Here is a 57,671-nt window from a genome sequence, read left to right as displayed (position 1 = left end):
CGCTGCTCGCGAACTGCACCGGCTCCCGGCAGTGACGGCGCCAGTACGCGTCGGTCGGCGCCTCGTCCATCACGGCGCCCGTGAGATTCGAATAGAACGGGATCGCCGGGCGCGCGACGCGCACGGCTTTCGCGACGGCCTGGAAGCTGTCCAGCATCGGCTCGACCAGCGGCGAGTGGAATGCGTGCGACGTATTGAGCAGCACGGACCGGATGTCCTGCGCGGCGAACGCGTCGACCAGCATCGCGATGCGCTCGCGCCTGCCGGAGATCACGATGCTCGCCGGACCGTTGACGGCCGCCACCGCGACGTCGTGCGGACAGGCTTCGATCGCGCGCTCGACCGTCGCGAGGTCGGTGAAAATGGCCGCCATCTCGCCGTCGCGGGGCAACGCCTGCATCAGCCGGCCGCGTTCGGCGATCAGCCGCAGGCCGTCTTCCGGCGAGAAGACGCCGGCCGCGCAAGCCGCCGCGTACTCGCCGACGCTGTGGCCCATCACGGCGTCGGGCACCACGCCGAACGACGCCAGCAACGTGGTGAGCGCGAACTGCAGCGAGAACAGGGCCGGCTGGCTGTAGCCGGTCTGGTGGATCTCTTCGCCCTGGGCCGACAGCACCTCGAGCAACGGTTTGTCGAGCAGCGGATCGGCCACCGCGCGGCAGCGGTCGATGGCGTCGCGGAACACCGGATACGCGTCGTACAGACGGCGGCCCATGCCGGCGTATTGCGAGCCCTGGCCGGTGAACAGGAATGCCATCTTCACGCGGGGGGCGGGCTGCGCCGCGCCGGCGGGTTCCTTCGCCTGGAACGCGCGCAGCTTGTCGATGGCGTCCTCGAGCGACGTCACCGGCAGCGCCAGCCGATGCGCGAAATGCGAGCGGCCGGTCGCCGCCGAAAACGCCACGGCCGCGATATCGAGACCGGGTTCGGCTTCGAACCGCCGCTGATAGCGCCCGGCAAGCGCTCGCAATGCCGCCGGCGTCTTGGCCGACAGCACCAGCGGATGCACCTTGTGTTTCGACGGCGTCGCCGGCCGCGCCGGCGCGGGCGCTTCTTCCAGCACCAGGTGGGCATTGGTGCCGCTCGCGCCGAACGCGCTGACGCCGGCTCGCCGCGGCCGCTCGCCGCGCGGCCACGCGCTCGCCTCGGCGCAGATCTCGATCGGCAGCGCGTCCCACTGCACCAGCGGGCTCGGGTGGCGGAAATGCAGGTGGGCGGGAAGGCGGTCGTGGTTCAGCGACAGCACGACCTTGATGACCCCCGCGATGCCGGCAGCGGATTCCGTGTGGCCGATGTTGGTTTTCACCGAGCCGACGCGCAGCCGCCGGCCCCCGTCGCGGCCTTCGCCGAACACCGTCGCCAGCGCCTGCACCTCGACGGGATCGCCCAGCGGGGTGCCGGTGCCGTGCGCTTCCACGTAATCGATGGATGCGGCGGGAAGCCCGCCCAGCGCCTGGCGGATGACGGCTTCCTGCGCGCGTCCGTTCGGCGCGGTAAAACCGCTCGACGCGCCGTCGTGGTTGACGGCCGAGCCACGCAGCACGGCCAGCACGCGATCGCCCGCGGCGAGCGCATCGGACAGGCGCTTGAGCACCAGCGCGCCGCAGCCTTCGCTGCGCACGAAGCCGTCCGCCGCCGCGTCGAAGGTCTTGCAGCGGCCGTCCGGCGCCAGCGCCCGCGTGCGCGAGACGGCGATGGAGTTGTCCGGCGACAGGATCAGATTGACGCCGCCCGCAATCGCGAGATCGCACTCGCCGCTGCGGAGATTCTGGCTGGCGGTATGGATCGCGGTGAGCGACGACGAGCAGGCGGTGTCGATCGCCATGCTCGGCCCCTGCACGCCCAGCCCATAGGAGATGCGGCCGGCCGCCGTGTTGAGCGGATTGCCGGTGAAGAAATAGCCGTCGATGCCGCTGCCGCCGCCGTTGCGAAGCTGCAGGTTCGCGTAATCGTTGGTGGTGATGCCGACGAAGACGCCGGTCCGGCTGCCCTTGAGACTGTCGACGGGAATGCCGGCATGCTCCAGCGCTTCGTGACTGACTTCGAGCAACAGGCGCTGCTGCGGGTCCATCGCGGCCGCTTCGCGCGGCGTGATACGGAAGAAGGCCGGATCGAACTGATCGACGTCGTCGAGAAAGCCGCCGAAGCGGCAAACCATCCGCCCCGGCGCTTCCGGATCGGGATCGTAGTACGCGTCGACATCCCAGCGCTCGCGCGGCACTTCGGAGATCGCATCCACCCCGTCGTTCAGCAACTGCCAATAGGCGTCGAGATCGTGCGCGGCGCCCGGAAACCGGCAGCTCATGCCGACGATCGCGATCGGTTCCGGCGTGCCGGCCTCGCGCGCCTCGATGGCCGGCGCGACCGCCCGCGGCTGTGCCGGCACGGCCTGCGTCGGCGCCGCGTGCGCGTCAGGCGCGGTGCCGGACGACTGCTCCGCCAGGAAATCCGCGAGGGCGTTTACCGTCGGATGATCGAACAACAGCGCGACCGACAACGGGATGCCCAGCGCTTTTTCGAGGTGCGTGCGCACGTCCAGCGCCATCAGCGAATCCATGCCCATCTCGAAGAAGCCGAGGTCGCGATCCAGCGTCCCCGCTGCGTAGCCGAGCACCTGGGCAACCGCGCGATCGATGCTGTCCGCCAGCAGGCGCTTTCGCTCGCGCGGCGATGCGTCGCTCAACGCCGGCATCGCCGGCGCGCGTGGCGGGCTTCCGCCCACTCGCACGCGATCGAGGAACGGCTTGGGTCCGCGTGCCTCGTAGGAGCCCTGGAACAGCGCCAGGTCGATATCGACGACCGCCACCTGGGGCACGGCGGGGAGGTGATCCAGCACGTCGAGCGCGCGATCCGCCGCCAGCGAGCGGATGCCGACACGCCGCAGCAGTGCTTCCGCGTCGGGGAACGTCATGCCGCCTTGCGCCCAGGGCCCCCAGTTCACGCTCAGGGCCGGCAGGCCCCGGCTGCGGCGATGATGCGCGAGCGCGTCGAGGAATCGATTCGCGGCACTGTAGTGCGCCTGCTCGCGCGAACCCCACGCGGACGCGATCGACGAAAACAGGATGAAGAAATCGAGCGGGAAGTGCTCGCTTTGCTGATGGAGCAGCCACGCGCCGGCGACCTTGGGTTGCAGGACCGCGTCGAGCTCCTCGCGCCCGACCTGCATGATCGGCTTGTAGCCGACGATGCCGGCCGCATGCACGATGCCCCGCAGCGGCACGCCGTCGCGCCGGAGCGCAGCAAAAAAATCGGTGACCGCCACCGGGTCGGCGATATCGACGCGCTCGCAGCGCAGCGACACGTTCCGCTCACGCAGCTCGGCGATCGCCCGCTGGCTCTCGTCGCTCGCGGCCCCTTGCCGGCCGACCAGGATCAGCGTGCCCGCACCGCGCGCCGCCAGCCACCGGGCGGTGTGCAGCCCGAGCGCGCCGAACCCGCCGGTGATCAGGTAGGCCGCGTCCGGGTCGACCCGCAGCGCGGCCGTTTCGGCTTGCGCGAGCGGGCTCAGGCGCGCGACATGGCGCGCGCCGTGCCGCAGCGCCACCTGTTCTTCGCGGCTCTCGCCGAGCATCTCCTGAAGCAGCGCCTGCGTCTCGTCCTCCGGCGCGGCCGGATCGAGATCGATCGCGGTTTCGAACCATTCCGGATGCTCGATCATCGCCCCGCGTGCCAGGCCCGACAGCGCAGCCTGTGCGAACCCCGATACGAGCGGCGCTTCGCCGGCTTCTACCGCGTCGCGCGTGACGACCCGGATCCTGGGCCGGGTCGAAGGCGTCCACTCGCGCTCGCTGCCGACCAGCGCGTGCACGAGATGCAGCAGGGCAGTGGACATGCGCGTCTCGCCGACGACTTCGTCCAGCGCCCATAGAAAGACGATGCGCTGGCCGGGGGCGGCAGTCTCGTTCAGCAAGCGGACGAAATCGTCCGGCCGCTCGGGCGCGATCTGCCGGCCCGCTTCCGCGCCGACGCCAAAATCAAGGCCGGGGCGCACCAGCGAGCAGGATGCGCCGCGCTCGCGCAGCAGCGCCGCGAGCCGTTCGCCGACACCGCTCTCGTCCGCGAAGATCAGCCACGGCGACGCGTCGGCGGCGAACCGGGCCGCCGGCAACGCGGCTTGCGGCTCCCACACCACGTGATAGAGCGGGGGGGCGGTCGGGGCGGCGGTTTCGGCGGGGGCGAACGCAGTCCTGAGCAGGTCCGGAAAGGCGTTCAGCACGTCCTCCGAGTACTTGCCGGACGACTTGAGGTGCCGCAACGCTGCGTCGATGCTGCCGGCATCCATGCCGACGATCGGCGACGGGATCTTCTCCAGGCTGAAGCGCTGCCGCTCGAACGGGTAGTTCGGCAGGGTCGTGGCGGGCTGGGCGGGCGCCGGGAACAGCGCGCTCCAGTCGAACTGCCAGCCCTGCACGTACAGCACCGCGAGTGCGCGCTCCAGTGCATCGCCGGCGCATGGCGGCGGCAGCCAGCCGTCGGCGAGCCCCTCCGGCGTGTGCGGCGCGTCGGCTTGCTCCGACGCCCCGGCAAGCTGCAGCCAGTACTGCGGATGCGTCACCTCGTCGGTCACTTCGGCACCGAGACAGCCGGAGATCAGGCGGACCGACGGCCGTGCGAGCGGCGTGTCCTGAAGCGCGGCGCGCAACGCTTCGGCATCCGACCGGGCGGCCACGAGGCGCAGCGCGTCGGCAACGCTCACGACGCCCGCCACGCAGGCCGCGACATATTCGCCGACGCCGTGGCCCGACACGACGGACGGGTGGATGCCCCAGCCCTTCCACAGTTCCGCCCACGCGAACTGGATCGCGAAGTGGCCCGCGTCGGTATCGAGGGCTTCCAGCGGCACCGAGCAGCGCGCGAACGCGTCGCGGAACAGCGGTTCCGACGCGTGAAGCTCGCGCGCGACGCCGGTGTCCGGCGCGCCGAACCTGAAGCCCATGCGCAACGCCTTGCCCGTGCGCGCCGCTGCCGCCGACGCTTCCTTCACGCCCGACACATAGGCCGCGCGAAACGGATAGTGACTCCGTCCGGTGGCCGCGGCGCGGCAGATGGCGGCCAGCTCCCGCGGCGTCGCGCCGTCAATTGCGCGCTCGTAGCGTTGCGCGAGCGCCGCCAGCGCCGCTTCGGATTTGGCCGACAGCAGCAGCAGCCCGCGCTGCGCGGCATGCGCCGGCGCGACGGGCGGTTCCTCGACGATCGCGTGGGCATTGGTGCCGCTGAATCCGAACGCGCTCACCCCGGCGATTCGCCTGCGTTCCCCGCGCCGCCACGCGACCGGATCGGCCGCGACGCGGATCGGGATGTCCTGCCACGGCGTATGTGGATTGGGCTGCGTGAAATGCAGGTGCGCCGGAATCCGGTCATGCTCGAACGACAGCAGGACCTTGATCAGGCCGGCGATGCCGGAGGCCGATTCCAGATGCCCGATATTGGTCTTGACCGAACCGATCACGAGCGGCTCGGTCGCTGCGCGCCCGGGGCCGTAGACGCCGGCCAGCGCTTCGACCTCGATCGGGTCGCCGAGCGACGTCCCGGTACCGTGGGCCTCGACGTAGGAGACGTCGCCGGGCGCGAGGCCGGCCTGGTTCAGTGCGCGGCGGATCACCCGTTCCTGCGAATCGCGGCTCGGAACGGTCAGCCCGCCGCCCGCACCGCCCTGGTCGACCGCCGTGCCGCGCACGATGCCGAGCACCCGGTCGCCGTCGGCGAGCGCGTCGGCGAGACGCTTGAGCACCACCATGCCGCACCCTTCGCCGCGCACATAGCCGTCCGCCGCCGCGTCGAAGGTCTTGCAGCGTCCGTCCGGCGACAGCATCCGCGCTTGCGAGAAACTGACCATCACCTCGGGCGACAGCATCAGGTTGACGCCGCCCGCGAGCGCCATGTTGCTCTCGCGCGAGCGCAGGCTTTCGCAGGCCAGGTGCAGGCAGACCAGCGACGACGAGCAGGCGGTATCGATCGCCATGCTCGGGCCGGTGAGGCCCAGCACGAACGACAGCCGGCCCGCGGCCATGTTCAGCGCGCTGCCCGTGCCGGCGTAGCTGCTCGACGGCATCGACGCATTGGACACCTGGATCGCATGATCGAAGCAGGTAATGCCGACGTACACGCCGGTGGCGGACTGCCGGAAGCGCTCGGGCGCGAGATGGGCGTTCTCGAGCGCCTCCCAGGCCACTTCGAGCAGGAGCCGTTGCTGCGGATCGAGGTAGGTCGCTTCGCGCGGCGCGATCCCGAAGAACGCCGCGTCGAATTGATCCACACGTTCGAGAAAGGCGCCGTGGCGGGTTGCCATCTTGCCGGGCGTGGCCGGATCGGGGTCGTAATAGCGATCGATGTCCCAGCGTTCGCCCGGCACTTCGGTGACGGCATCGCGCGCGTCATCGAGCAATTGCCAGAACGCGTCCGGCGTATCGCTGCGGCCGGGGAAGCGGCAAGCCATGCCGATGACCGCGATCGGCTCGTTGCGGTCCGAACGCAGCGCCGCGATTTCCGCGCGCCGCAGGCGCAGTTCGTCGAGCGCGGCTTTCAGTGCATGCGTGGCCTTGGCGTTCATTGGGCGCCGATCTCCTGGGCAATCAGTTCGGAAAGGTCGTCTTCGTCAAGGTCTTCGGATGCTTCGTCGACGACAGGAGCAGGAAGCGAAGGCGACAGTTCGTTGAGCACGTATTGGGCGAGCGTTTGCAGGTTCGGATAGGAAAAGAACAGCGTCGCGCGAAACGGCCTGCCGAACACCTTGGTGAGGCGGTCGGTCAGTTCGAGCGCGATCAGCGAATCCAGGCCGAGATCGAGCAGCGATTGCTCGGGCGCAATGGCGTCGGCGCTGGAGAGCCGCAGCGTCTCGGCCAGCATCTTCGCGAGCGTGTCGGTGATGAGCTCGATCCGCTCGCGCGGCGCGCACGCATGCAGCTGGCGCAGCAATGCCGTCTCCTGCTGTGCAGGCTGCGCAGCCGGTTGCGCGAGTTCGGAAAACAGCGCCGACCCGGCGGCCGGCGCATCGACCCGGAACAGGGTCGGCCAGTCGATGCGCGCCACCCCGGACTGGGCGACGCCCGACGCCATCAGCCGTTCCAGCGTCGCGATGGCCAGTTCGGGCGGCAGCGTGCCGACGCCGAGCGCAGCCAGTTGCTCGTGCGCGCGCCGTCCGTAGTCGGTGGCGGCATGGCCGATGTCCGCCCACGGCCCCCAATTGACGCTGAGCCCCGGTTTCCCCTGCGCGCGCCGATGCTGCGCGAGGGCGTCGAGGAAGCTGTTCGCCGCCGCGTAGTTGCCCTGGCCCGGCATGGTGATCAGCGCGGCCATCGACGAGAACAGGACGAAATGGTCGAGCGGCAGATCGGCCGTCAGTTCGTGCAGATACCAGGCGCCATCGGCCTTGCCGCTTCCGGCGCGATGGAAGAAATCGTCGTCCTGGCGCGTCAGCAGCGCATCGTCGAGTGCGCCCGCGAGGTGAAAGACCCCCTTGAGCGGCGGCATCGAATCCGCGATTTCACCGAGCGCTTGCGCGACGTCCTCGCGACGCGACAGGTCGGCGCGAACGAACCGCGCGTCGAGCGTCCGCAGGATTTTCTCGGCTGCCGGGGAGGGCGCGCCGCGCCCGAGCAGTACGACTTTGCCGGCGCCGTTGGCGGCGAGCCAGGACGCGAGCCGCAGGCCGAGCCCGCCGAGCCCGCCGGTCACCAGATAGGTCGCGTCATGGTGGAACCTGATCGGACGGTGGCTGACGAATTCGCGATCGTCGCGGGCGATACGCGCGACGTAGCGCTGTCCGCGGCGAAACGCGATCATGTCTTCACGGCCGCCAGCCTGTACCGCTTGCACGATGTGCGCCGCCGACGGCTGCGCGGGGTCGAGGTCGACCAGCCCGCCCCACATCGCCGCATGCTCGACGGCGATCGCGCGGCCCAATCCCCACAGGGGCGCCTGCGCGACGGCGGTCGATTCGCCGTCCAGCACATTCATCGCACCCGACGTCACCAGCCACAGACGCGTCTGCCGGGCTGCCGGTGCGCGAGACGCCAGCGTCCTGACCAGTTGCAGCACGCTCGCGCTGGCACGTCGTCGCGCCGCGATGTCGGCGGGCGCGAGATCGAGACTCCACAGGTGAACGATGCCCTTCAGCGGCCGGTCGAGCGCGGACGGTTCCGGCGTCGCGTCGGCGAAGCGCAGCGTGCACGTATCGCCGGCGCTTTCCAGCAGGCCGGACAGTTGCGCGCCGACGCCGCCACGGTCCGCGAGAATCAGCCACTCGCCGTGCGCCGAACCGCCGGTTGCCGCGTCGACGCTCGACGGTCTCCACACGCGCCGATAAAGCAGCGCGGACAAGTCGTGCCGCTCGACGGTTCGCCCGGCGCGCACATGCTGCAACCGCAGCGCATCGATCTCGATCAGCAGTCGCCCGGCGAGGTCATGGACGCGGATATCGCCCTCCAGCGCGCCGTGCCCGCTCGGCTTGCGCAGCGTGGCGTGACTCCACGCATCTGCCGACGACGGCGGCTGATGAACGCGTACCGCGCCGATCGAACTGGGCAGGTACAGGTCGCCCGCCTCCAGCGCGTCCGGATCGATCGCGGCGGCGAGCACGCGGCTGCACGCGTCGAGAAAAGCGGGGTGCACCTGGTATTGCGACGATGCCAGCGCGTCCGCCGGCAGGCTGATTTTCCCCAGCGCCTCGCCGGCCGTGCGCCAGATCTGCTGGATGGCGTTGAACACGCCGTCGATCTGCACGCCGTGCTGCCGGATTTCGCCATTGAAGTCGGCGCCCGAAGTCGTTTCGGTGCAGCGGGCCTGCACCGCGGCGGCATCGAATCTCGTCGGCGCGGCGGCTCGCCTGGGGGCGCACATCTCCCGGAGCCGACGCAACTGCGGAAGATTGCCGAGGATCAGCTCGACCGGCGGACCGAAATCGAGCAGGCAGGCCACTTCATCCACGCCGATCGACTCGAGATCCCGCACGAGTTCGACGCAGGTTTCCGGCGTGCCGATGAGGCCGCGCGATTGCGCGAAGCGTTCATAGAGAAACTCGACGAACTCGTCCAGTTCGCGCGCGCCCATCGCGCGCACGTCCACCGACTGGCCGCGGCTCTGCGCCAGCCCGTTCAACAGCCCGATATTGCTGCGGATGTAGTTGCAGAACGGCGCACGCGCCTGCTCGCGCACCCGCACCGCATCGTCGCCGACGAACGTGTGCAGCATCACGGACACGGTGCCGGCCGCCGCATCGAAGCCATGCTTTGCGCGCGCGTCGCGGTAGAGGGCGATCTTGTGCGCGAGCTGGTCCCGATCCTGGTCGAGCACGTGGGTCAGCAGGTTGGCGCCGGCTTCACCGGCGCGCACGAAGGTCTGCGGATTGCTCGCGGCAGTCACCCAGACCGGCAGTTCCGGCTGCACCGGCGTCGGATAGATGCGCAACTGCACCGGCTTGCCGACACCATTGCGCGCATCCAGCGTACCGCCGCGCCACAGATGCTGGACGGCGCGCATCGTGGTCAGCATGTCGTCCTGCCGGCTCGCATATTTGTCCGGCGCGAACACGAAGTCGTCCGGATTCCATCCGGACGCGAACGACACGCCCACGCGGCCGTTCGACAGGTTGTCCACCATCGACCATTCTTCCGCGATCCGGATCGGGTTGTGCAGCGCTGCGACCACGCTGCCCGCGACCAGCTTCACGCGTTGGGTGGCAGCGGCAAGCGCGGCGTGCAGGACAGCGGGATTCGGGTACAGCGAACCGAATTCGGTGAAATGGCGCTCCGGCACCCAGACGCTGGAAAACCCGTTCGCATCGGCGAAACGCGCGCTTTCCATCACGAGCTGGTACTTGTTGCCGGACAGCGCCTCTTCACTGCTGGCGAAGAACATCAGGCCGAATTTCATGCGTGGCTCCGATCCGATTCGTGAATTTCGGCACTCGCGCACATCTGCCATGTCGCGGCGGCGCTGGTGTCGTCGATCCGGTGATAGACGGCAAACGAAAACGGTCCCCAGGACTGGCGGCTCAGCACGGTCTGCACGGTGCGCGATTCATGCGGATGCAGCGGCAACGGCGCATGCAGTGCGAGGTCCTTCAACGTGGTATGGCCGGCGGCGCCGATTTCCGACGTTGCCGCCAGCGCCATTTCCACGTAGGCGGAATAGGGCAGCACGGGCGATCCCTTGACGCGATGACCGCTGAGAAAGGTGGCTGCCGGAGCGTCAAGACGCGACTGCCAGATCCACGTGGCCGGCGAATGCGCGTGCGGCTCCATGAGGCGCCCGAGCAACGGATGCCGAGGCGCGCGTGGACTGATCCAGAAGCCGCGACGCTCGAACGGGTAGGTCGGCAGGGCGAGCCGGCGGCGCGGTGCGTCCTGCTCCACGGCATCCCAGTTGATGGACGCGCCGCGTACGTAGAGCTCGGCGAGCGTGTGCAGGATCGTGTCCCACGCGGCCGTGTGCGCGCCGATTTCGATCACGATGCCGGGGTTTCCCGCCGCACCGCCGTCCGGCGCCTGCGGCACGCCCGCCAGCGAGGCTGCGGCGCGATGCCCGTCGCCCGTGCTGCTGACGGCGCCCGGCGTAATGCCGAAGGACATCCACAGTTGCGCCAGCGCGCACTGGAATGCCGTGAACCCGGCTTCGGCGCAGGCCTCGGATTGCCGCTGCAGCAGCGCGCCGAAGGCGGGGCTGGCCGAACGCAATTGCCGAACCGCGTCGGCGCTGCCGCCGTCGTCGGCGCAAAAGTGGAAGGTCACCGCAGGCGGTGTTTCGGCGGGCTCGCCGGCCGAAACGGCGTCCAGTTGCGAACGCAACGTATCGAGACTCGATGCGACGATCGCCGCTCGCCGCGTGAAGTGAGTGCGCCCGGTATTTGCCGTGAACGCGACATCCCGCACACGGACCTCGGGATGGGCGTCGAGATACGCCGCATAGGACGCCGCCAGCGCTTGCAACGCTTCGGGCGTGCGCGCGGAGAGCGTCACGACGCGCGCCGCGGGCGCCGCCGAGTCGGCTTCGATCTCCGCGGGCCGTGGGGCTTCCGACAGGATCATGTGCGCATTGGTGCCGCCGAAGCCGAATGAACTCACGCCGGCCATGCGCGGCCCGTGTTCCCGATGCCACGGCGTGACCTGCTGCGGAATACGGAAGGGCGTGCCGTCGAGCGCGATTTGAGGATTGATCGACCGGAAATGGAGGTTCGGCGGAATGGCACGATGGTGTAGCGCAAGGGCGGTCTTGATCAGGCTGGCGATGCCTGCCGCCGACTCCAGATGGCCGATGTTGGTCTTGACCGAACCGATCCAGCAGTGATCGTCCGGCCGACGAGATTCGCCCAGGACCGCCGTCAGCGAGTTCAACTCGATCGGGTCTCCGAGCGGCGTTCCCGTACCGTGCGCTTCGACGAAGCCGATGTCCTGCGCGCGTACGCCGGCATCGTGCAGCGCACTGCGAATCACGGCCTGCTGGGCCGGGCCATTGGGCGCGGTCAGGCCATTGCTGCGCCCGTCCTGATTCACCGCCGAGCCGCGGATCACGGCGAACACGGTGTCGCCGTTCTCGCGCGCATCGTCGAGACGCTTGAGCAGCACCATGCCCACGCCTTCGCCGCGCACGTAACCGTTGGCTGCCGCATCGAACGCCTTGCATCGGCCGTCCGGCGAAAGCATGCCCGATTGCGTGAAGGAGGCGCTCAATTGCGGCGCCAGAATCAGGTTGACGCCGCCGGCAAGCGCCGCATCGGACTCGCCGCGCTGCAGCGCGCGGCACGCCTGATGAACCGCGACGAGCGACGACGAACACGCGGTATCGACCGCCCAGCTCGGGCCGCGCAAATCGAGCGTGTAGGAAATGCGGTTGGCGGCGACGCTGAGCGCATTGCCGGTCGCGACATAAGGGCCGACATCCGCGACTTCTTCCTGCGCCAGACGGATGTAGTCCGAATTGCTGATGCCCACGATGACCGCGGTGCGTCCGCCGACGAGACTCCGGGGCGCGATCCCCGCATGCTCGAGCGTCTCCCACGCAACCTCGAGAAGCAGACGCTGTTGCGGATCCATCGATTCGGCTTCGCGAGCGCTGATGCCGAAGAACGCCGCATCGAACAGGTCGACCTGCTCCAGCAGCCCGGTGGGCGGAAGGTCGCCGGCGCGCTGCTGCGACGCGCCGACCGCGTCGCGGCCCTGCAGCAGCAGCTGCCAGAATGCGTCGGGGTGACTGGCGCCGGGGAAACGGCATCCCATGCCGACGATGGCGATATCCGCGCGTGCTCCGGCTGAACCGGGCGCCTGGCCCGGCATGGCATTCCCGGTGCCGCTCAAATGGCGCGCCAGCAGGGCAATACTCGGAAAATCGTAGACGACGGTAGGGGAAACCGGCCGCCCGAGCCAGTCCTGCAACTCGCCCGAGAGCATGATGGCGTCCTTCGAATCGAGCCCATAGATGCTGAACGGCGCGTCGGGGTCGATATTGCCGGAATCGATTCCCGACAGACGCGAGACACGCTCGACGCACCATTGCACCAGCGCTTGCGTGTCGCGTGCCGCTGCCGCGGAGGGCGCGACCTCCGCGGAAAACGAACGCCGCCACTCGCCCGCAATCGCGAGCCCCTGTCCGTCGAGGAATGCCTGTCTGATTCGGCTCCGCTGGATTTTTCCGCTGGACGTGCGCAGGATCGTGGCGGGCTTCAACAGGATCGCCGCATACAGATCGACGTCATGCTCTTCGGCGAGCTTGCGCCGGATCTCCGCGGCGACGGTTTCGGCGTTCAGCGTGTTGAGCGCTTCCCGGCGCACTTCGCATGCGATGACGACCCGCTCCACGTCATCGACGTTGATCGAGAAAGCCGCCGACGCGTTGGGCGCCAGCGCGGGGTGGCTTCCTTCGGCGGATTGCTCGAGATCCTGCGGGTAGTGATTGCGGCCGGCGACGATGATGAGGTCTTTCAAACGGCCGGTGACGAACAGGTTATCGCCATCGACGAAGCCGAGATCGCCGGTGCGCAGGTAACGCGCGTCATCGCCATCCAGCTTCGCGCGAAAGGTGTGCTCCGTTTCGTCGACGCGGTTCCAGTAGCCGACGCCGACGCTCGGGCCCGTCAACCAGATTTCGCCGATCCGGTCGGGCGGGCAGCGCTCACCGGTATCCGGATTCACGATCTGCAGGCGGTGCTCCGCCCAGGTCCGACCGCATGAGACCAGCGCGTGGCGCTTGCCGCGCTCGCTTCTCGTCGCCACGCCTTGTGCGAGGCCGTCGGCGTCGTAGTCGGCCACGAGCGGCAGCGAGCGTGCCGGCTGACCGGAGATGAACAAGGTCGCCTCGGCCATGCCGTAGACCGGGCGCATGGTTTGCGCGTGGAAGCCGCACGCGGCGAATGCGCGTGAAAAACGTGCCACCGACTCCGCGCGCACCGGTTCCGCGCCGTTGAATGCAACCCGCCAGCTGCTCAGATCCAGCTGCGCGCGGGCTTCATCGGATATCTTGCGCGCGCACAGGTCATACGCGAAATCCGGCGCGGCGCAATGCGTGCCGCGATACTTCGTGATTGCCTGCAGCCAGCGGAGGGGTTTCTGCACGAACGCCGCGGGCGCCATCAGCACCGACAGCACCCCGAGATAGATCGGCAGCAGCACCTTCCCGAAGAAACCCATGTCGTGAAACACCGGGAGCCAGCTGACGAACACCGCCGACGCATCGGCATCGCTCGCCTCGGCGATGACCGCCATATTGCTCAGGATGTTCGCGTGGCTGATCATCACGCCTTTTGGCGTACCGGTGGAGCCTGACGTGTATTGCAGCAGCGCCAGCGTCTGCGGCGTGATGTCCGGTGCGCGCCATTGCTCGGCCGGTGCGTCGAAGCCCTGGTCCGTCGCCAGGATCTTCAGTTCCAGCGTGTCGGAATAGCCGTCCGCGTGATGCACGATGCCGTCGAGCGTGGCTGCGTCGGTCAGCGCGACGACCGGCCCGGCGTCGGCGACGATGGCCTTGAGACGATCCGCCGGACGATGCCTGCGCGGAGGATAGGCAGGCACGCCGATCAGGCCGGCGTACAGGCATCCCACCCATGCGCAGATGAATTCCAGTCCGGGCGGATAGACCAGAAGGACGCGATCGCCCGGTTGCGCCATGCTTTGCAGCCTGGCGGCGATGCCGCGAGCCCGCTTGTCCAGGTCGCCGAACGTGAGTCGAGTCAGTTCCGATTCGCCGTTCTCGAGAAAAATGAATGCCGTCTTCTCCGGTTCGACCTTGCCGCGAAATATCAATATTTCTGTAACAGTCCTGAATTTTGTATCGGGAAGCATACTCAACCTTCGTTGTCTGCCAAACGTTGAATTCCTCAGGACCAGTTGCGGCGATCCCGCCAAGCTTGCTTGCTGAATTGGATGGTATTGAAATTAGAGCATCGCTCTAATCCGCCGTCTGCCCCGTAATCCATGGACATGGCGTTTCGCGCACTTGATCAATCCGGATTTTTATTGATTCGTACGCTCGCGCCGGCTAACGGTCGGCCATTTCTTCGCTGTCGGGGGAGTACGGGTCCAGCAGCGACACGACGACCTTGCGCTCGCCCTCGAACGGGTTGCGGCCATGCGCGAAGCGCATGTTGTCGACCAGCAGGACGTCGCCTCGTTGCCATGGAAACGTGATGGCGCATTCGCGGAATGCGTTGCGGATCTGCTCGATGTCGGCGAGATCGAATGGACTCCCGTCGCCATAGAAAGCGTTGCGCGGAATTCGGTCATTGCCGAACAGGCTGACGATCGAACTGGCGAGCGATGCTTCCAGGTTCGAGATATGGAACAGATGTGCCTGATTGAAGAACACCCTGTCGCGGGTTACCGGATGGTAAGCCACACCCTGGTTGATCTGTGCGGTGCGTAACGTGTCGTCGTCGAGCCATTCGAGCTCGATGCCGTTGTCTGCGCAGAAGGCCGCAACCTGGCCGCGGTCGGAGGTCTGAAAGACGGTTTCCCACGGAATGTCGACGTGCCGCCGGTAGTGCCTGACATAGCGGACCTGTTTCGCCTCGAAGTTCTGCAGGATGCGCGGTCCGATCCTGCGGCTCACCTCGCGCATGTCGGCAATCGGCGTTTCGCCGCCGGTCGTGGCCGGAGTGAGGCAACAGAATGCCACGCTCAGCGGCCAGCTTCGTTGATACGCGTTTTCGCAATGAAGTGCGATCGTCTCGCTCGGCGGATACTCGGTTGCGGTGAATATGCCGTTGCCGATCGAGGTGCGCGGAGTGGAACGATAGACGTAGTCGGACTTATGGGTCGAAATCGCGTTGGCAAACGCTTCGAAGTCGCCCACGGACGAAACGTCGAAGCCGCGAAACAGCAGCGCGCCATGTTCGAGAAGCCGGGATTCCAGCTCCGCTCGGTTGTCGTTCACCGCCAGCACGATATCGCGCCCATTCGACGCAGGCTCCAGCAGCCACGGAGAGCTCCCGTCGGCAAGCAGCTTGCGTTCCGTCATGCCCAGCATGGTCGATAGTCCCTTTTCTGAACGTGGATCACGGTGAAACCCGCACCGGTCGGTCTGCGTGGTCGCGCCGCGGTGTGGTCATGCACGGCACGCCGTTTCCACGGCATGCTCGAAGCGATTGAGAATCTCGTGGATATCCGCTTCCGAAACGATCAGCGGCGGCAGGAACCGGAGTACCGCGCCGTTGCGGCCGCCGGTTTCGATGACGAGTCCATTTCGCAGGCAGTTCTGCTTGATGGCTTTTGCCAGTTCTGCATGGGTCGGGCCGGTTTGGCCATGTGGGCCGGGCATGACGACTTCAACGCCGATCATCAGGCCGCGGCCGCGTATCTGGCCCAGGCAGGGGAAGCGTTCGGCAACCCCCTCGAGGCCGGCAACCAGCAGTTTTCCGACTCTGTCCGCGTGCGCCGGCAGACCGTCTCGTTCGACGATGCGCATGGTCGACAAGCCGGCCACCATCGCAATCTGGTTGCCTCGAAAGGTGCCGGCGTGCGCGCCGGGCGGCCAGGTGTCGAGGCGCTTGTCATAGACCACCACCGATAATGGATAGCCGCCGCCGAATGCCTTCGACAACACCAGTACGTCCGGCTGGATGCCGGAATGTTCGATCGCGAACAGCGCGCCGGTTCGACCGAGTCCGGTCTGCACTTCATCGACGATCAACGGGATTTCATGCCGCAGCGTCAGGTTGCGCAATTCGATCAACCAGGCGTCGGAAGCGGGGATGCAACCCCCTTCGCCTTGCACGACTTCGACGATGATTGCCGCCGGTTTCGTTATCCCGCTCTCGGGATCGGACAGGACGGTCCGAATATAGTTGATGCTGAGTTGATCGGTCGCCGAGCCATCGGTGCCGAACGGGCAGCGAAAAGCATAGGGATAAGGCAGGAAATGAACGTCGCGTCCATTGCCGCCGGCCGATTTAGGCTTGAGATTTCCCGACACGGCGAGTGCACCGGCCGTCATGCCGTGGTAGGCGCCGTGGAACGCCATGATCGTCGAGCGGCCCGTATGGTGCTTGGTCAGCTTGATAGCCGCTTCGACGCCATCCGCGCCGCTGGGACTGCAAAACTGGATCTTGCCGGATTCGGCGATCTTCTCGGGCAACAGCGAGAAAAGCTGCTCGACGAACGCGTGCTTTTCCGGCGTCGCCAGGTCGAGTGCCTGCTGCATTTGATCGGACGACAGAAACCGCATGACGGCTTCATTGACTTCCGGGTGATTATGTCCGAGCGCGAGCGTACCTGCATTTGACAGACAGTCGATGTATTCCTGCCCCTCGGAGTCGCGTACGCGTATGCCTTTGGCATGGGTAAACAGCCGTGGGAAAGATGTCGCGTAGGTTCGCGCCTTCGATTCGACATGCTTCAGATACTCGAGTTTTTCCATGCGCGGAGATCCGGCTTGCGAGGCGGATTGATGGACACTGGCATCGCTGCATCCTGGCCAATGGCGTAACGGTACGGCCTGATTGGACCATGTAGTCCATATCGCGTCTGTCACGTAAAAATGGGACACCGGCGATGCAACGTCACGACGTCATGCCATCGCATCCCGATCATCGAAGCGTGGTTTCCGGATGCGGCGTCAAGCCGGCATGGTCGCGCGAAAATAGTCGATGGTCCGCCGGAGCCCCGCTTCGAGCCCGACCGTCGGCTCCCAGTCGAGGTGGGTGCGTGCGAGGCCGATATCGGGGCAACGTTGTGTCGGATCATCCTTCGGCAGCGGACGGAATACGAGCCGCGACGTCGAGCCCGTCAGGCGCAAAATGATCTGCGCAAGTTCGCTGACCGCGATCTCGTGCGGATTGCCGAGATTGATCGGGCCGGTGAGGTCCGCGGGCGTGGCCATCATCCGGATCAAACCGTCGACCATATCGTCGACATAGCAGAACGCCCGGGTCTGGCTGCCGTCGCCATACAGCGTGATGTCGTCGCCGCGCAGCGCCTGCACGATGAAGTTGGAAACCACGCGGCCGTCATTGGGATGCATGCGCGGCCCGTACGTGTTGAAGATGCGTACCACCTTGATTCGCACGTTTTGCTGGCGGTGATAGTCGAAGAACAGGGTCTCCGCGCAACGTTTTCCTTCGTCGTAGCAGGCGCGCGGCCCGAGCGGGTTGACGTTGCCCCGGTAACTCTCCGGTTGCGGATGCACATCGGGGTCGCCGTACACTTCGCTTGTCGAGGTTTGCAGAACGCGTGCGTGCGTGCGCTTGGCGAGCCCCAGCATGTTGATCGCGCCCATCACACTGGTCTTGGTGGTCTGCACGGGATCGAATTGATAGTGGATCGGCGAAGCCGGGCAGGCGAGGTTGTAGATCTCGTCCACCTCGACGTACAACGGAAAGGTCACGTCGTGGCGCAGTGCCTCGAAGCTCGGGTTGCCGAGCAGCGCAGCCACGTTCTGCTTCGTGCCGGTGAAATAGTTGTCGACGCACAATACGTCGTGACCGAGTTCGACCAGACGTTCGCAAAGATGCGAACCGAGGAAACCCGCGCCGCCTGTTACGAGGATTCGCTTTCGATTACGTTGCACAATTGCACTCCAGGTATCGCGCGCAAGGAAGCGACGCGCGGCCTCCACGCATGCTCGACCGGCCCGCGGCTCCGGCATGGAAGCCGAGAGGACGCGCGAGCCTCTTCATTCGACGGTCACGGCACCGCCGGCACGCCGATCGCGAGGATCGGCCCGTCATGCCTGCAGTGCGCTCGACGCAACGTGTTCCGCGCGCCGCAGGCGCGCCGCGATGATGCCGGCCATCGCCCGCATTTCGCTTCTCATAAAGAAATGATCGCCTTCGATGACGTGAAAATCGAACTGCCCGGTCGTCTCGGCGCCCCAGCCTGCAACGGAATCAACGGGGACCTGTTCATCCGCGCGGCCCGCGAATGCGGTGATGTCCACCGCCAGCCTGCGCCCGGGCACGGGCCGGTAGTTTTCGATCATCGTGAAATCCGCCCGCAGCGCCGGCATCAGCAGCGCCATCAGTTCGCTGTTGTCCAGCACCGGCTTCGGTGTGCCGCCCATCTCGTGCAGTGCATCGAGGAAAGCGCGGTCGTCCAGCGCCTGCATGCGTCGAACAGGTCGTTCCTTGCCCGGTGCGGCGCGCCCGCTCACGAACAGATGCCGGAGGTTCGGTTGCGCCTGGGCCGGAAGCCGCAGCGCCAGTTCGACGGCAATAGCCGCGCCCATGCTGTGTCCGAGCAGTGCGAAGGGACGATCGAAGCAGTTGTCCAGGTCGCGCAGCAACGCGTCGATCAGCGTCGACATGTCTCGTACGGCAGGCTCGGACAGGCGGCTGCCTCGGCCTGCAAGTTCATGACGGCGCACTTCGATGCCGGGCAACAAGGCGTGCAGACCACGATAAACGGCGGCCGAGCCGCCCGCGTAGGGGAAACAGATCAGACGCATGCGAGCGGGTACTCGAGCGGCTCACTTGCTACTGGCGCGCATGAGATCGCGCTGCGGAAATTCACGTGTTCGGCGTTTTTCACCATTAAAGTTCCGGTCATGGTTGCCATGGCGATGCATCGGCAATCTTCACTTGGAGAGAAACGGGCGCGACAGCCAAGCGCGCCGCGGTTCACACGCCGATAGCCGGTTCGTCATCGCTGTACCAAGGCAGTGCGTGAAGCGCACCGGAAGTCATGGAAGCATCGATTTGCTCATGAACATTCAAGGTGCGTGCCGCCCGGATTCGGAATACGCCCGATCCGGTTTGGCATGAGTTAAACATGAGGCCGCGTGGATGTATGTCGTAGGAAAAGGGGACGCGCATGGTCGAAAATGTCGAGCCCACCCGCTGATGTCATACCCAAATTCGGATGTGCATCTGCCGGCCATTTAAAAATGTCCAGGTTTAAGGCTGGTTTTGTTGCGCTTTTTCCTCTCCGCGGCTCGCCACGGCATCAGACGCTGCTCGATCACGGCTTCCACGACCTTCAGACGATCCAGCCCCCGCATGCTCATGGTGATCAGTCCAGGATGGCCCACGATGTGGTCCGGCAGTCCAAACCGCCGCCAGCATGTCAGCAGTCAAAAACACGACATTAGGATATGGCTGCTACAACCAAAAAAATCGATCATCAGCATTATGTAAAATCATTCAGGTTACCGAATTATCGTTGAGGCATTCATCGCGGAACCGTCCGTTGAAGCTCTCGGTGTAGGCATTCTCCACCGGCTTGCCCAGCCGAATGCAAAAGCGCCATTCCCCCAAACCCCTTGAAACCAGGCGATTTTCGCTTGATCGCCGTTAGCACGATTACTGAGCACCGCGAGCGCTTATTATGAACGCCAACAGCTGCCCGAATGCAGAACGACCAACAACTAATACGACGGTTCGCCCCGACGCGTGGCGATCGTCATCGACACCAAGGAAGCAAGATGCCGACATTGCAAGTGATGTTGAAGATGGCACTTTACGTTTCGCTGGTCCTGGCCACGCCAGGGCCGACAAATACCCTGCTGCTGTCCTCAGGGATCAAGGTCGGCTTCCGGCAATCGTCGCCTCTCCTGGTTGCAGAGGCATTGGGCTATGGCTTCGCGATATCACTGTGGGGTTTCTTCCTGGCGACATTCGCGGCCACACGGCCGTGGCTTTACGATGTGCTGAAGCTGGGGAGCTCGGCCTATATTTGCTATCTCGCCCTGCAGCTATGGAAAAGCCCACGCTTTGAAGACATCCAGTCGGGTGCCATCGGCTTTGGCGACATGTTCGTCGCGACGACCATGAACCCGAAGGCGTTATTGTTCGCCACTGCGATCTTTCCCCCGCAGGCTTTCGTATCGGTTCCGTTCTATCTCTGCTCGATCGCGGTCTTCACGGCGCTCGCCGTAACGATCGGTTCGATGTGGCTTACCATCGGCGGCGTCTTGACGGCGCGCCGGTCTCTGGCCACACATACCGGAACGCTGCTTCGCGGTGCGTCGGTAGTGCTGTTGATGTTCGCGGGCACGCTGGCGTTTTCCGTACTCAACCGCTAGATCTTGTCAGCGGCAAAGTTCATAACACCCTATAAACGCGGGGAGCAGGTCAAGACCACCGAAATGCGCAAAGGTTGACATCTTTGTTTCAGAAATGGCGACGACCCTATTTCTTTTATGTGAATTCAGTCGTTCATTTCAAATTTTTATACAATAAATTCTTCAGCGCGCACGATCAAAATTAAAAACAGGATTTCATTTTTAAAAAGTAAATAATTTGCCGGAAAATATTCCGTCGATATTTTCCGGATTGAGTATTTCTCTGGATCAATTGAGATTGATATGAAATTTTGCGAGCTGTGCCATCGTGAACACTGCTATGGTGTGTCGCAGAGGTTACGTACATGGTATGGCAAGCCTCGGGAAGCTGACATTGTCCGAGCATCTCGATGCGCTAAAGGCAATTGCCGCATCGGCAAGTCAATCTGTTGATTCGGCATCCCTTGCGCGGTGTGCCGCCGATGCGATGGGTGCCTCGCATTGTTCGATTGTGCTTCCATTTGAATCGAGAAGAGAACAGCCTCGGATCAAACTCTGGGGATGCAAGGATGTCCGGATATTGCGTGGAGGGACATCTTCCATTTTGCCGAACTTCGCTGCAATTCACCATGCCTTCCCGCTGTCATTTGTCGTGATGAGCCAGACACGTTATGACGCGTTACCGGACGAGTTGCGAGTTCAGCTCGACAAGGCGGCACTATCCATTCAGGCTTCAAATCCTATGAGAAGCGTGTCATGAGCAACCCGATCAAGAATATCGTCATCGTGGGCGGCGGCACCGCGGGCTGGATGGCCGCCTCGTACCTCGTCCGTGCGCTCCAGCAGCACACGAACATTACGCTTATCGAGTCTGCGGCGATCCCCCGGATCGGCGTGGGCGAGGCGACCATCCCGAGTTTGCAGAAGGTGTTCTTCGACTTCCTCGGGATACCGGAGCGGGAGTGGATGCCCCAGGTGAACGGTGCGTTCAAGGCCGCCATCAAGTTCGTGAACTGGAGGAAGTCGCCCGAGCGCTCGCGCGACGATCACTTCTACCATTTGTTCGGCAACGTGCCGAACTGCGACGGCGTGCCGCTTACCCACTACTGGCTGCGCAAGCGCGAACAGGGCTTCCAGCAGCCGATGGAGTACGCGTGCTACCCGCAGCCCGGGGCGCTCGACGGCAAGCTCGCACCGTGCCTGTCCGACGGCACCCGCCAGATGTCCCACGCGTGGCACTTCGACGCCCACCTGGTGGCCGACTTCCTGAAGCGCTGGGCCGTCGAACGCGGGGTGAAACGGGTGGTCGACGAGGTCGTGGAGGTTCGCCTGAACGACCGCGGCTACATCTCCAGCCTGTCCACCAAGGAGGGGCGCACGCTGGAGGCGGACCTGTTCATCGACTGCTCCGGCATGCGGGGGCTCCTGATCAACCAGGCCCTGAAGGAGCCCTTCATCGACATGTCCGACTACCTGCTGTGCGACAGCGCGGTCGCCAGCGCCGTACCCAACGCCGACGCGCGCGTGGGGGTCGAGCCGTACACCTCCGCGATCGCCATGAATTCGGGGTGGACCTGGAAGATTCCGATGCTGGGCCGGTTCGGCAGCGGCTACGTCTTCTCGAGCAAGTTCACGTCGCGCGACCAGGCCACCGCCGACTTCCTCAACCTCTGGGGCCTCTCGGACAAGCAGCCGCTCAACCAGATCAAGTTCCGGGTCGGGCGCAACGGGCGGGCGTGGGTCAACAACTGCGTCGCTATCGGGCTGTCGTCGTGCTTTTTGGAGCCCCTGGAATCGACGGGAATCTACTTCATCTACGCGGCGCTTTACCAGCTCGTGAAGCACTTCCCCGACACCTCGTTCGACCCGCGGTTGGCGGACGCATTCAACGCCGAGATCGTCCACATGTTCGACGACTGCCGGGATTTCGTCCAGGCGCACTATTTCACCACGTCGCGCGACGACACGCCGTTCTGGCTCGCGAACCGGCACGACCTGCGGCTCTCGGACGCCATCAAGGAAAAGGTTCAGCGCTACAAGGCGGGGCTGCCGCTGACCACCACGTCGTTCGACGATTCCACGTACTACGAAACGTTTGACTACGAATTCAGGAACTTCTGGTTGAACGGAAACTACTACTGCATCTTTGCCGGCTTGGGCATGTTGCCCGACCGGTCGCTGCCGCTCTTGCGGCACCGACCGGAGTCGATCGACAAGGCCGAGGCGATGTTCGCCCGCATCCGGCGCGAGGCCGAGCGTCTGCGGACCAGCCTGCCGACGAACTACGACTACCTGCGGTCGCTGCGTGACGGCGACGCGGGGCTGTCTCGCAGCCAGCCCGGATCGACGCTCGCGGCGCCGGAAATCCTGTAGTGGAGCGCACCCTGGACCGGGTATGCGCATTCGAGGCCACGCACGCCGCGGTGGCGGCCTGCGATCCGCTGCGGGCGCGGGCACTCGTTCTGCAACTGCCTGACCTGAACCGTAAAAAGGACGTGCCCGGCATCGTCGGCCTGTTGCGCGAGTTCCTGCCGGCGCGCGGCGTGCCCTCCGGCTGGGGCTTCGTCGAAGCCGCCGCCGCGATGCGGGACATCGGGTTCTTCCTGGGGTCGCTCAAGCGGCACGGACACGAACCCGCGGACGTGGTGCCCGGGCTCGAGCCGGTGCTGCTCGACCTGGCGCGCGCGACCGACCTGCCGCCGCGCGAGACGCTCCTGCACGTGACGGTCTGGAACCCCGCGGCGGCCGACGCGCAGCGGAGCTACACCGGGCTGCGCGACGAAGGGCACCTGCTCGAGAGCGTGCGCATCTCGATGGCGGCCCTCGAGGCGGCCATCGAAGTGACCGTCGAGCTGTACGACGTACCCCTGCGGTCGCCCGCGTTCGCGCAAGGGTGCGACGAGCTGGCGGCCTATCTGCAGAAAATGGTCGAATCGATCGTTTACGCTTACCGCTTCATCTCGGTACAGGTCTTCTACAACGAGCTCCGCCCCTTCTACGAACCGATTCGAGTCGGGGGCCAGAGCTACCTCGGCCCCGGGGCCGTGGAAATGCCCCTCTTCGTGCTGGAGCACGTGCTGTGGGGCTCGCGATCGGACCACCCAGCTTATCGAGAATTCAAGGAGACGTACCTGCCCTACGTGCTTCCCGCGTACAGGGCGGTCTACGCCCGGTTCGCCGGGGAGCCGGCGCTCGTCGACCGTGTGCTCGGCGAGGCGCAAGCGGCCGGCGCGCGGGGCGAGCCCGTCAGGGCCGGGCTGGCGGCCCTCGACCGGGTCTTCGAGGTCCTGCTGCGCTTCCGGGCACCTCACCTCAAATTGGCGGAGCGGGCGTACGAAGCCGGGCAAAGCGGCCCCGCCATCGGCAGCGGGGGGTACGCGCCAAGCGCGCTCGTCGATCTGCTCACGCTCACGCGTGCCGCGCGGTCCCGCCTCCGCGCCGCGCTCGACGAGCCCTGACACCTGACGTCCGACGCGTGCGGCGATGTGTTCCATCTCACAAGGAGAGTGTGCCCCCATGACTCAGAACAGCCCCGCGAACGGGCGCGACAGCAACCACTTCGACGTGATCATTCTCGGCTCGGGCATGTCCGGCACCCAGATGGGGGCCATCCTGGCCAATCAACAGTTTCGCGTGCTGATCATCGAGGAGTCGTCGCACCCGCGGTTCACGATCGGCGAATCGTCGATCCCCGAGACGTCTCTCATGAACCGCATCATCGCCGATCGCTACGGCATTCCGGAGCTCGACCGCATCACGTCGTTCTACTCGACGCAGCGTTACGTCGCGTCGAGCACGGGCATCAAGCGCAACTTCGGCTTCGTGTTCCACAAGCCCGGCCAGGAGCACGACCCGAAGGAGTTCACGCAGTGCGTCATTCCCGAGCTGCCGTGGGGTCCGGAGAGCCATTATTACCGGCAGGACGTCGATGCCTACCTGTTGCAAGCCGCCATCAAATACGGCTGCACGGTCCGCCAGAAGACGAACGTGACCGAATACCACGCCGACAAAGACGGCGTCGCGGTGACCACCGCCCAGGGCGAACGGTTCACCGGCCGGTACATGATCGACTGCGGAGGCCCCCGCGCGCCGCTCGCGACCAAGTTCAAGCTCCGCGAAGAGCCGTGTCGCTTCAAGACGCACTCGCGCAGCCTCTACACGCACATGCTCGGGGTCAAGCCGTTCGACGACATCTTCAAGGTCAAGGGGCAGCGCTGGCGCTGGCACGAGGGGACCTTGCACCACATGTTCGCGGGCGGCTGGCTGTGGGTGATTCCGTTCAACAACCACCCGCGGTCGACCAACAACCTGGTGAGCGTCGGCCTGCAGCTCGACCCGCGTGTCTACCCGAAAACGGACATCTCCGCGCAGCAGGAATTCGACGAGTTCCTCGCGCGGTTCCCGAGCATCGGCGCGCAGTTCCGGGACGCCGTGCCGGTGCGCGACTGGGTCAAGACCGACCGACTGCAATTCTCGTCGAACGCCTGCGTCGGCGACCGCTACTGCCTGATGCTGCACGCGAACGGGTTCATCGACCCGCTCTTCTCCCGGGGGCTCGAGAACACCGCGGTGACCATCCACGCGCTCGCGGCACGGCTCATCAAGGCGCTGCGCGACGACGACTTCTCACCCGAGCGCTTCGAGTACATCGAGCGCCTGCAGCAGAAGCTTCTGGACCACAACGACGACTTCGTCAGCTGCTGCTACACGGCGTTCTCGGATTTCCGCCTGTGGGACGCGTTCCACAGGCTGTGGGCGGTCGGCACGATCCTCGGGCAGTTCCGGCTCGTGCAAGCCCACGCGAGGTTCCGCGCGTCGCGTGACGAGGGCGACCTCGATCACCTCGACAACGACCCACCGTACCTCGGATACCTGTGCGCGGACATGGAGGGGTACTACCAGCTGTTCAACGACGCCAAAGCCGAGGTCGAGGCCGTGAGCGCCGGGCGCAAGCGGGCCGAGGAGGCCGCGGCGCGGATTCACGCCCTCATCGACGAACGAGACTTCGCCAGGCCGATGTTCGGCTTCGGGTACTGCATCACCGGGGCCAAACCGCAGCTCAACAACTCGAAGTACAGCCTGCTGCCGGCGCTGAAGCTGATGCACTGGACGCAAACCAGCGCGCCGGCGGAGGTGAAAAAGTACTTCGACTACAACCCGATGTTCGCGCTGCTCAAGGCGTACATCACGACCCGCATCGGCTTGGCGCTGAAGTAGTCGGCCGACACCTACACGAAAACGATGAACGACGTTCAATTGGATCAAGCGGTCGCCAACGAGCATACCCCGGGGGCGTACGACGCGACCACGCGCCTGGCCGCGAGCTGGTACGTCGCGATGCGCTCGGACGACCTCAAGGACAAGCCGACGGAACTGACGCTCTTCGGCCGTCCGTGCGTGGCGTGGCGCGGCGCGACGGGGCGGGCCGTGGTGATGGACCGCCACTGCTCGCACCTCGGCGCGAACCTGGCTGACGGGCGGGTCAAGGACGGGTGCATCCAGTGCCCGTTTCACCACTGGCGGTACGACGAGCAGGGCCAGTGCGTTCACATCCCCGGCCACAGCCCGGCGGTGAGCCGGCTGGAGCCCGTCCCGCGCGGGGCGCGCCAGCCGACGTTGGTCACCGCCGAGCGATACGGCTACGTGTGGGTCTGGTACGGCTCCCCGCAGCCGCTGCATCCGCTGCCCGAAATCGCCGCGGCCGACGTCGACAACGGCGACTTCATGCACCTGCACTTCGCGTTCGAGACGACGACGGCGGTCTTGCGGATCGTCGAGAACTTCTACGACGCGCAGCACGCGACCCCCGTGCACGCGCTCCCGATCTCGGCCTTCGAGCTCAAGCTCTTCGACGATTGGCGCCGGTGGCCGGAGGTCGAGTCGCTGGCCCGGGCGGGCGCGTGGTTCGGTGCCGGGATCGACTTCACCGTGGACCGGTACTTCGGGCCCCTCGGCATGCTGTCGCGCGCGCTCGGCCTGAACATGTCGCAGATGAACCTGCACTTCGATGGCTACCCCGGCGGGTGCGTCATGACCGTCGCGCTGGACGGAGACTTCAAATACAAGCTGCTCCAGTGCGTGACGCCGGTGAGCGACGGCAAAAACGTCATGCACATGCTCATCTCGATCAAGAAGGTGGGCGGCGCCCTGCGCCGCGCGACCGACTACGTGCTGTTCGGGTTGCAGACCAGGCAGGCCGCGGGGTACGACGTCAAGATCTGGAACGGGATGAAGCCGGACGGCGGCGGCGCATACAGCAGGTACGACAAGCTCGTGCTCAAGTACCGCGCGTTCTACCGGGGCTGGGTCGACCGCGTCGCCGACGCGACTGCTCGACCGCACGTACCCTCACCTTGGTCGCGATCGTAATCGAGTGTCATCTCGGGTCACCCATCCCTCGGGCGAAATCATGCGGCCGCACAGCAGCTCGGTGAAGCATGCCGGCGAACAAAGCGAAAGCGGCACGGCGATGAGCAGAACGTTGATCCATTCGCGAATGGTAAAACCGTGTGCGTTCAGTCACGGACATGGGCGATCGGCAGAGGACCAGAACCGATCCTCATGGGCCGCTGCGTTGCTTGCACCAAACCGTCGCGCAAGCAACGCGGAGGCCTCGCGACTGCCTGTTCATATCAAGATTTTTTTAATTTCACACTGCTCCCCCCTCATCGGGGTGCGGTGCTGCACGATCCTGTCGCAGACCGGTATTGGCGCTGATCACGCTCGTCGACTTCATCGGACGGACGCGAGTCCGCCAACGGTACCGATACGCCGCCCTTCTCTATCCTGCACGCCTCATGAACCCGTACCTCGTTGCCAGGGCGCGGCTTCCAGCAGGACATCGCCGTATTGATCGATGGGAAAGCTCAACGCGCCCCTGAAGTTCACGTGCGCAAAATGCGCAGGCCCCATCCGGCGCAACCACTCGTCGTCGACCCGTCGTCCTTTGCGTCGCCAGCCGTCGCCCGTCGCCTGCATGCGCTGCGTGTTCCAGGCGATCACAAGGTTCGTCAACATTTCATCGCGACGTCGACCGCGCTCGGGGGCCACTCTGCCGGTGTAGATCGCGAGCTGAAGCTGGTGGGCCGATGCACCGGGGCACCGTCACGCGTCGAAACCATTCGCCGAGCCATACTTTCGGAACCACCCGAGTTGGTGCACGCCGTGTGCGCCGCGGCGTTAGTATGAGGGTGTCGTTCGGCGTCGAACGCAAACCCGCCACCGCCGCGTGACATCGACAGCGAGTTCTTACTGCCATCGCCCATGCCCAGGAAAAAGACCAACGTCTGGCTCAGCGGTCTCGATCTGCTCTCCAGCCTGACGGTCGCTCGGCCGAAGAAGAGGAAAAACGTCGCGCGCAAACCGCCGACGGTCAAGACCGCTCGTCCGGTCGCCACGAAGCGCGTCGGCAAACCGCGTACGGGCCGCCCTCCATCGATGCGAGCGGCCGGTCGGTGGATACGCTCGTTTCATTCCGCGCCGCCATTGGCCGGCCGGCTCGTCAACCATCTCACGTATGCGTTGTATCTGCCGGCTACTGCGGCGGTGCCGGCGGAGCTGCCCCTCGTCGTCATGCTGCATGGTTGCCGGCAGACTGTGGAGTCGTTCGCCGCCGGCACGCGCATTTGCCGGCTCGCCGATCGCGCCGGTTTTGCAGTGCTGCTTCCCGAGCAGGCGAAGACCGCGCATCCTCACCGATGCTGGCATTGGCACGAGAACCTGACGCACTCCGAGGCGCCTGCCGTCGCATCGCTCGTCGCGGCGATCGTCCGGGAACACGGCTTCAACCATCAGCGCGTCTATCTTGCGGGCATCTCGGCGGGAGCCGGCCTCGCCGCGGTTCTAGGGATTCACTACCCCGCGCTCTTTGCCGCCGTCGGTCTACACTCGGGCCCGGTGTTCGGTGTCACAAGTTCCGCCATGACCGCCATGCGCGTCATGCGTAATGGCAGTCGTGAAGATCCGCTGCGCCTGATCGAGGCGTCGGTCGACGTCTCCAGCTATCCGGGCATGCCTGCCATTATCGTCCACGGTGAGCTCGATGCCGTTGTCGCGAAGCGCAACGCCGCACAGCTCGGCGTCGAATTTGCACGGCTCAACCAGCTGGTCGATGCCCAAGGCGCGTTACGCGTCGGCGAACAGCGCACATACACTCGCGATGCGGTCGACTACATGGACTTTCTGAAGGCCGGCCGGCTCGTCGTGAGGATCTGTATCGTTCGAGGCCTCGGTCACGCTTGGAGCGGTGGCGACCCTCGCGAAGCGTTTCATTCCGACAAGGGTCCTGACGCGACGGCGAAGCTTTGGGATTTTTTTAGACGGCAGCGTCGCGGCGCCGCATGAAACGTGACCGTGCCTGTTTCGACGCTCGCCCAGCAGGATCGACTCAATAAATGCTGCCGATTTGCGAAAGTCGTTAGTCGTGACGTGCCGACTCAGCTATTCAGCCTCTTGATTGCCGCACACGACGCGCCACACCGACCACTTCCGGCACTTTGAATTACCTATTCGTCAAAAAGTTAACAGGATTGGGTATAGTTACGCATCCGCCCCACGTAACGAGATCGCAACATTCCAAATGGGCTCTATCGCTCACCGCCGGCCGGAAAAAAAACGGACGAATCTGCTTTTTCGTCTTCCAGAATAACTAAATTCTTCCGATTATCGAGGGACTATGGATTTGCTTGCGGCCATGCGAATATTCGTGCGGGTTGTCGAGCGTGGCAATTTGTCGAGGGCCGCGAAAGATCTCGGCCTGGGCCAACCTACCGTTAGCGACCGCGTCGATCGGCTCGAACGGTTTCTCGGCGTCAAATTGCTGCTTCGGAACACGCGTGCGGTGTCGTGCACCGATGAAGGCATTCTGTTCTATCAGCGAAGCAAGATCGTGCTCGACGCGGCCGACGAGGCACGGGCCGTCGTCACGCTCGGCAACAAGATCGTGCGTGGGCGCATTCGCATTGCCGCGCCACATGGGTTGGGCGAAGTCGTGCTGCCGGAAATACTCACGGTAATCCGCGAACATAATCCGCAGCTCTATATCGATCTCGTCCTGAATGACGAAATCACCGACCCCGTCACCGAGGGCGTCGATATTTCATTGCGGCTCGGCCAGATCGGCGATGGCAATTTCGTCGCGCGTCGATTGGGTTATGTACGACGCGTACTGGTCGCGTCGCCGCTTTATATCGAAAAGCACGGGCTGCCGGAGGAACCGACCGACATCGTCGGGCACCCATTCATTCGCGTCACGGGGCTCTTCAACGACGGCCAGCTTCGCCTGATGTGCCCGTCTAAATCGGTGCGGCCGACGCCGATCAACGTCGTCATCAGCACCAGCCACTGGCGGCCGGTCTACGAGCTACTGCTGAACGGCGCGGGTATCGGTGTCCTTCAGGAACACGTCTGCATCGACGCTCTGGAATCCGGCCGGCTCGTCAGGCTGCTGCCGGATTACACGGTACCGGGATTCGACCTGCATGCGCTGCTGCCGGTCACGCGGCCCGTCCCTTCGAAGACACAGGTCGTCGTGAAGATCATCGAGGAGTATCTGCCGAAGGCGATGGCGCGGGCTGCGGACGGCGCGCTCGACATATAGCGCGCCGCGCCGGATCGATCGACAGCGCATCGCGCGCGGCCGGCAGGCGGCGGCACCGACCGCGATTCCGCCGGGCGGATGCCGCAGCAAGGACGGTCAGGTTAGCTGACGGCATCGAACGGAGCGAGAGCCGATGAAGCCGATGCCGGATGCGCGCCCGAGACGGTGACGATCGACAAAACACATCCTCATCCGTGCATCAACGTTCGCATATTTCACTTTTCCCGCGCCCGGAAACGGGAGCGGGTCGGGTGGCCGCAAGCAGCGCGGCGCCGATGGCCATGATGGCCACCATCAACAGCAGGCACGCGCGGAAACTCCCGGTCGACGTCCGCAGCCAGCCGATCGCCGCCGGGCTGAAAAAGCCGCCCAACACGCCGATCGTATTGATCAGCGCGATGCCGCCCGCGGCGGCGGGTCCTTTCAGATAGGCGGATGGAATGGTCCAGAATACCGTGTAGGCCATCCACATCGCGGTCGTCGCAATCGTGATGCAAATCAGCGAAACATCGAGCCTGTCGCTCGACAAGGCAGTAGCGGCGAGCGAAATCGCGCTGACCAGCGCCGGAATCGCGCTGTGCCAGCGCCGCTCGTTGCGGCGATCGGAACTACGGCCGGCGACGATCATGCCGATGGTCGCGGCAACGAACGGAATCGACGAATAGAGGCCGATCTTCATCGGATCGGTGACGCCGCCGGCCGCCAGCAGGCCGGGCAGCCAGAAATTGATCAGGTAGATGCCGCAAATGACGCAGAAATAGGCGGCGCTCATCAAATAGACGTACGGGTCCTTCACGACTTCGGCGAAACCGTGCCGCTCCGCATGTTGAGGCTTCGCGGCCATGTCGACGAGTTCCTGCCGCTCCTCGGGTGACAGCCACGATGCCGTCTCGGGGCGATCGGCAAGCAGCACGCGGGCCATGATGCCGAGCGCGACGCACGGCAGCCCTTCGATCAGGTACATCCACTGCCAGCCGGACAGGCCGCCCAAGCCTGCGAAGGTCGTCATGATCCACATCGACAGCGGGCCGCCGAGCACGCCCGCAAGGGGGCCGCCGATCATCACTGCGGCGATGGCTTTCGCACGGCGGGATTCGGGATACCAGCAGGTCAGATAGAAGAGGATGCCCGGCGTGAATCCGGCCTCGAAGACGCCCAGGAGAAAGCGCAGCACATAGAACGTCGTCGCATCGCGCGTCGCGACCATGGCTGCGGACGTCAGGCCCCACAGCACCAGGATCCTGCTGATGGCCTTGCGTGCGCCGGTTTTCGGCAGCAGCAGGTTGGACGGCACCTCGAAGAGCGCGTATCCGATGAAGAATATGCCGGCGGCCAGCCCGTATTGCGCATCGGTCAAGCCGATGTCGGACTGCATGTGCAGCCTGGCGAAACCAACATTGAGCCGGTCAAGGCATGCAAACAAATAACAGATGAGCAGAAAGGAAAGCAGGCGGCGGTCGAGCCGGCGATACAGCGCCGACGTGCGATCGCCATTCTGGAGCGAGACGACAGTGGACATGCCAGTCCATATGAACGCATCCCGTTTGCAGCAGTTTTCATGTGTGTCGACAGGCAGGACGGGTTGCAGCGCTCCATATCGCCCGTTGTTCTCCTGGCGCAGGCATTCAGGTTTGGCGAACCCCGGTCCTGCCAGGCTTGTCATCACACTCGATTACTGTGCAACCTTTCGACGTTCACCCTGTATTGAACGTTGATCTTCTCGCTCGCGTGTGCCGTTCTGGCCGGTTTCACGCTAACGTAGCCTTTTCGGTACAACCTGTCATGAGCCGGACGCCTTCGCACGGGTCAACACCGCTCGCGCGCCGTGCATCCGGTATTCGATAGCGGCAATCCGCTCTCCCCGGCCGACCGTGGCGCAGCGCCCGGCATCGGACCGGGCGCAGTGAGAGCGCGGTTTGTCAGGCGACTTCGGACAATTCGGGCGCCTCCTCCTCCTGGTATTGCCTGACGCGCGCGCGGAACGCGTCCGAAAGCGGCACCGTCGATTCCGTCACGTAGTCGTAAGCGACGTGCGTCGACGCGCCTCGCGCGATCACGGTGTCGGCGTCGTTCGCGAGCGTGATCAGGTATTCGAGGTCGAAGCTCTTCGTGCCGAGACGCGTGATTCGCGCGCTCAATTCGAGCGATTCCCCCCATTTCGCGGAACGGACGTATTCGCACGACGTCTTCAGCATGATCTGCGGAATGCCCTGATCGAGCGGCACCTCCAGCAGTTCATGCGCGTAAGCCATGTATGCATTCAGCATGTACACGTAATACATCGTCGCGCTGACGTGGCCGGCGGGATCCTGGTCGCGATACGTGACGTCGAATTTCTGTGTGAAGGCTCGGGTCATCTTGGCACCTGTGGGTTGAGGTTGTGCCCGCCGGACTGCCCGGCGGGTCGGGTCAAGCAAACGTTGAATGCCCGATGGCATCCGCGCATCGCGCGAAAGCTTGCGGCGCGATGCCGGACGGGCCGGGGCATGCGCGTTACGACAGCACGCACTGGTCGAGGTAGGGTTTCCCGCCATGCGCGTGCACGATCGAGCCGCCGCGCATCTCGACGATCGGCAACTCGGCGAGGGCATTGACGACGTGCGCCATCGTCGGCAGGTCCGACCAGCTCGCGACGTTGAAGCGCACGCGCGCATCTCCGACGTGCCGCCTGTCGATCGTGACGTACGGGTCGTGAACCGGCGTCAGCGTGACCTGGCACAGCTCGGTCTCGCCCCAGTCGCCGGTGCGCGGCGTGTACTTCAGCATCAAGGTGCCGTCGGACCGGGCCGGCGGCGTGTCGGCGACCGGCTCCCGCAATCCCGTCACGCCGAGTTCGAGAAAGCGAAAGCCCATCCAGCTCGCTTCGCAATGCTGTTCGCCGTTGAACTGCCGCGGCGCCGCGACGTCGGCATAGAGCTTCGGATGACCGATCTCGTCGCGGCCGGTGATGATCGGATCCGCGAGGTTTTCCCATACCGCCGCGAGAAACTTTCCGGCGGCGCGGTCGCGTGTCCCCGCAAAGATCGCGGGCCAGCTCACGTGAACCATCGTGTAGCCGCGTCCGGCGAGCCAGTCGATGCCGGTCAGGTAGTGGAACTCGACGGTCACGACGGGCTCGCCGGCGAGCGTGAAACGTTCCGGAAGATGCCGTTCCAGCCGGGCGGCGTCGGTGAGGAACGACGCGGATACCGTCATGCGCGTCGGATTGCGGTGCGGGTCGACTGCGAGCGCGTTCGGCACCTGCCGGGGGCCCGGTGCCGGTCCGAAGTGAGTGGGCATTCGATAGATGCGCCCCTTCTCGAACGTGTAAGCCAACGAACACCTCCTTCGTCTGTACGCGGGCCGGCCGCCGTGTGCGGCCGGCCCGCGCGTCGTTTTACCGATGGGATGCCAGACCCGCGCCGGCATAGATGATTTGCAGCTCCCCCTGGATTTCGCGCATGAGATTGCCCGAACTCGCGTTCTGCGGAAGGTTCTGCAGGCGGAACAGCACGAACGGCTCGGTGCCCGACGGGTTGCCGATGGCGTGATAGCCCCAGGCGGGCACGAACACCGTGTCGCCCGGCACGAGTCGCTCGCACGTCTGGTCTTCGCCGAACGCCATTTCTCCGGAGCCCGAATGAACGATGTACAGATGCCAGAATGAATGGCGATGCCGCTCCGTCATCTCGCCGGGCTTCAGTACCTGGATGACGAGTGACAGATCGGGGGCGACTGTCCCGTGCTCATCGACTCTGCCGCCTGACAGCGCAAGCGTGCCCTGCGGGTTGTGCGGGCGGCTGCGCGTCATTGACTCGATCGACTCCCACTTCCAGACCACAGGGTCGGCCGGGGGTTTCGACGTCAGTTCGAGATATTCCGAAAACGAGAGAATGTCGCCTTCGATCGTCTGCATGGTTACTCCTTGTTGTACGCAGGGTGGGATGAACAGGTATCCGGATGGGCATCGCGGAACGCCGCGAGCTGCATGCATGCGTCATGAATGCGCGATACGGTCGGATACGGTGCGATATCGATGTTGACGTTGCGGGCCGAGACGATTTGCGGCACCAGCGCGAGGTCCGCGAGCGACGGGCGATCGCCGTGACAGAACCGGCCTGTCTCGGCGCTGCCGGCGAGCATCGTCTCGAGCGCGCCCAGGCTCGTGGTGATCCAGTGCTGCTTCCAGCGGAGCACCACGCCGTCGTCGCAGCCGGTCGCCTCTTTCAGGTACTGGGCGACACGCATGGCCGTGATCGGGTGGGTGTCCGCCGCGACCGTCTGGAACAGCGCGCGCACGCGCGCGCGTTCCTGCGTGCCGGCAGGCAGCAGCGGCGGGTCCGGATATTCGTCGTCGAGATACTCGACGATCGCCGACGACTGGGTCAGCACGCGGTCGCCGATCCGCAGCGCGGGCAGCAGGCCTTGCGGATTGATCGACAGATACGGATCGGCGCGGTGGGCGCGCGCATCGAGATCCTGAACGACCGTCGTGTAGGCGACGCCCTTCAGATTGAGCGCGATACGCACGCGGAACGATGCCGACGAGCGGTGGAAATCGTGCAGGGTCAGCATGTTCAGTTACCCTCCAGCGCTGCTGTCAACGCGGCTTCGGGCGCGGCTGCGAGCGAATCGCGCGCCGCAGTGGTGTCGTCGCCCGGCACGCCGATGCGGGCCGGGCCGGTGGCCTGTTCGGCCGCGATCATGTCGAGCAGTTCGAGCACGCAGCGCTCGGCGTCGCGCGTCTGCCGCGACGCGATGCCCGGACGCGGCAGCGCATGCGTGTAGAAGTGCGCGCCTTCGATGGGAAAGCCGATGGCCCAGAGGCGCGACTGCGCTTCGCCGTCGCGGCCGAGCGGATGCATACCCGTATCGACGTCGAGTCCGCCCGGGTGGTAGTCGCCGTTCCGGTACGGGCGGACGATGCCGCGGCCGAGCAGTGCGGTCGAGAGCGGCGAACCGTCGGTGGCCGGCGAATACGGATCGAGCCGTGCGACGACGAGCACGTCCGCGTAGCGGCGCTCCACCCGCTCGCCGTATTGCGCCTCGATGCGGAAATGCGCGCACGTCTCGTCGGCGACAAGCCGCGCGCCGGGGCCGCCGGCGATGTCGAGCAAGCCGGCGCGATGCAGCGCGAGGTGCTCGCGATTGCGCCGCAGCGGCGGGCCGAACGACACGCGGTTGGTGATGGCGTTGAATTCGTCGACGAAGTAGCGATGCGAATCGGGCGTCAGTCCGCCGTATTCGACGGCCGCGCGCAACGCTTCGCGCGTATCGCGCAGCACGTCGGTCGCCGCCTTGACCGGGCTCGTCAGGTTGCCGAGCAGCGCGTGATGCAGGTCGTCGCGCATGAGCGCGAAAAAGAACGTGCGGAACGCGTCGAAGGATTCGAACGTCCTGCCCTCGAGCGGCCACAGAATCTGGCCGATCGCGTGCAGCTCATCCGGGCGCGGCTCGAACCCGTCGGCATCGACGTTGCCGCCTTGCAGCGCGAGCCGGTACGCGTAAGCCATTTCCTTGATAATCAGCGGCAGCACGTCAACGCGGAAATCGATCCGGCTGTCGCCCGTCGTGTCCAGCGCGGCCGCATGCAATGCCGCCACCGCGTCCGGCGTGAAAAAGCGCGGGCGATGGCGCCCCGTCAGCCCCTTCTGGTTGATCCCGCGCGCGGCGAAAGGCAGGCAGTTGCGGGAGAACAGCAGGATCTGCGGTTCGAGCCCGGACTTCTGGTATTCGAGTTCGCCGTCGCGTTCGACGTAGCGTCCGCCACGGCCGATCGTCAACGCAGACACGACATCGTGGGCGGTCAGGCCGAACCCCTGTATGGCGACGGTCGCGGTGGGGGCGATATCGTTCAGCGTCTCGATCGGGTATGGCGACGGCACGTATGCGAGCTGCGCGTTGTTGGCCTGATGCCGCTCCGCGAACTGCGCGAGGCGCTGGTCGCTCTCGGTGGGCCGGCGCGTGCCGTGGCCCGTCGTCAGGAACACATAGTGCGCAAAGGCCGGCGCACTGTCGTCGACATGCAGTTCGTAGCCGCGCTTGGCCGGCACGAGATCGACCACGCGGGCGCGGCGATGCGTCACCGCGACGCTGCGCGGCAGCGCGGCGACGATCCGTGCATAAACCCAGGACAGGTATTCGCCGAGCAGGCTGCGCGGCAGATGGTCGGCATCGTCGAGCGGGCGGCCCGCATCGACCGACGTCTTCCGGAACGCGCCGTCGACGTAGCGATATCCGCTGTCATGCGCCCATTCGACGAGCGACGGCGCGCCGTGCCGGCCCAGCTCGCTCGACGGCGCGAACATCGTCACTTGCGACGCGACGGTGTTGATCATCAAGTGATCCGGCTGGCGCGACGGATGAGCGCCCTGCCCGCATTCGCCGGCGTCGAACACCGTGATGTCCAGCGCGACGCCGGCCGGAATATTGCGCGCGTGCTCGACGAGGCGCTCGAGCACGGTGACGCCGCGCGGCCCCAAGCCAATGATCGCAATCGAAATCGTGTTCGTCATTGCGTTTCTCCCGTTTCGAGTTGAACGTCGGCCGATGCTGTCGCCGGGTTCGATACCGCCGCGCGCGACGCATCGGCGGCGAGGTGCGCGTCGCTCAAGGGCGGCGCGTGCAGCGCCACGATGTCCGGATGCCCGTTCCAGCGCGGGAAGCGCTGGCGCACCGCCGGATCGTGGCCGGGAATGATGTGGTCGGGGCCGTCCGCCAGCGCTTCGATCGCCGCATGCCCGTCGAGCATGCGCGCGACGTTGAAGACGATCGGGAACGGGCGCTTCGAGCGGATGTGGTCCCAGTAGTGCGCGGCGTCGCTGGCCAGCACGACATGGCCTCGCGCCGTGCGCACCCGCACCACCTGCAGGCCGGCCGTGTGGCCGCCGATCAGGTGCGTGTGGATGCCGGCTGCCACCTCGTGATCGCCGTCGGCGAATCGCACGCGGCCCGCGTGCAGCCGTTCGATCGCCGCGCACACGTCATGCGCCTCGAACGGCTTGCGAATCGCTTCGTGACACATGCAGCGCCCGGTGCAGTACGCCATCTCCGCATCCTGGATATGCAGCGTCGCCCCGGGAAACGCGCGGATGTTCCCCGCGTGGTCGTAGTGCATGTGCGTGATGATCACGTCGTCCACGTCTGCCGCGTCGATGCCGAGCTCGCCCAGCAGCGCCAACGGCGAATGCAGATAGCGGCGCTTGCGCCGGGCGGCCGTCGGCGCGTCGAACCCTGTGTCGACCAGCACCGTGCGGCCCATGCCGCGAATCACCCACACATAGAAGTCGAGCGGCATGGAGATGTCGTCGTGCGGATCGTCGCCGAGATAGTTCTCGCCGCTGCGCCGATCGTCGTGCGTCGCGTAACGCAGCGCAAAGACTTCGTACTCCGCGCTTTCCTGATCGAGAAGGCCGCTCATTCCACTGCCTCCAGCAAATCGGGGCGCACAGTGTCGTGATGGGCCACGGCGATGGTCCGGCCCGATCCGCCGGCGCCATGCTCCATCGCTGCCAGTTCGTCCTGGAAGAAGAAGGTTTTTTCGCCGAATGCGGGGACGAGCTCGTCGAACCAGGTCGCTTTCGGATCGAACTTCGCATAGAACGGCCGGCGCACCCATTCGGGGTTGCGGGCCTGCAGCAGTTGCAGCGCGAACACCTTCTCGCCGGCCAGCTCGACGATGCCGTCCACCATCACCTTGCCCGGGAACGCGCTCATCGATGGGCCGCGCACGGTGCGGGCGAGGCCCGATATCGAGCGGTAGGCGGCCTGGAAAATCTCGTAGGCGCGCGCGAGCGGCAGCTTGAAATAGTCGCTCGGCCCGGTGTCGCGTTCGACGAACATGTAGTACGGGATCGCTCCGAGCCGCACGCCCGTCGTCCACAGCTCGGCCCAGGCGGCCGGGTCCTCGTTGATGTGCCGGATCAGCGGCGCCTGGATGCGTACGCTCGCGCCGGTGCCGATGATGCGCCGCATGGCCCGCTGCGCGATCGGATGCTGCAGTTCGCGCGGATGGTTGTAATGGCCCATGATCGCGAGATTGCGCCCGGACGCCACCACCCTTTCGAACACGCGCAGCAGGTCGTCCGAGTCCTTGTCGCTCACGAAGCGCTGCGGCCAATAGGCGACCGACTTCGTGCCGATCCGGATGTTCTGCAGATGGTCGAACTCCGGTGCGAGCAGCGGCTCGAGGTATTCGCCGAGCGCGCGGGCGCTCATCACGAGCGGATCGCCGCCCGTCACGAGAATGTCGGTAACTTCCGGATGACGCCGCAGATAGGCGGTGAGCTCCTGCGACGAACGAGCGTCGAACTTGAGCTCGTCCATGCCGACGAACTGCGGCCAACGGAAGCAGAACGTGCAATACGCATGGCAGGATTGCCCCGCACTCGGAAAGAACAGCACCGTCTCGCGATACTTGTGCTGCAGGCCGCTTAGCGGCACGCCGTCGAGATAGGGCACGTTGTGGGTCAGCTGCCCGGCGGGGTGCGGGTTCATCCGCAGGCGGATCCGGCGAACGACGGCTTCGATGCGCGCTTCGTCGGCACCTTCGTGGATGAGATCGCGGATCGCCACATATTCGTCGTCCTTCAGCATGTCGCGATGCGGGAACGTGAGCCGGTAGATCGGGTCGTCGGGAACCTTGTCCCAGTCGATCAGCTCGTTCAGCACATAGGGATTGACTCTAAACGGCAGCACGCGCGAAACGACGTCGACGGCTTCCTGAAGCTCGCCCGGCAACAGCTGCCATTGCGGCGATTGGGAAACGGTGTGCCTCGTATACGGCTTGAACTTCCACAGCTGATCCTGACTCATGACGGCCCTCTCCAGCAGATTAGATTTATGAATGTGACGACATCTGAATCAACTTCCTGGTGATAAAGGTGATGCATTAAGTACAGCGAAACAACTAAAGCAAATCGAAATCGATGGAACGGCGTGTTGCATTGCCGTTCGCCGCCGGTGCTCAGGACACGGCGCTTACATCGAGCGGCGCGCCCGTCTTCGCCTTGATCTCGCCGGCGCTCACACCGTCGGCGAGCTCGACGACCCTGAGACCGGCCGGCGTTACTTCGATCACGCCGAGATCGGTGATGATCAGGTCGACCACGCCGACACCCGTCAGCGGCAGGTTGCACTCGTCGAGAATCTTGTGCTGATCGCCCTTCGCGACGTGCTCCATCAGCACGACGACGCGCTTCACGCCCGCGACGAGGTCCATCGCGCCGCCCATCCCCTTGATCATCTTGCCCGGGATCATCCAGTTCGCGAGGTCGCCCTGCTTGCTGACCTGCATCGCACCGAGGATCGCGAGGTTGATATGGCCGCCGCGGATCATCGCGAACGCGTCGGCGGACGAGAAGATCGACGAACCCGGCAGCGTCGTGACGGTCTGCTTGCCGGCATTGATGAGATCGGCATCGACTTCATCTTCGGTCGGCGACGGGCCGATGCCGAGCAGCCCGTTCTCCGACTGCAGCCACACCTCGACGCCTTCCGGCACGTGGTTCGCGACGAGCGTCGGCAGGCCGATGCCGAGGTTCACGTAGAAGCCGTCCTGCAGTTCCTGCGCCGCGCGCGCGGCCATCTGGTCACGATTCCAGGCCATGTCAGTCTCCTTTCGCGCGTACGACGCGTTGTTCGATGCGTTTTTCCGGCGTCGCGTTCAGCACGATGCGCTGCACGAAAATCCCCGGCGTATGGACCTGGTCCGGATCGAGTGTGCCGTTCTCGACGATCTCCTCGACCTCCACCACGGTGATCTTGCCGGCCATCGCGCACATCGGGTTGAAGTTGCGCGCGGTGCGGCGATAGATCAGGTTGCCGGACTTGTCGGCCTTCCACGCCTTCACGAGCGCGACGTCGGCCGTCAGCGACGGCTCGAGCACGTAGTGACGATCGCCGAACTGGCGCGTTTCCTTGCCTTCCGCGATCACGGTGCCGTAGCCGGTATTCGTGAAGAACGCGGGGATGCCCGCGCCGCCCGCGCGCAGCTTTTCGGCGAGCGTGCCCTGCGGCGTGAATTCGAGCTCGAGTTCGCCGGCCAGGTACTGGCGCTCGAACTCCTTGTTCTCGCCGACGTACGACGAGATCATCTTCTTGATCTGGCGCGTTTCCAGCAGCAGGCCGAGACCGAAACCGTCGACGCCCGCGTTGTTGCTGATGCAGGTGATGCCCTGGACTCCTGAATCGCGCAATGCGCCGATCAGCGCCTCGGGAATGCCGCACAGGCCGAAGCCGCCGATCGCGAAGGTCTGGCCGTCGCGCACGATGTCCCGGAGCGCTGAAGCAGCGCTCGAATGAATTTTACTCATACGTAATCCTTATTGAGATTCGCGCCCGTCGGACGCGAATCGCCGGTGTAGGAAACCGATTCAGCGGGAGGATGTCGCGGGGTCAGACTTCGGCCACACTTTCTGGAATGGAATGATCTTCAGTCGCGCTGTTGAACAGGAATCCTTCGTAATCGCGTTCGATGATGCCTTCGCATACGGCGATGTAGGAATCGAATCCCTCGAGATCGAGCAGGACGGCACGCGGCTTGCCGGGCACGTTTGAGCCGACGTACCAGGAGTTGCTCTGATGGATCAGCGTCTTCTCCGCGATTGCCTGGATGCGTGCCGTCCACGCTTCCTGCGCCGCGCGAGTCGGCTCGACGGTAGCCGCATCGTGGTGTGCGGCGCGCTCGATCAGCTTCATCACGAGTTCGACCTGGTGCTCGTCGCACGGCACCGCGCTGCTCAGCGAGGCGGTGCTGCCGGGACCCGCGATGTTGAAGAGGTTGGGGAACGCCGCGCTCATGAGCCCCAGATACGTCTGCGGGCCGTTCTTCCACGCGGTGCGCAGCGATTCGCCGTGACGCCCGCGAATGTCCACGTTCAGCAGCGCGCCCGTCACCGCATCGAAGCCGGTTGCGAATACGATCATGTCGAGTTCGATCTCGCGGCCGTCCGCGACGATGCCGTTGCGGGTGATCGACTCGATCGGCGTTTCCTTCAGGTCGATCAGCGACACGTTGTCGCGATTGAAGGTTTCGAAATAGCCGCTGTCGGCGCACAGGCGCTTCGTCAGGATCGGATGGCCGCTCGGCGTGAGCTTGTCGGCCAGCACGGGATCGTCGATCTTCTCCCGGATCTTCGCGCGGACGAACGCCGTCAGCGTGTCGTTCGCGTCCTTGTTCGTCAGCAGATCGTTGTACGACGTGTAGAAGCACAGCCCGCCCGCGGCCCAGCGCGCTTCGTATTCGCGCAGGCGTTCTTCCGGCGTGACGGACAACGCCGAAATCCGCAGCGGTTGACGCGGTTCGCCGCCGACACAGACGAAGCCGCCGGGCGATTGCCATTCCATGCGGCGGAGTTCCGCGTAGTTCGCCTTCATTTGCTGCTCGTATTCCGCATCCATTGGACGGTTGCGCAGCGGGATGCTGTAGTTCGGCGTGCGCTGGAACACGGTGACGTGCGCCGCCGATTGCGCGGCGACCGGGATGAACTGAATCGCCGACGAGCCGGTGCCGATCACGCCGATGCGCTTGCCGGCAAGGTCGACCGTGCCGGTCGGCCAGCGCGACGTGAAGTAGGTTTCGCCGGCGAAGCTGCCGTATCCGGGGACGTCCGGCACCTTCGGCGCGGACAGGCAGCCGGTCGCCATCACGCAGTAGCGGGCATGCAGGCGTTCGCCGGCTTGAGTGACGAGCGTCCAGCGGGCGCGCGATTCGTCGAACGTTACGGCATCGATCCGCGTGCCGAGTCGGATGTGTTCATAGAGCCCGAAGCGGTGCGCGACGTGATCGAAATAGCGCAGGAGTTCGGGTTGCGATGCATAGCGTTCCGTCCAGCGCCATTCCTGCTCGAGTTCGCGCGAGAACGAGTACGAATACTCGAAGCTCTCAATGTCGACGCGTGCGCCGGGATAGCGATTCCAGAACCAGGTACCGCCGATGCCGTCCGCCGCGTCGACGAGCCGTACGGACAGGCCGGCTTCCTTGGCCCGATGCAGCATGTACAGGCCGGCTACGCCGGCGCCGACGATGACCATATCGAATGCGGCGTCCTCGTCTCTTGATGCGATATTCACCATGTCAGTCCTTCAATATGAACGTGTTGCTGGATTGATCGGGTACTTCCGTTTCGATACAGGGAGAGCACGCGCCGGCCTGGAATCCGGCTGGCGCCCGGGCGGCATCGCGGCAGCGATGCGCGCGCCGGGAGAAGACACATCAGTCGTAGGCGCGAGAACCGACGGACACGGTCGGCGCGGACCACTTTCGGCCATACGCCAGCATCATCACGAAGCTGAGGACGAAGCTCAGGCCGCCGACCATCAGCAGGCCGAGCTCGCCGAGCACGGGCAACAGGTTGGTGAGGAAGCCCGTCACGACCCAGGCGATCGCCATCACGGAGCCGGCGACGCCGAGCGCCCAGCCCTGACGGTCCTCGGCCACCGCGTCCGAATACGCGGTGTACATGGTGGTGTATGCAACCATGTCGAAGCAGCCGACCACCATGCCGAGCACCCAGAGCGTGTTTTCGTGCGGAAACAGCGCCGACAGCACTTGCCCGATGCCCGCGATCAGCAGGCCCGTCTTCGCGATGTCGACTACGCTCCAGATTTTCAGCATCAGCCGCACGATCACCATCAGCCCGAACACGAAGGACAGGCCGATCAGGCCGCTGAACAGGCCGAGCTGCGAGCTCGTGTACTGGAATTTCGTCTGCAGCACCAGCATGATCGTCTGCAGATACAGCCCGTAGCCGACCTGCATCAGGAAGAACACGATCGACAGGAACGCGATGCGGCGGTGCGTGCCGGCCTGGTAGATGATCCGCAGCGGCATCAGCAGGTCCACACGCGTGTTGCCGGTCGGCGCGACCGCGTTGCGATATGACCAGAACGTCCAGAGCCCGCAGACGACCGACAGCGCGGCGACCAGCAGGAACGGCGTGCCGTAGTTGAAGAACGGTGCGATCGTGCGGTCCGACGTGACGCCGCCGAGCACGGGGCCGACGATGACGCCCGCGCTGAACGCGATCGACATGATGCTCATGTTGTACGCCTTGGTTTCCGGCGTGCTCATGTCCGTGATCGCGGCCTGCGCGATCCCTTGGCAACCGGCCATCAGGCCGCTCAGGCCGCGTCCGACCAGCAACAGCGCGATACTCGGCAGCAGCGCGCCGAGCGCCATCAGGAAGTAGCTGAGAGCCAGGCCGAACACGCACAACAGCATGATCTTCCGCCGGCCGTAGCCGTCGGACAGCTCACCCATCAGCGAGGAGCCGAAGAACATGCAGAACGGATAGACACCGTACCCGAGCCCCAGGTAGAAATTGCGGAGTTGCGGACTCGTATCGGCCCCGATGATGCCGGATTGGGGATCCGAGAAGATCGCCGCCATGATCGGGTACACGAGCCCGAACCCCATCGCGTCGATCGCAATGGCGAGCAGGCATGGACCCAGTAGTTTGATATTGAGTTTGGACATGTATGGCCTCGGTAGTAACGTGACAGCTACAGTAGTCGAAGGCCGGTTTTGCGAGTAGAGACGTATCTGCAATAGAAATTATCGTAGTTACTGATAACCGACGACTTCCTTTCGGAAATGTAAGGAATGGCTGGTGGTGGCGGGTTTGCGGCCCGGCCGGGCGTCGCTACACGGACGTGAATTCAATAGGACGACGTAATAGATGGACAGATCGACAAAGACTTTCCTGGGCTCTGTCGCAATAGGGGCGGTCGGCGATGCGGGGTGTCGGGAAGCTTATTGACGACTACGCGACGGTGCCTGCCGCCCTTAAGCCGTTCGAATCCGCGTCCTGCCCCGTTGCCGCCGGCGCCATTACACCGCCCCATCCCCGGCTCCTTTACGCCGCCCATCGACACGCCGAGTCGGCAATGCGGCGAGCCCGCGCACCGCCGCCCCGGTCTCGGCGCCATCCTCGCTGCGGCCGGTGATCTCGTCCAGCGCCCGGTTGTTGGTGTACGGCCCGAACACCCCTATCGACACCATCACGATCAGCATGCTGCCGCCGATCAGCACGAACACCGCGGACACCCCGGCGCGCTCGAGCAGCAGCGCGACGATGAAACTGCTCGCGATTCCCGTCAGGCGGCCGATCGAATGCACGAAGCCGAGCGCACGCCCGCGGATCTCGGTCGGAAACACTTCCGACTGGTACGCGGTGCCGTTGCTCGCGAGCACCGTGTTGGACAGCGTGACGAGCAAGCCGAACGCGATCACGAACGGCGCCTGCGCCGACATCGCGAACGCAGTGCCGAACAGCGCGACGCCGAACGCCGACGCGACGATCAGCCACTTGCGCTCGATCCGGTCGGCGAGCAGGCCGGCAACGAACGGCGACACCGGATACGCGAACGCGATCACGAACGCATACCAGAGGCTCTTCGTGACGGTCGCGCCCTGCGCGGCGAGCAGCGTCGGCAGCCACTGGCTGAAACCGAAGAAGCCGATGCTCAGGAATGCATTGAACACGATCAGCATCGCCGTGCGGCCGCGATGCTGCGCATCCCACATCGACGGCGCGCGCCGCGCGGCCGGCGTTGCGACGGCCGGCATCCGGACCGCGGGCAGCGGCCGGCCGGATTCCCGCTCGACCGCCTGCTCGAGCCGCTGCAGCACGGCTTCGGCCTCGGCCTCACGGCCGGTGCGGGCGAGCCAGCGCGGCGACTCCGGCAGCCGCGACTGCAGCCACCAGACGACGACCGCGCCGCTGCCGCCGAGCAGCACGACCCAGCGCCACCCGGACATGCCCAGCGGATCGTGAGGCACCCACAGCCACGATACCAGCGCGAGCACGGGCATCGCGAGATAGCCGACCGCGAAGCACAGCGCGAACGCACGGCCGCGCACGGCCTTCGGCACCAGCTCGGTCAGGAACGCGCCGATCGTGATCAGCTCCGCGCCGATGCCGCAGCCCGCGATGAAGCGGCACACGAGAATGCCGAGCGCATGCGTCTGCACGCACATCGCGAGGCTCGCCGCCGTGTAGAGCAGCAGCGCGCCGGTGAACAGCGCGCGCCGCCCGAAGCGGTCCGCGAGGCGCGACACGAACATCTCGCCGACGAACAATCCGGCGAACGTCGCCGCACCGAGCGCGCCCTGGTCCGACATGCCGAGCACGCCGTGCGAGCCCGCGTGAAAGATGCCGTCGCGAATCAGCCCCGGCGGCAAGTAGGTCATCTGGAACAGGTCGTAGACCTCGAAAAACCCGCCGACGCTCAGGAACAGCACGAGCATCCAGATGCTGGCCGTTGCGGGCAGGCGGTCGATGCGCGCGGCAATCGACGCCGCATGGGAATGGGACATGGCGACTCCTCGATGATCCGCCCGCGCAGCGTGCGCGAAGCGGCGGACAAGACGCCGGCGCGGCGTGCGCGCGGCGCCGGCGTTCAGACGGTGGCGACCGGATTGACCGGCGACCCGACGAGCCCGCGCAGGTGCAGCGGCGGCGCGGTCAGCAGAAAGCGGTTGCGCCGGTGCGCGCGCAACCAGTCGGCGAGCAGCGTCAGGTGCCACAGCTCGCCGAGATGAATGCCGAGCTTGAACAGGCACAGCTCGTGCAGCGGCATCAGCGCGCCGGGCCGCTCGCGCGCCGACGGATGGCGCGGGCGCTCCTCCACCGCGTGGTTGTCCGCCGCGAGCGCGGCGAGCCCCGATGCGTCGATCCATTCGAGCAGGCGCGGATCGTTGCCGTCCAGCACGCAGCACACGTCCGGCGCACCGGGCTCGCCGCGCGCGTCGGCGTCGAGCAGGCGATCGGCGAAGCCCGTATGCACGCACACGATGTCGCCGCGCTCGACGACCACGTCGTCCTCGCGCAGCACCGCCATCCATTCCGCGTAGCCGATCTTGCGCCGCTCGTCGCCGAAGTGGCGGCGCAGGTCGACCAGCACGCCGCGCCCCTGCACGCCGCTTTGCGCCATCACCTCGATGCCGAGCGCGCGCGCACCGCCGCGCGGCGCGCCCGCTTCGGGCACGTGGATGTGTTCGTCCATCCGGTAGCCGTTGTAGAACACGCGGGCTGGCTCGCCGTCACCCGCCGGATCGAACAGTGAGCCGACGTGCGACAGGCCGTCCCATTGCGTCGAGAACTGCGAGTGCATGCAGAACGAATCGTCGCAGACCACATCGGTTGCGTTCGCAACCTGTTCGTCCGCGCGATAGCCGAAGTACGGCTTGCCGCCGAGCAGCGCCGGCATGATCGCCGGCGGCCGGCGCCGCGCGTTCAGCCCACCGCCGCGCGGTACGTCGAGCGGCAGGCTCAGCGAAAACACTCGGCCTTCGCGCACCTCCGCGACGCCGCGCAGCACCGCGTCGGCCGTCAGCCAGTTCAAGCGCCCTTTCTGATCGTCCGGGCCGAAATCCCCCCAGTTCGAACCGGGCGGCCGATGGGTCCAGCGTGGCTTCATGGTGTCTCCTCCATGCAATGTCCAGGGTGCGGCGGCCGTCCTTCGCGGCCGCGTCGCACGTCGCGCCTAGCGCGTGCGGATCACGCCCAGCCCGGCGAGCCGCTCGTATTCGCGTTCGCCGAGCAGCGGCAGCAGAATCTCGCGATTGTTCTCGCCGAGCGCGGGCGCCGCCCGGCGGAACGTGCCGGGCGTGGCCGACAGGCGCGGCGTGATGTTGTGCATCGGCAGGCTGCCGACGTCGTCGTCCGGCAGCTCGACGAGCGCCTCGCGCTCGATCACATAGTTATCCTGAACGATCTGCGCGATGTCCTGGATCGGCCCGACCGTCACGCCGGCTTCCTCGAAGAACGCGAGATTGGCGTCCAGATCGCGCGCGGCGATGAATTCGCCGACGATCGCATCGAGCGCGTCCGCGTGCTGCACGCGCTGCACGTTGGTCGCATAGCGCGGATCGTCGATCAGGTCCGCGCGGCCGATCGCGCGGAACAGGCGCTCGGCCATCGCCTGCGTCGAGCTCGACAGGCACAGCCACTTGCCGTCGCGGGTGCGATACGCGTTGCGCGGCGCGGTGTTCGACGAGCGGCTGCCTGTGCGCGCCTTGATCTCGCCGGTCATCACGTAGTTCGCCGCGGCCGGCCCTAGGATCGACAGCAGCGGCTCGAACAGCGACACGTCGATCACCTGCCCCGCCGCGCCGTGCGCGTCGCGCGCATGCAGCGCGACCAGCACGGCAATCGCGCCGGACAGCCCGGCCGTCATGTCGCCGAGGAACATCGGCGGCAGCACCGGCTCGCGGTCGGCAAAGCCGTTGATCGCCGCGAACCCCGCGTACCCTTCCGCGAGCGTGCCGAAGCCCGGCCTGTGGCGGTACGGCCCCGTCTGCCCCCAGCCGGAAATCCGCGCGATCACCAGTTCCGGCCGGATCGCGAGCAGGTCGTCCGGGCCGAGCCCCATCTTCTCGGCGACACCGGGCTTGAAGCTCTCGACGAACACGTCCGCGTCGCGCACCAGCCGGCGGACGATGTCGATCCCCTCGGGCGCGCGCAGGTCGACGCACACGCTGCGCTTGTTGCGCCCGTACACCTTCCAGTTCGTGCTGATCCCGCCCGCGCCGACCGCGCGCAGCGTATCGCCGCGCTCGCTCTCTACCTTCACGACGTCCGCGCCGAAATCGGCGAGCTGCACGCTCAGCATGTTGCCCGCCATCAGGCGCGACAGGTCGACGACGCGCACGCCCGCGAGCGGCCCCTGCGCGCCGGCGTCGAACGGTTTCGGATGGATCGGGCCGGTGGACGCGCGACGGCGCGCGCCGGCCGCGTGAGCGGCCTGCGGGTCGGGAACGAACATGCTTGTCTCCTGGTTGGTGTGTGTGTCGTTCGATGCGGAATGCCGGTCAGGCGCGCGCTCGGCCGCGCACCGCGTTACTCGAGCAGCACGCCGAGCTGGTCGGCCGCGCGGAACGCCGCGCCCGCGGCGGGCAGATCGCCGCCCAGCGCATGCGTCAGCTCGGCTGCGGCCGCCTGCACGCGCGGCAGGTAGTCGGCCAGCACCTTCTTGTTGAAGCGATAGCGCGGCACGCCGAGCGAGATCGCGCCGCTCAGCACGCGGCCGACGCCGAACGCCGGGCTCGCGATCGCCGCGCTTTCCGGGTCGCGCTCGGCGATCGACACCGCGTAGCCCTGCTCGGCCGTCTTCTCGTAGTCGCCGCCGCGCGTGCCGCTGAACGCGAGCAGCACGCGCCCGGCCGCGCCGACGTCGAGCGGGAAGCGGTCGCCCTCGCGCAGGTGCGTGCGCACCGAGCGCTGCGCCTGGATGCGGAACAGGCACACGCGCTGGTCGCCTTCGCGCACGTAGAACGCGGCCGTCTCGCCGGTTTCCGCCGACAGCTTCGACAGGATCGGCATCACGTACTCGCGCAGCTGGAACGACTCGCGATACATCATCCCGAGCTGGAACACGGCCGGCCCCAGCACGTAGCGCCCGTCCGGCAGGCGCTTGATGAAGCGGAACTGCTCGAGCGACTCGAACATCCGCAACAGCGTGCTCATGTTGAGCCCCGTCTCCTCGCTGACCTGCGCGAGCATCAGCCCGCCGGGCGCGTTGCCGAACGCCAGCAGCGCGGTCAGCGCGCGGTTGACCGCAGCCACGCCGCCCTCTGCGGGATTGCTTGTCTCCACCTTGTTCATGTCCACCTCGTGCGATGTCGGCAGAGTCGTGCCGCGTCGCGGCTGCCGGCATCAAAAAATGAAAGTCACTTTCATTATACGCAGATCATCGATGACATCAACATGAATCCGCGCAGCTTCGGTCGCTCATCTTCTTGCAACAGCCTTTGAAACTAGGCGTTAACGATAATCTTGACGAATGTCCTCATCCATCACAAAAATGAAAGCGACTTTCATTTTTAGAGATCAACGATGAATTCGTCGCCTCAACCCGTCTGGCGCTCGCTGCTGTACGTCCCCGCCCACGTCCCCCGTTTCGTCGCATCGGCCGTCGCGAGCGACGCCGACGCGCTGATCCTCGATCTCGAGGACAGCGTCCCGCCCGCGTGCAAGGAGGCCGCCCGCGACGGGCTGGCCGACGCCGTGCCGGCGCTGCGCGCGCCGGGCCGCGACGTGCTGGTGCGCGCCAACGGCCCGCTCGACCTGCTGGTGCCCGACCTGCGCGCGGCCGTCCGGGCCGGCGTGGACGGCGTCGTGCTGCCGAAGGTGCGCGGCGGCTCGCACGTCGAGGCGATCGACGAACTGCTGGCTGCACTCGAGGAGGAAACCGGCGCGCCGCCCGGCGGCACGCGGATCGTCGCGATCGTCGAGACGCCGCGCGCGTTCCAGGCGATGGACCGGATCGCGCGGGCATCGCCGCGCGTCGTCGCGATGATGCTGGGCGGCGGCGATTTCGCGCTGAACTGCGAAAGCGGCGCGGGCGCCGACGTGCTGCGCGTGCCGAAGCAGTTGCTGATCATCGCCGCGCGCGCCGCCGGCATCCTGCCGCTCGGCCTCATCGGCGGCCTCGACGAGCTGCGCGATCTCGACGCGTTCGAGCGCCTCGCGCGCGCGTCCGCGGAGCTCGGCTATGCGGGCGCAACCTGCATCCATCCACGGCAGGTCGGCGCGCTCAACCGCGCGTTCCGGCCCGACGACGACGCGGTGCGCGACGCGAACGCGGTGCTGGCCGCCTACGACGACGCGCGCGCGAACGGGCGCGGCGCACTGCGCGTCGACGGCAGGATGGTCGACGCGCCCGGCGTCGCCCGCGCGAAGCGTGTGCTCGCGCGTCACGCGGCCGTGCAGGCGCGTGCCGACGGCGCGCCCCGGTGATGCGCGCGCCGCCCTTCATCGCCGTGCTTCATCCCTGCGCACGCGCGCGTCGCGCGGTGCACGCGTGCGTTCCACCACGCCGCTGCCCGTTCGCCGCCCGGCCCGGATAGCGTCGCCCCGCAGCACCGCCGCGCCGCTCGACCGGCGCGGCGCCGCATTCAAATAAATAACAAACCCTGGAAGGAGACAAGCCATGGGCAAGCGGATGTCCGCACTGTGCGGACTGGGCCTCGTATCGGCCGGCGCCTGCGCGCAGAGCACGATCACGCTGTACGGCGTGGCCGACATCTATACGGAATTCCTCACCCACCAGGCCGCGCCCGGCGACAAGTCGTCGGCATCGCTCGTGCGGATGGCGTCGGGCGGCAAGAGCGGCTCGCGCTGGGGCCTGAAAGGCGTCGAGGAGCTCGGCGGCGGCTGGCAGGCCGCGTTCCGACTCGAAAGCGGCATCAACCTGAACAACGGCACCGGCACCGGCGCGGGCGGCTTCGACCGCTCCGCGTGGGTCGGGCTGCAGCACGAGCGCTGGGGCGCGCTGCGGCTCGGCCACCAGTACTCGACGCTGTTCGACGTGATGGAGCGCTATTCGCCGACGGGGGCGTACTCGACGCTGTACGAGCCGGCCGGCGCGATCGTCGGCGTCAACTTCCGCGAGAACCACGTCGCCAAGTACCTGGCGAAGATCGGCTCGCTGACGCTCGAAACGCACTATTCGTTCGGCGGCACGCCCGGCGCGTTCCAGTCGAACGCCGCCTACGGCGCCGGCTTCGACTATGCCGGCGGCGCCTTCTCGTTCGCCGCCGCGTTCGACAACGTCAACACGCCGCAGCCGGGCGGCTTCGCGCATTTCCGCCGCTACGCCGCCGCCGCGATCGTGTCCGTCGACCGCGCGCAGCTGCTGGCCGGCGTCACGCACGGCCGGAGTGGCGTCGCCGCGCCGTCGGTCGTGACGAACTACACGTTCTGGTGGGCCGGCGTGCGGTACATGATCACCCCTTATCTGCAGGCGATCGGCGCGTTCTATTACGAGGACATCCGCGCGCAGAATCCGCCGAACGCGCAGGCGCCCGCGCCGCACCCGGCCAACCCGCAGCAGGTCACGTTGCAGCTGAACTACTTGCTGTCGAAAGCCGTCACGCTGTACCTGGCGGCCGGCTACGCGCGCCGCGCCGCGCTCGATTTCGACAATTACAACTACAACTTCCTCCACTACTCGCTGGCCGCCGACCGCGCCGGCAGCGCGGGCGCGGCACTCGGCCTGCGCAAGCTGTTCTGAACTCGCCTCTCCCCCAGTATCAGGAACCTTCGGAGTCCTCTCACCATGAACCGCCGCCACTTCCTTTCCACGCTGACCGGCGCGGCACTCGCACTGCCGCTCGCCCACGCCCGCGCCGGCACGCTACCGGCCGCCGGCGCAACCGCCGACCGCCCGGATCTCGCGCAACAGCTCGCCGACTACGCGGCCGGGCTGCAGTATCGCGACCTCGACGCAGCGACGATCGACACGATCAAGGCGCACCTGATCGATGCGCTCGGCTGCGCGATCGCCGCGCACGACGAACGCCCGGTGCGGATCGCGCGCGACGCGGCGCTCGCGTCGCCGGGCGGCGTGTCGACGATCGTCGGCACGAACCGGCGCACGAGCCCCGATCTCGCCGCGTTCGCGACCGGCACCGCGCTGCGCTACTACGATTTCAACGACGCGTACGCCGGCAAGGAGACCGGCCATCCGAGCGACAACATGTCCGCGTGCCTCGCCGTCGCCGAAGCGCAGCAAGCGAACGGCCGCGACCTGATCCTGTCGATCGCGATCGCGTACGAGGTCGCGTGCCGGCTGATGGACGCCGCCGCGATCAGCCCGCGCGGCTGGGACCACACGTGCTACAGCCTGCCCGCCGTCGCGCTCGCTGCGGGCAAGCTGATGCGCATGCCCGCGCCGCAGCTGGTGCAGGCGGTGAACCTGTCGATCAACAGCCATCTCGCGCTGAACCAGACGCGCGTCCAGCAGCTGTCGAACTGGAAGGCGCTCGCCGATGCGGACGCGGCGCGCAACGCGGTGTTCTCGACGCAGCTCGCGCGCGCCGGGCTAACCGGCCCGTCACCGATCTTCGAAGGCATGGCGGGGTTCTTTCCGCAGGTGTCCGGGCCGTTCGCGGTCGACACGCGCGAATTCGGCGGGCGCGGCGGCACGTTCCGGATCGGCAAGTGCTTCGTGAAGTTCTATCCCGCGCAAGGGCTCACGCAAACCGCGATTCCGGCCGCGCTCGACGTGGCGGCGCAGGTCGGCGACCTGCGCCGCATCCGGCGCATCGAGATCCACACGACCGAAGTGGGCTACGTGACGGCCGGCCGCGACCGCGAGAAATGGGCGCCGTCGACCCACGAGACCGCCGATCACAGCCTGCCGTACATCGTGGCGCGCGCAATGCTCGACGGCGACATCACGACCGAGAGCTACCGGCACGACGCGCTGCGCGATCCGGCGCTGCGCGCGCTGATCGAGCGGATCACGGTGCACGAGGACCCGGCGCTGACTGCCCGCTATCCGGCGCAGGCGCCGAACCGGGTGACGGCCGTGTGCGAAGACGGCACGACCTGCGCGAAACAGGTGGACGACCTGCCCGGCTCGCCAACGCGGCCGATGCGGCGCGACGACTACGACGCGAAGTTCGCGAAGAACTGCCGGCGGCACTGGAGCCCGACGCAGATCCGCGCGGCGCTCGATTACCTGTGGCGGCTCGACGAGCAGCCCGACGTCGCGACGCTGCCGCCGCTGCTCGTCGTCGGCCGACTCGCGTGAACCGCCGACGCCCTAAGCCTCCGCCGCGACGCCGTGCCGCTCGAGCGCTTCCGCGACCTCGACGATGCGGCCGCGCAGCCACGCGTGCGCGTTGCTGCCGTCGTAGCGGCGGTGCCAGTACAGCGACCACGCGACGGGCTCCATCGCGAGCGGCAGTTCGCGGATCACGAGCCGCGCATCGTCGAGGCTGACCGCATGCCGCTCCGACATGATCACCGCGTACGGCAGCGCATCCAGCATGTTCGGCACGACGAGCCAGTGCGGCACGTTGAGCGCGATGCGCCGCGTACAGTTCATGTTCGCGAGCAGGTTGTCGACCAGGCTGTGGTCGACCGGGTTGATCGTCACGTTGAGGAAGTCGAGCGCGAGAAACCGTTCGAGCGTCAGCGGCCTGCCCGCGTCCGGATGACTGCGGCTCATCACGCAGACCATCCGGTCATGAAACACGGTTTGCGACGACAGCGTGCCCGAATGTTCGAGGCCCGCGCTGACCGCCAGGTCGAGCAGCCCCGATTCGAGCGCGTCGGCGGTCTTGGCGGCGCTCATGTGCACGACGTCCATGCCGATATTCGGGCTGGTCAGGCGCATGCAGCGCAGCAGGGCCGGCAGCAAAAGCAATTCGGTGAGATCCGACATGCGCACCGTAAAATGGCGCTCGGACGTAATAGGATTGAATTGATAATCCGATTCAAATAATTCCTCGATTTGTTGCATGATCTGTCGAATCGGCATGGCCAGCGCCTGCGCACGCGGCGTCAATTCCATGCCGACCGCGGTGCGCGCCAGGATCTCGTCCTTGAACACGAACCGCAGCCGCGCCAGCGCGTTGCTGACGGCCGGCTGCGTGAGGCCGACCTTCTGGCCGGCCCGCGTGACCTGTTTCTCCGTCAGCAGCGCATCGAGTATGACCAGCAGGTTCAAATCGATCGAACGTAGATTCATGTTTGCGACCATCCACTAAACAGGTTAATCACCGCCTCCGATCGCGATTGCGAAATTCCGCAATCGGAGCAATCCCCTGATATTTAGTGCAATGCACAAGAATAGTCCAATCTTGACTTGTCGATATTTTTTAGATAACGGACGATATTATTTATGGTTTTAAATTAAATTGCCCGTTTCGCGTCGATTCTTCTGAATACCTTGTCAATCGGCAATTGAATTCGCACTTTGCGCAAGCCGGTCGCGCTGCAAAAAAAGTGCGGGCGGCCGCCGCCACGGCCGCCCGCACGCTCAAACGGTCGCGACGGGATTCACCGGCGCGCCGACCAGGCCGCGGATATGCAGTGGCGGCGCGGTCAGCAGAAACCGGTTCCGACGGTGCGCATGCAGCCAGTTCGCGAGCGGCGTCAGGTGCCACAGCTCGCCGAGGTGAATGCCGAGCTTGAACAGGCACAGCTCGTGCAGCGGCATTAGTGCGCCCGGTTGCGCGAGCGGCTGCGCATGCTGCGGACGTTCCTCGATCGCATGGTTGTCGGCCACGAGCGCGGCCAGCCCCGATTCGTCGATCCATTGCAGCAGCCGCGCATCGCTGCTGTCCAGCACGCACGCGCTTGCAACCGTCGCCGGCGATCCGCCGTCGTCGTTCAGCAGCAGATCAGCGAAGCCGGTGTGAAGGCAGACGATGTCGCCGCGCTCGACCTGCACGCGGTCCGCGTCCATCACCTGCATCAGCTGCGCGAAGCCGACCTTCGTGCGCGCGTCGCCGAAATGACGCCGCAGGTCGATCAGCACGCCGCGCCCCTGCACGCCCGTCTGCGCCATCACCTCGATGCCGAGCGCGCGCGCGCCGCCCGTCGCGTCGCCTTCCTGCGGCACCCGCAGATGCTCGCCCATCCGGAAACCGTTGTAGAACACGATTTCAGGCACGCCGTCGTCGTCCGCGTCGAACAGGCCGCCCACGTGCGACAGGCCGTCCCATTGCGTCGAGAACTGCGAGTGCATGCAGAACGAATCGTCGCAGACCACATCGGTTGCGTTCGCAACCTGTTGGTCCGCGCGATAGCCGAAGTACGGCTTGTCGCCGAGCAGCGCCGGCATGATCGCCGGCGGCCGGCGCCGCGCGTTCAGCCCGCCGCCGCGAGGCACGTCGAGCGGCAGGCTCAGCGAGAACGACAGCCCTTCCCGGACCTCGGCTGCGCCCTGCCGCACCTTGTCCGGCGTCAGCCAGTTCAGCCGCCCCTTCTGATCGTCGGGACCGAAATCGCCCCAGTTCGAGCCGGGCGGCCGCTTTTTCCAGCGCGGTGCATTCAAGATCGGTGCCCTCCTTCAGTGCCTGACGTCAGTGCCGCGAGCGCGTCGAGCGGCGCATCGTCGGCGAGCGCCTGCACGGCATCGCGCAGCGCGAGCGCACGCGTCATGCCGAGCGCCGAACTCGCCGCCAGCACGAATTTCGCGGTGAGCTCCTGTTCGGTCAGCGGCCGCGAATTCGTGCCCTTGCTCGACTCGATCCGCGCCTCGCGCACCTGCCCGTCGCGCAACTCGACGCGCAGCACGGCCGGCAGGAAAGTCGGGAAGCGCGCGTCGCACCACGGATCGGCCACGCAGCGCACCTTCGCGGCCAGCGCGCGCCGGGCGGGGTCCTGCGCAAGCGCGTCGCCGAAATCGTCGAACCAGACGCCGAGCCCGCCGCCGCCGAGCAGCGCCGCCGCGACCGTGTACGGCCCCGAGAACGCCGCCGCATAACCGTTCGGCGGATTCGCCTTCAGCTCCGCCGGCTCGCCGATCGTGCGCAGCGTCGACGTCGCGACCCGCAGCTCGGCCGCCACCACGTCGTCCGCCGTCACGCCTTGCGCCTTCAGTTGCAGCGCCGCGTCGATGCCCGGATGCGTGAAGTGGTTGCACGGATACGGCTTGAAGATGATCCGGCTCGTCTCCCATTCGTCGCCCAGGTCGCGCAGCACCGCGTCGACGTCGGCGAGGTCGCCGCACCACGCGTGGAAGAAGCCGAAGCGGCCTTCGAGCGCGGTCGGCGGCGCGGTCACGCCCGCGCCTGCCAGTTCCGCCGCGCTCACGCCCGCGTGCGCCGCCCAGCCGCAGTGGATCCGCTTCACCGAGCCGCCGGTGCGGTTCGCTTCGAGCAGGCCCGCGCCCATGCTCGCGGCAATGCCGAGCGCCGCCGCGATCTGCGCGGCGTCGAGCCCGAGCAGCATCGCCGCGGCCGCCGCCGCGCCGACCGTGCCGCAGATCGACGTCGCGTGCTGGCCGCGCTCGAAGAACACCGAATTGCCGAGCCGCTCGTTGTAAGCGGCGACGCCGAGCCGGATGCATATCTCGGTGCCGACCGTGATCGCATCGAGCAGCGCCGCGCCCGACGCGCCGCTCGCCTGCGCGGCGGCGAGCGCGGCCGGAATCACGGACGCGCTCGGATGCAGCACCGACCGCATGTGCGAATCGTCGAAATCCATCGCATGCGCGAGCGTGCCGTTGACCAGCGCGGCGCTCGCGGCCGGCAGCCGATCGGGCGCGCCGATCACGCTCGCCGGGCCCGAGCCGGCCCAGCGCCGCGCGACCTGCAGCACCGACTGCGCGACCGGTTCGTCGTGCGCGATCAGGCTGTTGCCGACCACGTCGAGCACGCGCGCGGCGGCCTCGACGCGCAGCCTGCGATCCAGCCCTTCGGCGCGCACCTCCGCCGCGAAGCGGCCGAGCGCGCCGACGATGCCGTCGGGCGGCGCGGGCCGGTTCGGTGCGGCCGGATCAGCGGCCGCCGCCGGACCGGAAAGCGTGTCGGGTGTGCTCATGCCAGTGCTCCACTGAGTCGAAGATTGTTCGCGAGCGCGAGCGTGACGCGCGCGTTGGCGATCAGCGGCGGCGCGACCACGCGGCCGTCCGGCAGCACGAACACCGACGACGCCGAGGCCTTGCCCGCCGCCGCATCGACCGCCTCGAGCACGCGCTCGGCCGCGCGGATCTCGTCGTCCGACGGCGTGAACACCTCGTTGATCACCGAAAGCTGCGACGGATGGATCGCGAAACGGCCGAGGAACCCCATCGATTTCGCGCGCAGCGTCGACTCCTTCAGCCCGTCGAGATCGGGCAGCGTGTGATAGACGGTCTGGATCGGCCCGTTCAGCCCCGCCGCGCGCGACGCGACCACGCAGCGCGCACGGCACACCTCGAGCGTGAAGTTGTCGACGCCGATCTGCAGATCCGCGCGCAGGTCGCTCTCGCCGAGCCCGATCCGTTCGAGCCGCGGCGACGCGGTCGCGAGCTGGTAAGCCGTCTCGACGCCGTACGCCGACTCGATCAGGATCTGGATGCCCGCATCGCAGCCGAGCGCGTCGAGCCAGCCCGCGACTTCCTGGATTTGCTGCGGCAGGTCGCATTTCGGCAGGCGCAGCGCCTGCAGCGCCGGCTGCGCGATCGCTTCGACGTCGTCGCGGCACCACGGGCTGCCGATCGGGTTGATCCGCACGTACGTCGGCTTCGGCGGACCTTCCGCGAGAATCGCGGCGGCCGCCTCGCGTGCGTCGGCCTTGTGGCTGGCCGGCACGGCATCCTCGAGGTCGAGCACGACGGCATCGGCTTCGCTTGCATACGCCTTTTCCACCACCTGCGCCTTGTGCGCGGGCACGTAAAGGTAACTGCGGTAAGTTGCGCTGGTTTTCATATGATTCCCCGCTCGGTCAAATCGGCGATCTCGCGCCGCTCCAGTCCCAATGCGCCGAATACTTCGTCGTTGTGCGTCCCGCGCGCAGGCCCGCCCCAACGGATCGCGCCGGGCGTGTCGGACAGCCGGAACGGCACGTTGTGCGTGCGGAACGCGCCGAGCTCCGCGTCGGGCACCGACACGATCGAGCCGAGCGCCGCGTACTGCGGATCGCGCAGCACGTCGGCGACGTCGTAGATCGGCGCGACCGCCGCCTGCGCGCGCTCGAATTCGGCGATCACGTCGTCGCGCGTGCGCTGCCCGATCCAGCCGCCGACCGCCGCATCCAGCTCGTCCGCATGCTTCGCGCGCTCGGCGCCGTTCGCGAACCAGGGTTCGTCGATCAGGTCCGCGCGGCCGACGAGGCGCATCACGCGCTCGGCGATGCTGTGCGCCGACGTCGACAGCGCGACCCATTTACCGTCCGACGTGCGGTAGACGCCGCGCGGCGAATTGTTCGGCGAGCGATTGCCGGTGCGC

At 66.2% G+C, this 57,671-nt stretch carries 39 protein-coding genes and 2 pseudogenes (2 of these 41 only partly in view); 11 read left to right on the top strand and 30 right to left on the bottom strand.

Annotation, left to right across the window (positions count from 1 at the left end; all coding sequences use genetic code 11):
* The 8 genes and pseudogenes from KVT39_RS13210 to KVT39_RS13175 form a co-directional block, all read right to left on the bottom strand.
* Positions 1 to 6,550: the 5' end (the start) of a non-ribosomal peptide synthetase/type I polyketide synthase gene (locus tag KVT39_RS13210; RefSeq protein WP_217589270.1), read on the bottom strand. The gene continues 6,860 nt to the left of window position 1, outside the view; 6,550 of the gene's 13,410 nt are visible here — the first part of the coding sequence; it begins with the start codon at positions 6,548 to 6,550; its stop codon lies beyond the left edge, outside the window.
* Positions 6,547 to 9,870: a type I polyketide synthase gene (locus KVT39_RS13205; protein WP_217589267.1), complete on the bottom strand. Its 3,324-nt coding sequence runs from the start codon at positions 9,868 to 9,870 to the stop codon at positions 6,547 to 6,549. The genes KVT39_RS13210 and KVT39_RS13205 overlap by 4 nt, the downstream gene beginning before the upstream one ends.
* Positions 9,867 to 14,270: a beta-ketoacyl synthase N-terminal-like domain-containing protein gene (locus tag KVT39_RS13200; RefSeq protein ID WP_217589264.1), complete on the bottom strand. Its 4,404-nt coding sequence runs from the start codon at positions 14,268 to 14,270 to the stop codon at positions 9,867 to 9,869. The genes KVT39_RS13205 and KVT39_RS13200 overlap by 4 nt, the downstream gene beginning before the upstream one ends.
* Before the next feature lie 196 nt (positions 14,271 to 14,466).
* A complete protein-coding gene (locus tag KVT39_RS13195) occupies positions 14,467 to 15,453 on the bottom strand; it encodes a TauD/TfdA family dioxygenase (protein ID WP_175749090.1) in 987 nt (328 codons plus the stop codon).
* Positions 15,454 to 15,531: 78 nt separating this feature from the next.
* On the bottom strand, positions 15,532 to 16,842 hold the full coding sequence (locus KVT39_RS13190; RefSeq protein WP_034182243.1) for a diaminobutyrate--2-oxoglutarate transaminase family protein: 1,311 nt from the start codon (positions 16,840 to 16,842) through the stop codon (positions 15,532 to 15,534).
* Positions 16,843 to 17,040: 198 nt separating this feature from the next.
* Positions 17,041 to 17,991, bottom strand: a complete 951-nt coding sequence (locus tag KVT39_RS13185; protein ID WP_034182242.1) for a UDP-glucuronic acid decarboxylase family protein — start codon at positions 17,989 to 17,991, stop codon at positions 17,041 to 17,043.
* Between the two features lie 156 nt (positions 17,992 to 18,147).
* Complete coding sequence (locus KVT39_RS13180) at positions 18,148 to 18,867, bottom strand: thioesterase II family protein (protein ID WP_175749088.1); 720 nt, start codon at positions 18,865 to 18,867, stop codon at positions 18,148 to 18,150.
* Positions 18,868 to 19,573: 706 nt separating this feature from the next.
* A pseudogene (locus KVT39_RS13175) lies at positions 19,574 to 19,654 on the bottom strand (integrase core domain-containing protein); the annotation flags it as partial.
* A gap of 188 nt (positions 19,655 to 19,842) precedes the next feature.
* Between KVT39_RS13175 and KVT39_RS13170 the strand changes: the two are divergent.
* The 6 genes from KVT39_RS13170 (at position 19,843) to KVT39_RS13145 (ending at position 26,790) form a co-directional block, all read left to right on the top strand.
* Positions 19,843 to 20,442 carry a LysE family translocator gene (locus KVT39_RS13170; protein ID WP_217589262.1) on the top strand — a complete coding sequence of 200 codons (600 nt, stop codon included), beginning with the start codon at positions 19,843 to 19,845 and terminating at the stop codon, positions 20,440 to 20,442.
* Positions 20,443 to 21,001: 559 nt separating this feature from the next.
* Entirely contained in the window at positions 21,002 to 21,181 is a 180-nt protein-coding gene (locus tag KVT39_RS38470) for a hypothetical protein (RefSeq protein ID WP_217589311.1), read from the top strand.
* A complete protein-coding gene (locus tag KVT39_RS13160) occupies positions 21,178 to 22,794 on the top strand; it encodes a tryptophan halogenase family protein (protein WP_217589260.1) in 1,617 nt (538 codons plus the stop codon). The genes KVT39_RS38470 and KVT39_RS13160 overlap by 4 nt, the downstream gene beginning before the upstream one ends.
* A complete protein-coding gene (locus KVT39_RS13155; RefSeq protein ID WP_217589258.1) occupies positions 22,794 to 23,879 on the top strand; it encodes a monodechloroaminopyrrolnitrin synthase PrnB family protein in 1,086 nt (361 codons plus the stop codon). Before KVT39_RS13160 ends, KVT39_RS13155 begins: the two co-directional genes overlap by 1 nt.
* A gap of 58 nt (positions 23,880 to 23,937) precedes the next feature.
* Entirely contained in the window at positions 23,938 to 25,638 is a 1,701-nt protein-coding gene (locus KVT39_RS13150; protein ID WP_217589310.1) for an NAD(P)/FAD-dependent oxidoreductase, read from the top strand.
* Between the two features lie 24 nt (positions 25,639 to 25,662).
* Complete coding sequence (locus tag KVT39_RS13145) at positions 25,663 to 26,790, top strand: Rieske 2Fe-2S domain-containing protein (protein WP_034184325.1); 1,128 nt, start codon at positions 25,663 to 25,665, stop codon at positions 26,788 to 26,790.
* Positions 26,791 to 27,216: 426 nt separating this feature from the next.
* Here KVT39_RS13145 and KVT39_RS13140 read toward each other — a convergent pair.
* Positions 27,217 to 27,498 (bottom strand): annotated as a pseudogene (locus KVT39_RS13140) (Tn3 family transposase); the annotation flags it as partial.
* Between the two features lie 186 nt (positions 27,499 to 27,684).
* Between KVT39_RS13140 and KVT39_RS13135 the strand changes: the two are divergent.
* On the top strand, positions 27,685 to 28,764 hold the full coding sequence (locus tag KVT39_RS13135) for a PHB depolymerase family esterase (RefSeq protein ID WP_175749084.1): 1,080 nt from the start codon (positions 27,685 to 27,687) through the stop codon (positions 28,762 to 28,764).
* A gap of 331 nt (positions 28,765 to 29,095) precedes the next feature.
* Positions 29,096 to 30,019, top strand: coding sequence for a LysR family transcriptional regulator (locus KVT39_RS13130; protein WP_034184327.1), 924 nt, complete (start codon positions 29,096 to 29,098; stop codon positions 30,017 to 30,019).
* 199 nt (positions 30,020 to 30,218) lie between these two features.
* Here the strand turns inward: KVT39_RS13130 and KVT39_RS13125 are convergent, their stop codons facing one another.
* The 16 genes from KVT39_RS13125 to KVT39_RS13050 all read right to left on the bottom strand — a co-directional run bounded on the left by KVT39_RS13125 (position 30,219) and on the right by KVT39_RS13050 (position 48,606).
* Positions 30,219 to 31,538, bottom strand: coding sequence for an MFS transporter (locus KVT39_RS13125; RefSeq protein ID WP_175749083.1), 1,320 nt, complete (start codon positions 31,536 to 31,538; stop codon positions 30,219 to 30,221).
* A 400-nt stretch (positions 31,539 to 31,938) separates the two neighbouring features.
* Positions 31,939 to 32,376, bottom strand: coding sequence for a thioesterase family protein (locus KVT39_RS13120; protein WP_217589257.1), 438 nt, complete (start codon positions 32,374 to 32,376; stop codon positions 31,939 to 31,941).
* Positions 32,377 to 32,512: 136 nt separating this feature from the next.
* Positions 32,513 to 33,334 (bottom strand): acetoacetate decarboxylase family protein, encoded by an 822-nt coding sequence (locus tag KVT39_RS13115; protein WP_034184330.1) that lies wholly within the window; start codon positions 33,332 to 33,334, stop codon positions 32,513 to 32,515.
* Positions 33,335 to 33,395: 61 nt separating this feature from the next.
* Positions 33,396 to 33,914, bottom strand: a complete 519-nt coding sequence (locus tag KVT39_RS13110; RefSeq protein ID WP_051983839.1) for a cupin domain-containing protein — start codon at positions 33,912 to 33,914, stop codon at positions 33,396 to 33,398.
* A 2-nt stretch (positions 33,915 to 33,916) separates the two neighbouring features.
* Complete coding sequence (gene maiA, locus KVT39_RS13105) at positions 33,917 to 34,573, bottom strand: maleylacetoacetate isomerase (RefSeq protein WP_051983840.1); 657 nt, start codon at positions 34,571 to 34,573, stop codon at positions 33,917 to 33,919.
* A 2-nt stretch (positions 34,574 to 34,575) separates the two neighbouring features.
* Complete coding sequence (locus KVT39_RS13100) at positions 34,576 to 36,513, bottom strand: FAD/NAD(P)-binding protein (RefSeq protein ID WP_131947023.1); 1,938 nt, start codon at positions 36,511 to 36,513, stop codon at positions 34,576 to 34,578.
* Positions 36,510 to 37,418: an N-acyl homoserine lactonase family protein gene (locus KVT39_RS13095; protein ID WP_217589256.1), complete on the bottom strand. Its 909-nt coding sequence runs from the start codon at positions 37,416 to 37,418 to the stop codon at positions 36,510 to 36,512. Before KVT39_RS13095 ends, KVT39_RS13100 begins: the two co-directional genes overlap by 4 nt.
* Positions 37,415 to 38,812 (bottom strand): KamA family radical SAM protein, encoded by a 1,398-nt coding sequence (locus KVT39_RS13090; protein ID WP_175749080.1) that lies wholly within the window; start codon positions 38,810 to 38,812, stop codon positions 37,415 to 37,417. Before KVT39_RS13090 ends, KVT39_RS13095 begins: the two co-directional genes overlap by 4 nt.
* A 151-nt stretch (positions 38,813 to 38,963) precedes the next feature.
* Entirely contained in the window at positions 38,964 to 39,605 is a 642-nt protein-coding gene (locus tag KVT39_RS13085) for a CoA transferase subunit B (RefSeq protein WP_217589255.1), read from the bottom strand.
* 1 nt (position 39,606) lies between these two features.
* Positions 39,607 to 40,311, bottom strand: coding sequence for a CoA transferase subunit A (locus KVT39_RS13080; protein ID WP_217589254.1), 705 nt, complete (start codon positions 40,309 to 40,311; stop codon positions 39,607 to 39,609).
* A gap of 82 nt (positions 40,312 to 40,393) precedes the next feature.
* Positions 40,394 to 42,073, bottom strand: a complete 1,680-nt coding sequence (locus tag KVT39_RS13075) for an NAD(P)/FAD-dependent oxidoreductase (RefSeq protein ID WP_217589253.1) — start codon at positions 42,071 to 42,073, stop codon at positions 40,394 to 40,396.
* A gap of 139 nt (positions 42,074 to 42,212) precedes the next feature.
* Complete coding sequence (locus KVT39_RS13070) at positions 42,213 to 43,475, bottom strand: MFS transporter (RefSeq protein ID WP_034184338.1); 1,263 nt, start codon at positions 43,473 to 43,475, stop codon at positions 42,213 to 42,215.
* A gap of 354 nt (positions 43,476 to 43,829) precedes the next feature.
* Positions 43,830 to 45,317, bottom strand: coding sequence for an MFS transporter (locus KVT39_RS13065; protein ID WP_175747788.1), 1,488 nt, complete (start codon positions 45,315 to 45,317; stop codon positions 43,830 to 43,832).
* 83 nt (positions 45,318 to 45,400) lie between these two features.
* Positions 45,401 to 46,420, bottom strand: coding sequence for a cyclase family protein (locus KVT39_RS13060; RefSeq protein WP_217589251.1), 1,020 nt, complete (start codon positions 46,418 to 46,420; stop codon positions 45,401 to 45,403).
* A gap of 66 nt (positions 46,421 to 46,486) precedes the next feature.
* Entirely contained in the window at positions 46,487 to 47,767 is a 1,281-nt protein-coding gene (locus KVT39_RS13055) for a CaiB/BaiF CoA-transferase family protein (protein WP_217589250.1), read from the bottom strand.
* A gap of 74 nt (positions 47,768 to 47,841) precedes the next feature.
* Positions 47,842 to 48,606: an IclR family transcriptional regulator gene (locus KVT39_RS13050; RefSeq protein ID WP_175747791.1), complete on the bottom strand. Its 765-nt coding sequence runs from the start codon at positions 48,604 to 48,606 to the stop codon at positions 47,842 to 47,844.
* Between the two features lie 231 nt (positions 48,607 to 48,837).
* Between KVT39_RS13050 and KVT39_RS13045 the strand changes: the two genes are divergently transcribed.
* From KVT39_RS13045 to KVT39_RS13035, 3 genes are all read left to right on the top strand, one after another.
* Positions 48,838 to 49,740, top strand: a complete 903-nt coding sequence (locus KVT39_RS13045; protein ID WP_217589249.1) for a CoA ester lyase — start codon at positions 48,838 to 48,840, stop codon at positions 49,738 to 49,740.
* Between the two features lie 193 nt (positions 49,741 to 49,933).
* Positions 49,934 to 51,016 (top strand): porin, encoded by a 1,083-nt coding sequence (locus KVT39_RS13040; RefSeq protein ID WP_217589248.1) that lies wholly within the window; start codon positions 49,934 to 49,936, stop codon positions 51,014 to 51,016.
* 45 nt (positions 51,017 to 51,061) lie between these two features.
* Positions 51,062 to 52,540: an MmgE/PrpD family protein gene (locus KVT39_RS13035; protein WP_217589247.1), complete on the top strand. Its 1,479-nt coding sequence runs from the start codon at positions 51,062 to 51,064 to the stop codon at positions 52,538 to 52,540.
* Positions 52,541 to 52,552: 12 nt separating this feature from the next.
* On the opposite strand, the gene KVT39_RS13030 is transcribed toward KVT39_RS13035, so the two are convergent.
* The 5 genes from KVT39_RS13030 to KVT39_RS13010 all read right to left on the bottom strand — a co-directional run.
* Positions 52,553 to 53,482 (bottom strand): LysR family transcriptional regulator, encoded by a 930-nt coding sequence (locus KVT39_RS13030; protein ID WP_034184648.1) that lies wholly within the window; start codon positions 53,480 to 53,482, stop codon positions 52,553 to 52,555.
* 291 nt (positions 53,483 to 53,773) lie between these two features.
* Positions 53,774 to 54,793, bottom strand: coding sequence for a cyclase family protein (locus KVT39_RS13025; RefSeq protein WP_217589246.1), 1,020 nt, complete (start codon positions 54,791 to 54,793; stop codon positions 53,774 to 53,776).
* Positions 54,790 to 56,283: an MmgE/PrpD family protein gene (locus KVT39_RS13020; RefSeq protein ID WP_217589245.1), complete on the bottom strand. Its 1,494-nt coding sequence runs from the start codon at positions 56,281 to 56,283 to the stop codon at positions 54,790 to 54,792. Before KVT39_RS13020 ends, KVT39_RS13025 begins: the two co-directional genes overlap by 4 nt.
* Complete coding sequence (locus KVT39_RS13015) at positions 56,280 to 57,152, bottom strand: CoA ester lyase (RefSeq protein ID WP_175747801.1); 873 nt, start codon at positions 57,150 to 57,152, stop codon at positions 56,280 to 56,282. Before KVT39_RS13015 ends, KVT39_RS13020 begins: the two co-directional genes overlap by 4 nt.
* Positions 57,149 to 57,671, bottom strand: partial view of a CoA transferase gene (locus tag KVT39_RS13010; protein WP_347814855.1) — the final stretch only. Its footprint extends 716 nt past the window's final position; the window shows 523 of its 1,239 coding nt (coding positions 717–1,239); its start codon lies beyond the right edge, outside the window — the gene reads right to left on this strand; its stop codon occupies positions 57,149 to 57,151. Before KVT39_RS13010 ends, KVT39_RS13015 begins: the two co-directional genes overlap by 4 nt.

Origin of the sequence: Burkholderia sp. GbtcB21 (assembly GCF_019091065.1) — a bacterium.
GTDB classification, from domain to species: domain Bacteria; phylum Pseudomonadota; class Gammaproteobacteria; order Burkholderiales; family Burkholderiaceae; genus Burkholderia; species Burkholderia pyrrocinia_C.
Note: the sequence above shows the minus strand (reverse complement) of the source record. Positions and strands in the feature narration are given on the sequence as shown.

Bases quoted from the DNA above. Each gene is read 5' to 3' on its own strand.
- KVT39_RS13205 (WP_217589267.1), bottom strand. From the start codon at position 9,870: ATGAAATTCGGCCTGATGTTCTTCGCCAGCAGTGAAGAGGCGCTGTCC.
- KVT39_RS13200 (WP_217589264.1), bottom strand. From the start codon at position 14,270: ATGCTTCCCGATACAAAATTCAGGACTGTTACAGAAATATTGATATTT.
- KVT39_RS13195 (WP_175749090.1), bottom strand. From the start codon at position 15,453: ATGCTGGGCATGACGGAACGCAAGCTGCTTGCCGACGGGAGCTCTCCG.
- KVT39_RS13190 (WP_034182243.1), bottom strand. From the start codon at position 16,842: ATGGAAAAACTCGAGTATCTGAAGCATGTCGAATCGAAGGCGCGAACC.
- KVT39_RS13180 (WP_175749088.1), bottom strand. From the start codon at position 18,867: ATGCGTCTGATCTGTTTCCCCTACGCGGGCGGCTCGGCCGCCGTTTAT.
- KVT39_RS13170 (WP_217589262.1), top strand. From the start codon at position 19,843: ATGCCGACATTGCAAGTGATGTTGAAGATGGCACTTTACGTTTCGCTG.
- KVT39_RS13160 (WP_217589260.1), top strand. From the start codon at position 21,178: ATGAGCAACCCGATCAAGAATATCGTCATCGTGGGCGGCGGCACCGCG.
- KVT39_RS13150 (WP_217589310.1), top strand. From the start codon at position 23,938: ATGACTCAGAACAGCCCCGCGAACGGGCGCGACAGCAACCACTTCGAC.
- KVT39_RS13145 (WP_034184325.1), top strand. From the start codon at position 25,663: ATGAACGACGTTCAATTGGATCAAGCGGTCGCCAACGAGCATACCCCG.
- KVT39_RS13135 (WP_175749084.1), top strand. From the start codon at position 27,685: ATGCCCAGGAAAAAGACCAACGTCTGGCTCAGCGGTCTCGATCTGCTC.
- KVT39_RS13130 (WP_034184327.1), top strand. From the start codon at position 29,096: ATGGATTTGCTTGCGGCCATGCGAATATTCGTGCGGGTTGTCGAGCGT.
- KVT39_RS13125 (WP_175749083.1), bottom strand. From the start codon at position 31,538: ATGTCCACTGTCGTCTCGCTCCAGAATGGCGATCGCACGTCGGCGCTG.
- KVT39_RS13120 (WP_217589257.1), bottom strand. From the start codon at position 32,376: ATGACCCGAGCCTTCACACAGAAATTCGACGTCACGTATCGCGACCAG.
- KVT39_RS13110 (WP_051983839.1), bottom strand. From the start codon at position 33,914: ATGCAGACGATCGAAGGCGACATTCTCTCGTTTTCGGAATATCTCGAA.
- maiA (WP_051983840.1), bottom strand. From the start codon at position 34,573: ATGCTGACCCTGCACGATTTCCACCGCTCGTCGGCATCGTTCCGCGTG.
- KVT39_RS13100 (WP_131947023.1), bottom strand. From the start codon at position 36,513: ATGACGAACACGATTTCGATTGCGATCATTGGCTTGGGGCCGCGCGGC.
- KVT39_RS13095 (WP_217589256.1), bottom strand. From the start codon at position 37,418: ATGAGCGGCCTTCTCGATCAGGAAAGCGCGGAGTACGAAGTCTTTGCG.
- KVT39_RS13090 (WP_175749080.1), bottom strand. From the start codon at position 38,812: ATGAGTCAGGATCAGCTGTGGAAGTTCAAGCCGTATACGAGGCACACC.
- KVT39_RS13085 (WP_217589255.1), bottom strand. From the start codon at position 39,605: ATGGCCTGGAATCGTGACCAGATGGCCGCGCGCGCGGCGCAGGAACTG.
- KVT39_RS13080 (WP_217589254.1), bottom strand. From the start codon at position 40,311: ATGAGTAAAATTCATTCGAGCGCTGCTTCAGCGCTCCGGGACATCGTG.
- KVT39_RS13075 (WP_217589253.1), bottom strand. From the start codon at position 42,073: ATGGTGAATATCGCATCAAGAGACGAGGACGCCGCATTCGATATGGTC.
- KVT39_RS13070 (WP_034184338.1), bottom strand. From the start codon at position 43,475: ATGTCCAAACTCAATATCAAACTACTGGGTCCATGCCTGCTCGCCATT.
- KVT39_RS13065 (WP_175747788.1), bottom strand. From the start codon at position 45,317: ATGTCCCATTCCCATGCGGCGTCGATTGCCGCGCGCATCGACCGCCTG.
- KVT39_RS13060 (WP_217589251.1), bottom strand. From the start codon at position 46,420: ATGAAGCCACGCTGGACCCATCGGCCGCCCGGTTCGAACTGGGGGGAT.
- KVT39_RS13055 (WP_217589250.1), bottom strand. From the start codon at position 47,767: ATGTTCGTTCCCGACCCGCAGGCCGCTCACGCGGCCGGCGCGCGCCGT.
- KVT39_RS13050 (WP_175747791.1), bottom strand. From the start codon at position 48,606: ATGAACAAGGTGGAGACAAGCAATCCCGCAGAGGGCGGCGTGGCTGCG.
- KVT39_RS13045 (WP_217589249.1), top strand. From the start codon at position 48,838: ATGAATTCGTCGCCTCAACCCGTCTGGCGCTCGCTGCTGTACGTCCCC.
- KVT39_RS13040 (WP_217589248.1), top strand. From the start codon at position 49,934: ATGGGCAAGCGGATGTCCGCACTGTGCGGACTGGGCCTCGTATCGGCC.
- KVT39_RS13035 (WP_217589247.1), top strand. From the start codon at position 51,062: ATGAACCGCCGCCACTTCCTTTCCACGCTGACCGGCGCGGCACTCGCA.
- KVT39_RS13030 (WP_034184648.1), bottom strand. From the start codon at position 53,482: ATGAATCTACGTTCGATCGATTTGAACCTGCTGGTCATACTCGATGCG.
- KVT39_RS13020 (WP_217589245.1), bottom strand. From the start codon at position 56,283: ATGAGCACACCCGACACGCTTTCCGGTCCGGCGGCGGCCGCTGATCCG.
- KVT39_RS13015 (WP_175747801.1), bottom strand. From the start codon at position 57,152: ATGAAAACCAGCGCAACTTACCGCAGTTACCTTTACGTGCCCGCGCAC.